Source organism: Ruegeria sp. AL2 (assembly GCF_056540845.1).
On the sequence record NZ_JBQFXM010000007.1, the window covers coordinates 55625 to 111329 of the forward strand.

At 59.4% G+C, this 55705-nt stretch carries 57 protein-coding genes (2 of these 57 cut by a window edge); 30 read left to right on the plus strand and 27 right to left on the minus strand.

Annotated elements, in window-relative coordinates; all coding sequences use genetic code 11:
- Together ACR0ID_RS11245 and ACR0ID_RS11250 are read left to right on the plus strand one after the other, a co-directional pair.
- Positions 1 to 90 carry the 3' end of an HAD family hydrolase gene (locus ACR0ID_RS11245; RefSeq protein WP_480605433.1) on the plus strand. It extends 546 nt beyond the left edge of the window, so only the last 90 of its 636 coding nucleotides appear in the window; its start codon lies off the left edge, out of view; the stop codon is at positions 88 to 90.
- A gap of 25 nt (positions 91 to 115) precedes the next feature.
- Positions 116 to 295, plus strand: coding sequence for a hypothetical protein (locus ACR0ID_RS11250; RefSeq protein ID WP_480605435.1), 180 nt, complete (start codon positions 116 to 118; stop codon positions 293 to 295).
- Here the strand turns inward: ACR0ID_RS11250 and map are convergent.
- Entirely contained in the window at positions 283 to 1095 is an 813-nt protein-coding gene (gene map / locus ACR0ID_RS11255) for a type I methionyl aminopeptidase (protein WP_480493965.1), read from the minus strand. The genes ACR0ID_RS11250 and map overlap by 13 nt on opposite strands.
- 488 nt (positions 1096 to 1583) lie before the next feature.
- On the minus strand, positions 1584 to 2129 hold the full coding sequence (locus ACR0ID_RS11260; RefSeq protein WP_480605438.1) for a TetR/AcrR family transcriptional regulator: 546 nt from the start codon (positions 2127 to 2129) through the stop codon (positions 1584 to 1586).
- 108 nt (positions 2130 to 2237) lie between these two features.
- On the opposite strand from ACR0ID_RS11260, the gene ACR0ID_RS11265 reads away from it, so the two are divergent.
- The 5 genes from ACR0ID_RS11265 to ACR0ID_RS11285 are packed head-to-tail and all read left to right on the plus strand — an operon-like array spanning position 2238 to position 6433.
- Positions 2238 to 2939 carry a type 1 glutamine amidotransferase domain-containing protein gene (locus ACR0ID_RS11265; RefSeq protein ID WP_480493964.1) on the plus strand — a complete coding sequence of 234 codons (702 nt, stop codon included), beginning with the start codon at positions 2238 to 2240 and terminating at the stop codon, positions 2937 to 2939.
- A gap of 56 nt (positions 2940 to 2995) precedes the next feature.
- Positions 2996 to 3976: an MBL fold metallo-hydrolase gene (locus tag ACR0ID_RS11270; protein ID WP_480605441.1), complete on the plus strand. Its 981-nt coding sequence runs from the start codon at positions 2996 to 2998 to the stop codon at positions 3974 to 3976.
- Between the two features lie 15 nt (positions 3977 to 3991).
- Positions 3992 to 4669 carry a cupin domain-containing protein gene (locus tag ACR0ID_RS11275; RefSeq protein ID WP_480518013.1) on the plus strand — a complete coding sequence of 226 codons (678 nt, stop codon included), beginning with the start codon at positions 3992 to 3994 and terminating at the stop codon, positions 4667 to 4669.
- 4 nt (positions 4670 to 4673) lie between these two features.
- Complete coding sequence (locus ACR0ID_RS11280) at positions 4674 to 5348, plus strand: SDR family NAD(P)-dependent oxidoreductase (RefSeq protein WP_480605442.1); 675 nt, start codon at positions 4674 to 4676, stop codon at positions 5346 to 5348.
- Complete coding sequence (locus tag ACR0ID_RS11285) at positions 5348 to 6433, plus strand: flavin monoamine oxidase family protein (protein ID WP_480605444.1); 1086 nt, start codon at positions 5348 to 5350, stop codon at positions 6431 to 6433. Before ACR0ID_RS11280 ends, ACR0ID_RS11285 begins: the two co-directional genes overlap by 1 nt.
- Positions 6434 to 6635: 202 nt before the next feature.
- Here ACR0ID_RS11285 and speB read toward each other — a convergent pair whose 3' ends face one another.
- Positions 6636 to 7580 carry an agmatinase gene (gene speB / locus ACR0ID_RS11290; protein ID WP_480605446.1) on the minus strand — a complete coding sequence of 315 codons (945 nt, stop codon included), beginning with the start codon at positions 7578 to 7580 and terminating at the stop codon, positions 6636 to 6638.
- 84 nt (positions 7581 to 7664) lie between these two features.
- Positions 7665 to 8756 (minus strand): extracellular solute-binding protein, encoded by a 1092-nt coding sequence (locus ACR0ID_RS11295; protein ID WP_480605448.1) that lies wholly within the window; start codon positions 8754 to 8756, stop codon positions 7665 to 7667.
- A gap of 172 nt (positions 8757 to 8928) precedes the next feature.
- Between ACR0ID_RS11295 and ACR0ID_RS11300 the strand changes: the two genes are divergently transcribed.
- Positions 8929 to 9729, plus strand: coding sequence for a helix-turn-helix transcriptional regulator (locus tag ACR0ID_RS11300; RefSeq protein ID WP_480605450.1), 801 nt, complete (start codon positions 8929 to 8931; stop codon positions 9727 to 9729).
- Between the two features lie 186 nt (positions 9730 to 9915).
- Here ACR0ID_RS11300 and ACR0ID_RS11305 read toward each other — a convergent pair whose 3' ends face one another.
- Positions 9916 to 11613 carry an adenylate/guanylate cyclase domain-containing protein gene (locus ACR0ID_RS11305; protein WP_480605452.1) on the minus strand — a complete coding sequence of 566 codons (1698 nt, stop codon included), beginning with the start codon at positions 11611 to 11613 and terminating at the stop codon, positions 9916 to 9918.
- An 86-nt stretch (positions 11614 to 11699) separates the two neighbouring features.
- Positions 11700 to 12407 (minus strand): DNA/RNA nuclease SfsA, encoded by a 708-nt coding sequence (gene sfsA, locus ACR0ID_RS11310; protein WP_480605454.1) that lies wholly within the window; start codon positions 12405 to 12407, stop codon positions 11700 to 11702.
- Between the two features lie 50 nt (positions 12408 to 12457).
- Here sfsA and ACR0ID_RS11315 point away from each other — a divergent pair, with 50 nt between their 5' ends.
- The 4 genes from ACR0ID_RS11315 to ACR0ID_RS11330 are packed head-to-tail and all read left to right on the plus strand — an operon-like array spanning position 12458 to position 15374.
- Positions 12458 to 13180 (plus strand): competence/damage-inducible protein A, encoded by a 723-nt coding sequence (locus ACR0ID_RS11315; RefSeq protein ID WP_480474277.1) that lies wholly within the window; start codon positions 12458 to 12460, stop codon positions 13178 to 13180.
- Positions 13177 to 13887, plus strand: coding sequence for a GNAT family N-acetyltransferase (locus ACR0ID_RS11320; protein WP_480605456.1), 711 nt, complete (start codon positions 13177 to 13179; stop codon positions 13885 to 13887). Before ACR0ID_RS11315 ends, ACR0ID_RS11320 begins: the two co-directional genes overlap by 4 nt.
- Before the next feature lie 15 nt (positions 13888 to 13902).
- Positions 13903 to 14475 carry a peroxidase-related enzyme gene (locus tag ACR0ID_RS11325; RefSeq protein ID WP_480474275.1) on the plus strand — a complete coding sequence of 191 codons (573 nt, stop codon included), beginning with the start codon at positions 13903 to 13905 and terminating at the stop codon, positions 14473 to 14475.
- The gene (locus ACR0ID_RS11330) at positions 14472 to 15374 is read left to right on the plus strand and encodes an OmpA family protein (RefSeq protein ID WP_480474274.1); all 903 of its coding nucleotides are present in this window, start codon (positions 14472 to 14474) and stop codon (positions 15372 to 15374) included. Before ACR0ID_RS11325 ends, ACR0ID_RS11330 begins: the two co-directional genes overlap by 4 nt.
- Here ACR0ID_RS11330 and ACR0ID_RS11335 read toward each other — a convergent pair.
- The gene (locus ACR0ID_RS11335) at positions 15367 to 16329 is read right to left on the minus strand and encodes a sodium-dependent bicarbonate transport family permease (RefSeq protein ID WP_480493955.1); all 963 of its coding nucleotides are present in this window, start codon (positions 16327 to 16329) and stop codon (positions 15367 to 15369) included. The genes ACR0ID_RS11330 and ACR0ID_RS11335 overlap by 8 nt on opposite strands.
- 98 nt (positions 16330 to 16427) lie before the next feature.
- Between ACR0ID_RS11335 and ACR0ID_RS11340 the strand changes: the two genes are divergently transcribed.
- Complete coding sequence (locus tag ACR0ID_RS11340; RefSeq protein ID WP_480517998.1) at positions 16428 to 17345, plus strand: hydrogen peroxide-inducible genes activator; 918 nt, start codon at positions 16428 to 16430, stop codon at positions 17343 to 17345.
- Positions 17346 to 17397: 52 nt separating this feature from the next.
- Here the strand turns inward: ACR0ID_RS11340 and ACR0ID_RS11345 are convergent, their stop codons facing one another.
- Both ACR0ID_RS11345 and ACR0ID_RS11350 read right to left on the minus strand, forming a co-directional pair.
- Complete coding sequence (locus tag ACR0ID_RS11345; RefSeq protein WP_480474271.1) at positions 17398 to 18303, minus strand: LysR family transcriptional regulator; 906 nt, start codon at positions 18301 to 18303, stop codon at positions 17398 to 17400.
- A gap of 404 nt (positions 18304 to 18707) precedes the next feature.
- Entirely contained in the window at positions 18708 to 20735 is a 2028-nt protein-coding gene (locus tag ACR0ID_RS11350; protein ID WP_480605459.1) for an FAD-dependent oxidoreductase, read from the minus strand.
- A gap of 137 nt (positions 20736 to 20872) precedes the next feature.
- On the opposite strand from ACR0ID_RS11350, the gene ACR0ID_RS11355 reads away from it, so the two are divergent.
- The gene (locus ACR0ID_RS11355; protein ID WP_480605462.1) at positions 20873 to 21364 is read left to right on the plus strand and encodes an RNA pyrophosphohydrolase; all 492 of its coding nucleotides are present in this window, start codon (positions 20873 to 20875) and stop codon (positions 21362 to 21364) included.
- A 409-nt stretch (positions 21365 to 21773) separates the two neighbouring features.
- On the plus strand, positions 21774 to 22673 hold the full coding sequence (locus tag ACR0ID_RS11360; RefSeq protein WP_480605464.1) for a LysR family transcriptional regulator: 900 nt from the start codon (positions 21774 to 21776) through the stop codon (positions 22671 to 22673).
- Between the two features lie 74 nt (positions 22674 to 22747).
- Here ACR0ID_RS11360 and ACR0ID_RS11365 read toward each other — a convergent pair whose 3' ends face one another.
- Positions 22748 to 23737: an adenosine kinase gene (locus ACR0ID_RS11365; RefSeq protein ID WP_480605466.1), complete on the minus strand. Its 990-nt coding sequence runs from the start codon at positions 23735 to 23737 to the stop codon at positions 22748 to 22750.
- The gene (gene nth, locus ACR0ID_RS11370; protein ID WP_480493953.1) at positions 23734 to 24378 is read right to left on the minus strand and encodes an endonuclease III; all 645 of its coding nucleotides are present in this window, start codon (positions 24376 to 24378) and stop codon (positions 23734 to 23736) included. Before nth ends, ACR0ID_RS11365 begins: the two co-directional genes overlap by 4 nt.
- A 117-nt stretch (positions 24379 to 24495) precedes the next feature.
- Here nth and ACR0ID_RS11375 point away from each other — a divergent pair, with 117 nt between their 5' ends.
- Positions 24496 to 25347, plus strand: coding sequence for a bifunctional helix-turn-helix domain-containing protein/methylated-DNA--[protein]-cysteine S-methyltransferase (locus ACR0ID_RS11375; RefSeq protein WP_480474266.1), 852 nt, complete (start codon positions 24496 to 24498; stop codon positions 25345 to 25347).
- Between the two features lie 177 nt (positions 25348 to 25524).
- A complete protein-coding gene (locus ACR0ID_RS11380) occupies positions 25525 to 25959 on the plus strand; it encodes a glyoxalase superfamily protein (protein ID WP_480474265.1) in 435 nt (144 codons plus the stop codon).
- Positions 25960 to 26020: 61 nt separating this feature from the next.
- On the opposite strand, the gene ACR0ID_RS11385 is transcribed toward ACR0ID_RS11380, so the two are convergent.
- Positions 26021 to 27460 (minus strand): aldehyde dehydrogenase family protein, encoded by a 1440-nt coding sequence (locus tag ACR0ID_RS11385; protein WP_480493952.1) that lies wholly within the window; start codon positions 27458 to 27460, stop codon positions 26021 to 26023.
- 214 nt (positions 27461 to 27674) lie between these two features.
- On the opposite strand from ACR0ID_RS11385, the gene ACR0ID_RS11390 reads away from it, so the two are divergent.
- Entirely contained in the window at positions 27675 to 28325 is a 651-nt protein-coding gene (locus ACR0ID_RS11390; protein WP_480493951.1) for a peroxiredoxin, read from the plus strand.
- 129 nt (positions 28326 to 28454) lie between these two features.
- Here ACR0ID_RS11390 and ACR0ID_RS11395 read toward each other — a convergent pair whose 3' ends face one another.
- Positions 28455 to 29144, minus strand: coding sequence for an outer membrane protein (locus tag ACR0ID_RS11395; RefSeq protein WP_480605470.1), 690 nt, complete (start codon positions 29142 to 29144; stop codon positions 28455 to 28457).
- Positions 29145 to 29410: 266 nt separating this feature from the next.
- On the opposite strand from ACR0ID_RS11395, the gene ACR0ID_RS11400 reads away from it, so the two are divergent.
- Entirely contained in the window at positions 29411 to 30046 is a 636-nt protein-coding gene (locus ACR0ID_RS11400) for a DUF1326 domain-containing protein (RefSeq protein ID WP_480474261.1), read from the plus strand.
- Between the two features lie 12 nt (positions 30047 to 30058).
- Here the strand turns inward: ACR0ID_RS11400 and ACR0ID_RS11405 are convergent, their stop codons facing one another.
- Positions 30059 to 31063: a Hint domain-containing protein gene (locus ACR0ID_RS11405; RefSeq protein WP_480605472.1), complete on the minus strand. Its 1005-nt coding sequence runs from the start codon at positions 31061 to 31063 to the stop codon at positions 30059 to 30061.
- A gap of 175 nt (positions 31064 to 31238) precedes the next feature.
- Positions 31239 to 33389 (minus strand): polyribonucleotide nucleotidyltransferase, encoded by a 2151-nt coding sequence (pnp, locus tag ACR0ID_RS11410; RefSeq protein WP_480493947.1) that lies wholly within the window; start codon positions 33387 to 33389, stop codon positions 31239 to 31241.
- A gap of 331 nt (positions 33390 to 33720) precedes the next feature.
- Here pnp and ACR0ID_RS11415 point away from each other — a divergent pair, with 331 nt between their 5' ends.
- Together ACR0ID_RS11415 and ACR0ID_RS11420 are read left to right on the plus strand one after the other, a co-directional pair.
- Positions 33721 to 35433: an adenylate/guanylate cyclase domain-containing protein gene (locus ACR0ID_RS11415; protein WP_480605473.1), complete on the plus strand. Its 1713-nt coding sequence runs from the start codon at positions 33721 to 33723 to the stop codon at positions 35431 to 35433.
- 175 nt (positions 35434 to 35608) lie between these two features.
- Positions 35609 to 36508: a hypothetical protein gene (locus ACR0ID_RS11420; protein WP_480493945.1), complete on the plus strand. Its 900-nt coding sequence runs from the start codon at positions 35609 to 35611 to the stop codon at positions 36506 to 36508.
- Positions 36509 to 36578: 70 nt separating this feature from the next.
- Here ACR0ID_RS11420 and ACR0ID_RS11425 read toward each other — a convergent pair whose 3' ends face one another.
- The 7 genes from ACR0ID_RS11425 to rbfA all read right to left on the minus strand — a co-directional run bounded on the left by ACR0ID_RS11425 (position 36579) and on the right by rbfA (position 42114).
- Positions 36579 to 37754: a S41 family peptidase gene (locus ACR0ID_RS11425; protein WP_480605475.1), complete on the minus strand. Its 1176-nt coding sequence runs from the start codon at positions 37752 to 37754 to the stop codon at positions 36579 to 36581.
- 196 nt (positions 37755 to 37950) lie between these two features.
- Positions 37951 to 38220 (minus strand): 30S ribosomal protein S15, encoded by a 270-nt coding sequence (rpsO, locus tag ACR0ID_RS11430; protein WP_480474255.1) that lies wholly within the window; start codon positions 38218 to 38220, stop codon positions 37951 to 37953.
- A 143-nt stretch (positions 38221 to 38363) separates the two neighbouring features.
- Entirely contained in the window at positions 38364 to 39398 is a 1035-nt protein-coding gene (locus ACR0ID_RS11435; protein WP_480605478.1) for a calcium-binding protein, read from the minus strand.
- A gap of 95 nt (positions 39399 to 39493) precedes the next feature.
- Positions 39494 to 39997, minus strand: coding sequence for a DUF1643 domain-containing protein (locus tag ACR0ID_RS11440; RefSeq protein WP_480605480.1), 504 nt, complete (start codon positions 39995 to 39997; stop codon positions 39494 to 39496).
- A 21-nt stretch (positions 39998 to 40018) separates the two neighbouring features.
- Complete coding sequence (gene truB, locus ACR0ID_RS11445) at positions 40019 to 40924, minus strand: tRNA pseudouridine(55) synthase TruB (RefSeq protein ID WP_480494047.1); 906 nt, start codon at positions 40922 to 40924, stop codon at positions 40019 to 40021.
- A gap of 54 nt (positions 40925 to 40978) precedes the next feature.
- A complete protein-coding gene (locus ACR0ID_RS11450) occupies positions 40979 to 41722 on the minus strand; it encodes a phosphodiester glycosidase family protein (RefSeq protein WP_480517979.1) in 744 nt (247 codons plus the stop codon).
- Positions 41719 to 42114: a 30S ribosome-binding factor RbfA gene (gene rbfA, locus ACR0ID_RS11455; RefSeq protein WP_480474247.1), complete on the minus strand. Its 396-nt coding sequence runs from the start codon at positions 42112 to 42114 to the stop codon at positions 41719 to 41721. The genes ACR0ID_RS11450 and rbfA overlap by 4 nt, the downstream gene beginning before the upstream one ends.
- 92 nt (positions 42115 to 42206) lie before the next feature.
- Between rbfA and dapB the strand changes: the two genes are divergently transcribed.
- Positions 42207 to 43016, plus strand: a complete 810-nt coding sequence (gene dapB, locus ACR0ID_RS11460) for a 4-hydroxy-tetrahydrodipicolinate reductase (RefSeq protein WP_480517976.1) — start codon at positions 42207 to 42209, stop codon at positions 43014 to 43016.
- 86 nt (positions 43017 to 43102) lie between these two features.
- Here dapB and ACR0ID_RS11465 read toward each other — a convergent pair whose 3' ends face one another.
- Genes ACR0ID_RS11465 through tmpA form a run of 3 tightly spaced genes read right to left on the minus strand, consistent with a single transcriptional unit; the run spans position 43103 to position 45491 of the window.
- The gene (locus tag ACR0ID_RS11465) at positions 43103 to 43771 is read right to left on the minus strand and encodes an ureidoglycolate lyase (RefSeq protein ID WP_480474243.1); all 669 of its coding nucleotides are present in this window, start codon (positions 43769 to 43771) and stop codon (positions 43103 to 43105) included.
- Complete coding sequence (gene tmpB, locus ACR0ID_RS11470) at positions 43768 to 44358, minus strand: (R)-1-hydroxy-2-trimethylaminoethylphosphonate oxygenase (protein ID WP_480493940.1); 591 nt, start codon at positions 44356 to 44358, stop codon at positions 43768 to 43770. The genes ACR0ID_RS11465 and tmpB overlap by 4 nt, the downstream gene beginning before the upstream one ends.
- Positions 44355 to 45491: a 2-trimethylaminoethylphosphonate dioxygenase gene (gene tmpA, locus ACR0ID_RS11475; protein ID WP_480605484.1), complete on the minus strand. Its 1137-nt coding sequence runs from the start codon at positions 45489 to 45491 to the stop codon at positions 44355 to 44357. Before tmpA ends, tmpB begins: the two co-directional genes overlap by 4 nt.
- A gap of 99 nt (positions 45492 to 45590) precedes the next feature.
- Between tmpA and ACR0ID_RS11480 the strand changes: the two genes are divergently transcribed.
- Positions 45591 to 46445: a LysR family transcriptional regulator gene (locus tag ACR0ID_RS11480; protein WP_480605487.1), complete on the plus strand. Its 855-nt coding sequence runs from the start codon at positions 45591 to 45593 to the stop codon at positions 46443 to 46445.
- A gap of 4 nt (positions 46446 to 46449) precedes the next feature.
- On the opposite strand, the gene ACR0ID_RS11485 is transcribed toward ACR0ID_RS11480, so the two are convergent.
- A complete protein-coding gene (locus ACR0ID_RS11485) occupies positions 46450 to 46632 on the minus strand; it encodes a DUF1674 domain-containing protein (RefSeq protein ID WP_480605489.1) in 183 nt (60 codons plus the stop codon).
- Positions 46633 to 46720: 88 nt separating this feature from the next.
- Between ACR0ID_RS11485 and ACR0ID_RS11490 the strand changes: the two genes are divergently transcribed.
- The 7 genes from ACR0ID_RS11490 (at position 46721) to ACR0ID_RS11520 (ending at position 55192) form a co-directional block, all read left to right on the plus strand.
- A complete protein-coding gene (locus ACR0ID_RS11490) occupies positions 46721 to 47980 on the plus strand; it encodes an RsmB/NOP family class I SAM-dependent RNA methyltransferase (protein ID WP_480605491.1) in 1260 nt (419 codons plus the stop codon).
- 89 nt (positions 47981 to 48069) lie between these two features.
- Entirely contained in the window at positions 48070 to 49809 is a 1740-nt protein-coding gene (locus tag ACR0ID_RS11495; RefSeq protein WP_480605493.1) for a heparinase II/III family protein, read from the plus strand.
- Positions 49810 to 49831: 22 nt separating this feature from the next.
- On the plus strand, positions 49832 to 51421 hold the full coding sequence (gene purH / locus ACR0ID_RS11500; RefSeq protein ID WP_480605494.1) for a bifunctional phosphoribosylaminoimidazolecarboxamide formyltransferase/IMP cyclohydrolase: 1590 nt from the start codon (positions 49832 to 49834) through the stop codon (positions 51419 to 51421).
- The gene (gene lspA / locus ACR0ID_RS11505; RefSeq protein WP_480474233.1) at positions 51421 to 51897 is read left to right on the plus strand and encodes a signal peptidase II; all 477 of its coding nucleotides are present in this window, start codon (positions 51421 to 51423) and stop codon (positions 51895 to 51897) included. The genes purH and lspA overlap by 1 nt, the downstream gene beginning before the upstream one ends.
- 50 nt (positions 51898 to 51947) lie before the next feature.
- Positions 51948 to 52463: a DUF3035 domain-containing protein gene (locus ACR0ID_RS11510; RefSeq protein ID WP_480474232.1), complete on the plus strand. Its 516-nt coding sequence runs from the start codon at positions 51948 to 51950 to the stop codon at positions 52461 to 52463.
- 81 nt (positions 52464 to 52544) lie between these two features.
- Complete coding sequence (locus tag ACR0ID_RS11515; protein ID WP_480517965.1) at positions 52545 to 53885, plus strand: M16 family metallopeptidase; 1341 nt, start codon at positions 52545 to 52547, stop codon at positions 53883 to 53885.
- Positions 53882 to 55192: a M16 family metallopeptidase gene (locus ACR0ID_RS11520; protein WP_480517963.1), complete on the plus strand. Its 1311-nt coding sequence runs from the start codon at positions 53882 to 53884 to the stop codon at positions 55190 to 55192. Before ACR0ID_RS11515 ends, ACR0ID_RS11520 begins: the two co-directional genes overlap by 4 nt.
- A gap of 22 nt (positions 55193 to 55214) precedes the next feature.
- Here ACR0ID_RS11520 and ACR0ID_RS11525 read toward each other — a convergent pair whose 3' ends face one another.
- Positions 55215 to 55705 carry the 3' portion of an SDR family oxidoreductase gene (locus tag ACR0ID_RS11525; RefSeq protein ID WP_480493935.1) on the minus strand. Its footprint extends 319 nt past the window's final position, so the window shows 491 of its 810 coding nt (coding positions 320–810); its start codon lies off the right edge, out of view; the stop codon is at positions 55215 to 55217.

Genomic DNA, 55705 nt, shown 5'->3' on the forward strand with positions numbered 1-55705 from the left:
GCGCCGCATGGCGGTGGTGACAGGCTGGCCGATCTGGGGGCCGAGGTGATCACGGATATGTCACAGGCACACCCGCTGTTGCGACTTTGACCCCCAACTGTGCTATGGTGCAGCCATGGACCATGCTCTGACACCCTTTGCCTGGAAAATCTCCCGCGACGCCGAGGTCGCGACGAAACCTGACCGCAAACCCCTGCGTGCACCGGTGTTCATTCACGACGCGGTTACCCCTTGGGGGGCTGAGACGATGTTGCTGAAACTCCTGCGCGAACAGGCTGCCGATCAGGACGAATAGGTCGGGTGAAACTTGCCGCCCGGTGATAGGGTAAAGATATCGACCCCATTCGCCGTTACGCCTACCGAATGCTCGAACTGTGCCGACAGCGACTTGTCGCGGGTCACGGCGGTCCAGTCGTCGGCCAGCGTCTTGGTTTCGGGACGGCCCAGATTGACCATCGGCTCGATGGTAAAGAACATGCCTTCCTCAAGAACCGCGCCGGTGCCGGGACGGCCATAATGCAGCACATTCGGTGGCGCGTGGAACACGCGGCCCAGACCGTGCCCGCAAAAGTCGCGAACAACACTCATCCGGTGCGCTTCGACATAGGCCTGAATGGCATGGCCGATATCGCCGAACGTGTTGCCCGGCTTGACCATCTCGATGCCCTTGAACAGTGCGTCATGGGTCACCTGGATCAGACGCTCGGCCTTGCGCGGCAGCTTGCCCGCCACATACATGCGCGAGGTGTCACCGAACCAGCCATCCACGATGACAGTCACATCGATGTTCAGGATATCGCCTTCCTTCAACTTCTTGTCACCGGGAATACCGTGGCAGACCACATGGTTCACACTGATGCAGCTGGCGTGCTCATACCCCTTATAGCCGATCGTGGCCGAGGTCGCGCCCGCATCCTCGACCATCTGCGTGATTAGCCCGTCAATCGCACCCGTGGTCTGACCGGGAAAGACATGCGCGGCAATATCATCCAGAATCCGCGCCGCCAGAGCGCCCGCCGCGTGCATCCCGGCAAAATCACCCTGTTCATAGATGCGGATACCGTCCTTGGTCAGGCGGCCACGATGCTCTTTCATCGACGCAAAGCTCCAAATGTTACGCGCGGCACTTCTTTTACGCTGCTTGTGCAGAAAGTACCAGAGGGCGTCATGTTGCGGGTGTCAGATGGGGCAAAAAGCAGCAAGTTCAAGCATCGGCTGACCGAGGGGTGTTTTGATTGTTGGCATCGGCGTTTCGTGACGCAGAAAACCCTCGCATTCACAGCGATGGGTCATCGGTAGCGCCGCGAGGTTCCCGCTTGCGGGCATTCAGCCGTGCAGATTTCTACAAAATCTGAATAATTCTTTGCTGCATCCAGGAACAACCAACAACAGCTGCGCCAGATTTTTTACCGAAGAGAAGGGCGGTTCCTGCGTAAGGAGCGTACTGTAAGCCTCGGTTCGCAATACACGCGTTGGAAAGGAAGGCTACGGTGAGATTACGCATTCTACCTTGATGACACTTACGAGAACATCTTTTTGATGAAGAATGTCGTAGTCGAACTGGGCAGCTCCAAACTCGGTTCCTATCCCTGGCCAATGCCGCGAATTGCCGCTTTGGCGACCTGATCAAATATTGATCGGTCGCTTGAAGCGGAGGCGACAATCATGCCGCCCTCCAAGGCCGCGACGATGAGGCCTGCGGTATCTTCGGCATTCTTGACCCCGTGCTTGGTGAATAGGTTTTCTAACCATGCCTTGTTCATCTCGAAGAAGGCTTTTGTGCGTTTGTTGACGTTTTCGGGCAGCCCAATGGCTTCGGCGCCCATGACGGCGCAAAGGCATATGGACTCGTTCAGCACCAGCGCACCGGAATAGAGCGCCACGAAACCTTCCAATGCAGAATGCAGATCGTTCAGGTCAATCTTGTCCAGTTCTGCCTTGAATTGCTCGGCGTAGCGGGTGACGAGAGCCTCCCCGAGATCCGGTTTGGTGGGAAAATGGTAGTGAACGCTGGCACTTTTGATTCCCACATCGTTGGCCAGATCACGGAAACTCATCTCCGAAAAGCCCGCACTGCGCACGCGTTTCTCGGCGGAGATGAGAATTTTTTCTTTCATTGTCAGTGGCATGACTATCTCCAATCTACCGATTGATAGATAAACGTTGACAGCCCAGGAATCAACTTCTAACTGTTATCTACCTAGTGATAGATAGTCATTCATGAAAGGAACACGCTGATGGCTACTGGAAACAAACAAAAACGCGTCTTGCTGGTCATGTCGTCCGTTGACGAGATGGGCATCTCGGGCAAGCAAACCGGCACCTGGTTCGAAGAGGTCGCAACCCCGTATTACGTCCTGACGGAAGCGGGCTATGAGGTTGTTTTTGCTTCGCCCAAAGGCGGCAACGCACCCATTGACCTGCTGTCGATGAAGGCTCCGTTCACTACCGAAAACACTGACCGCTTCTTCAACGATCCGGTGGCCATGTTCGCGGTACAGAATACCCGCAAACTGCGTGAGATCGACTATTCGACCTTCGATGCGCTCTTCATTCCGGGCGGCTATGGCCTGATCTGGGACCTGGCTTCTGACAGCTATGCCATCAAGATGATCCGGGAGTTCTACGAATCCGACCGGCCTGTCGCGATGGTCTGCCACGCGCCGGCCATACTGCGGGATGTCAAGAAGTCAGACGGCAGCTACCTGGTTGAGGGCCTCAGCCTGACCGGCTTCAAGAACGACGAAGACAACGAGATCGAGCTTCTGCATCACCTTCTGTTCTCGCTTGAAGACGAGTTGAAACGCCGTGGTGCCACCTACGTCAGCAAGGCCAACTGGGAAGCCAACGTGGTCGAAGATGGCGCCCTGATGACTGGTCAGAGCCCGGCGTCGGCACCCCCACTCGCGGAAGCGCTCAAGCAGCGTCTTGCTGCCTGACGCAAATCGCCGGGGCGGGCAATTGTCCGCCCCGGCAACCCGAAACGGAGAAGACCATGCCCACCAAGCTTCAACCCATCGACAGTGTCGAGATTCTTGTTCTCATCGACAACCGGACGGACAGCCTGTCCAGCGTGCCCGAGGGGTTCACCCATGAGTGGGACAATCTCCACAACGCCGGGATGGAGCAGATCTCGGGTGCCGGTCAATGTTGTGCAAATCACGGCCTGGCGTTGATCATCACAGCCCGGCGCGGCGAGACGGAACATACATTGCTCTTTGACGCCGGGCCGGTCGATTTTGCCGTCGAATACAACGCGTCGCGGCTTGGAACATCCTTTGGCACCATCGACGCGATCGCTCTGTCGCATGGCCATTGGGATCATGCGGGCGGTATTCCAGCGGCCATCGATCTGATCCGCAAGGACGGCCGGACCGGCGAGTTACCGGTTTATCTGCATCCCGGAATGTTCCGAAAACGTGCTTTTCCGCTTTCGTCAGGAGAACTGATCGAAATACAAGAAATCGCCACACCCGAAGAACTGGCTGCGCAGGGCGCAACACCCGTTGTCACGGATCAACCGGTCAGCGTGTTGGACGATATGCTCTATATTTCGGGCGAAATTCCCCGTGTCACGGATTACGAGGTCGGGTTTCCGGGCCATGTCCGCCGCACCGAAGACGGCGCGGGTTGGGAAGACGACCCGCTGCTCATGGACGAACGCTATGTCGCGGTGAATATCGCGGGCAAAGGTCTGGTGGTATTTTCTGCCTGTTCACATGGGGGTATCGTCAACGTCCTTCATGCCGCTCAGCGCGATTTTCCCGGCGTGCCGATCCATGGCCTGACCGGCGGCTTTCACCTTGCCGGTGGCAATGAAAAGATCATCGACCAGACCGTCGCCGACTTTGCGCAATTCGACGTCGACCTGATCATGCCCGGCCACTGTACCGGGTGGCGTGCGACGAACGCACTGGAACGCCGGTACGGCAAGCGGGTCGTGCCAATCGCCGTCGGCATGAAGTTCAACCTTTGAGAAAAGGACAAGAAGATGGAATTCAACGCAAACTTTGATGAACGTGCGGTTGTCCATTCGGAAAATGAACCGTGGATCGCCTCACCTATGAAAGGTGTCGACCGGCGGATGCTGGATAGGATCGGCGATGAGGTTGCACGGGCAACAACAATTGTTCGCTATGCACCGGGCAGCGCCTTTTCAGCCCATACACATACAGGGGGCGAAGAGTTTCTGGTGCTCGATGGCGTCTTTCAGGACGAACACGGGGATTTTCCCGTTGGCACCTATGTGCGCAATCCGCCGACCACCTCGCATACGCCAAGCGCGGCGGACGGGGCAACGATCCTGGTCAAGCTTTGGCAGTTCGACCCGGAGGACCGCACACAGCTGACAATCGACACAAACGCGCAGGACCCGCGCCCGGTTGCAGATGGCATATCCGAAATCCCGCTCTTTGAGGATTCCCGTGAACGGGTCCGGATCGAGGTCTGGGACGCATCGGCACATGTAAACGTGACCGGGCACAAGGGGTTCGAGGCACTGGTGATCGACGGCAGCTTCACCGAAGGCGGAGAGGTCTTCCAGAAGAACTCATGGCTGCGTCTGCCACCGGGTATGGCGCTCAACGCCACGGCCGGGTCGGAAGGTGCCCGTCTTTGGATCAAATCCGACCACCTGGCGCAACCGCCAATCATCCCGACCCAAGGATAGGACAATGGACAAACCTCTCGCGATCGTCGCCGGTGCCGGCCCCGGCCTTGGACAGACGCTGGTCACGTCATTTGCTCAGAACGGATATTCGGCCTTTGGCCTGAACCGGACCGTGCCGCAAGGCGCCAGTACCACGCTGGCTGTCGATCTGACCGAACAGCACTGGAGCAGGGCAAAGCTCCGGGACATGATCTGCACCCATGGCCCGCCCAAGCTTGTGGTCCACAACACGGCGAACCTTGTCATCTCGCCCTTCGAGGAGACAAGCACGGATGACTTCGAGGCGACCTGGCGTTCCATGGTCCTGTCAGCGGTCATTCTGGCGCAAGGTGTTTTGCCCGCGATGGCCGACACCGGGGGCGGCACCTTCATCGTGTCTGGCGCCACGGCCAGCCTGCGCGGTGGCAAGAACTTCTCGGCTTTCGCTTCGGCCAAGGCAGGTCTGCGGGCATTGACCCAGTCACTGGCCCGGGAATATGGACCCAAAGGTGTGCACGTCGTGCATGTGATCCTTGACGGGATCGTCGATACAAAAGCCAGCCGGGATCTGCACAGCATGGATCCGTCGCGGATGATGCAACCGGCAGATATCGCAGACACCTATCTCGCGCTCGCCAGCCAGCCAAGATCCACCTGGACTCACGAACTGGATCTCAGACCCATGGGGGAGACATTCTGATGCAAACGGATATTCTCATCGTTGGCGGCGGCCTGTCTGGCCTCACCCTCGCGGACCACCTGACGCAGAGGGGTGCAGATTTCCTTCTGATCGAGGCGCAGAACCGCCTCGGCGGGCGCATCCTGACCAAAGAGCTGTCGGGTGGAAAATTCGACCTTGGCCCGGCCTGGTTCTGGCCCGGCCAGCCGCGTATGGCCGCCTTGGCGCAGCGTTTCGACATCCCGGTCTTCGAACAGTATTCAACCGGGGATCAGATGTATCAGGACCAGTCCGGCGCTGTCCAACGCGCCCGCGGCTATGCGTCGATGCAGGGTTCCTACCGGCTGGCCGGAGGCATGGGTGCCCTGACCGGCGCGCTTGCCGGATCGCTGGGTGCAGGGCGTATCCTGACACATACCAGACTCAGATCGGTCCGGCATTCTCCCGGCAAGATCACCGCATTTCTCGACCATGACGGCGGACCTTATTCTGTCGAAGCCAGACAGATCATGCTGGCCATCCCGCCGCGGGTGATTGCGGATACCGTCAATTTTGAACCAGCGCTGGATGCGGATCAGATCCAAGCCTTGAAAAACATTCCGACCTGGATGGCCGGGCAAGCCAAGATTCTCGCGGTTTACGATGAGCCCCATTGGCGCAACGCTGGGCTTTCAGGTGACGCGATGAGCCACCGCGGCCCCATGGTCGAAATTCATGATGCCTCCCCCATGAAGGGAGGACCTTATGCACTGTTCGGATTCGTCGGATACCCCGCCGATATGCGCGCGACACACAAAGAAGCCATGATGGACCAGGCCTTGGCGCAACTCACGGCCATGTTTGGCCCCAAGATGGCGCAACCCCTTGATCTGGAACTGCAGGATTGGGCAACAATCGCGGAAATCTCCCGCATGCAGGATCATGTTCCGGCTCGCTTCCACCCAAGCTACGGCTTGCCTTCGATCCTTAACAGCCTTGCAGCACGAGGTGTCCATCTCTGCTCAACCGAAACCGCGCACGGGTTCGGCGGATATCTTGAAGGCGCTCTGGAGGCCGCTGAGAAAGTTGCAAAACGCGCGGCTCGATCTATGGAAACCAAGGTCTGACCGACATTTGACTGTCACCCTTTGTCCTGGATGGATCATTGATCTGCACGATTTCTACCGTCGCCCAAATAGAAACTGGTTCACCGCGCCACATGCAACTTTTCGACCATTTCGCTTGGACGTCTGACGTGTTGCACGGCCCCGATCGCTGTGCGAATGAGTTTTGGGCGGCGGCATCACTCACAAGCCATCTCTTTATCCGTTATTTTCGCGCCTTTGCTATTAAGCAAACCATATCCAGCAAGAGCGATGCACCGGCCAAAGCTGTAATCTCTGCATGATCGTACGGAGGGGAGACTTCGACGAGATCGGCCCCGACAAGGTTGACCCCGTCGAGCTTGCGTACCAAAGACTGCCCTTGATAGGTAGACAGTCCTCCGCATACCGGCGTTCCGGTTCCGGGCGCGAATGCCGGATCAAGCGCGTCAATATCGAAGGTCAGGTAAGCAGGCCGGTCTCCTACTGTCTCTTTGATGCGCGCAACCGTTGCATCAATCCCGTTCTCGTGAACCCAATTTGCGTCGAGTACCGTGAACCCGTGAGTCTTTTCATTCAGCGTGCGCATGCCTGCCTGCACTGACGTCTCAGGGGATATGATGCCTTCGACAGTGGCATGGTAGAACATTGAACCATGGTCGATCCGCTTTGGGTGTTCTTCCCATGTATCCGAATGGGCATCAATCTGGATCAGCGAAATGGGGCCGTGGCGTTCTGCCTGCGCCTTCAGGATCGGATAGGTGACCGAGTGATCTCCACCCATCGTCAGAAGAAAGGCACCGGATTTCAGGATTTCCCGCGCTTGGTCCTGAATTTGCAGCGCAATCTGCTCTGGAAAGCCTGGGTCGATATCACAATCGCCGTAATCAACCATGTTCAGGATTTCGAAGGGATCAAACCTCCAGGGCCAGGGCCCACCATCCCAGGCGAGGTTGGTCGATACAGCACGAATGGCACGTGGCCCGAACCTGCATCCCGGGCGATTGGTCACAGAGAGATCATAGGGAACGCCCCACGTGACCATATCCGCGCTCTCCAGATTGCGGGAATATTGTCGCCGGAACAGACTTGTCGCTCCGCTAAAGGTCGGCTCATACCCCATGCCCATTTCGTTTTGCGCCAGAAAGGCGCGGTCGGTTGAAGTCACCATTATTGGCTCCGTTCATTTTGATGATTGCTGCCCGAGTGGCGGGGTGTTGCAATTCTTTCCCGCCTTTGCCGGGCTTGGCAGGGTTCAGGTGCCGGATTTTACATTCGTCCAAAGACGGTTGCGATTGCGCAGCGTTTTCGCGCCGACACTCAGATCAGGGAAGAGCCGTCTCAATGTCGCCTCATCCGGGTAGATTCCCGGGTCGGTCAGAATGGCTTCATCTACGAACGTATCTGCTGCGGAGTTCGCATTCGCAAAATAGACGTAGTTGGACACTCCTGCGATGACATCAGGCCGCAGCATGTAGTCAATGAATCGATATGCCTCATCCGCCCGTGTTGAATCCACCGGAATGGACATGAGGTCGATCCACATCAAAGTGCCTTCGCTCGGAATTGTATACAGAATTTCGACACCATTGCCGGACTCCATGGCGCGGGCCTGAGCTATGCCGGCATCACCACTGTACATCACTGCCAAACAGGCATCTCCACCGGGCAAATCTGTAGATGCTTTCTGGTTGTGAAAATAACGAATGGACGGCGTGACGGCCTCGAAGAGGTCCTGAACCCTGTCGAGATCGGCGGGGTCATCGGAGTACGGGTCAGCCCCGAGATAGTTCAGCGCCACTGAGACCATTTCTACCGGTGAGTCCAGCACGGCAATCCCACAGTCGGCAAGCTTGGCGGCGATCTGAGGATCAAAAAGAACGTCCCAGGATGTGATGACATCCGTGCCCAGTCGCTCTTTGATCATGGTTGGATTGTAGGCAAGCCCTACTGTGCCCCAAGTGTAAGGTACGCCCAATTGCCGGGCACCGGGTATACTGTCGAGCGACGCCAGAATTTTCGGATTGAGATTGCCGTAGTTGCTCAGGCGCGCGGGGTCGATCGGATGCAACGCCCCGGCCTGAAACTCTCGTTGCGCATTGGACGCGGCGGGGAAAACGACATCGTAACCTGACGCCCCTGTCAGCAGCTTGGTTTCCAGAACTTCGTTTGAATCGTAATAGTCCAGGCTGACATGTGTGCCGGTCTCCTTTTCGTAGTCCGAAACTGTCGTTTCACCAAAGTAATCAGCCCAATTGTAGATTGAGAGGTCTTCGGCTGAAGCCGGAAAAGCGATCGCGAGGTTTGAGGCAATGGCAACAGCCGAAAGGCCAAAATGCGGTTTCATTGTTTCTCCTCCTTGTTGCAGGATTCCGCCCTGAATTTTCACGTCCGGAGAGGCTTTGGTGACGAGGCACAGTCAGCACCCCGGGCGAGCGTTCTGACATCAACAATGGAATCGAATGGCCATCACTGTAAATTTGCGGTAGGATATATATCTTTAGGTATAGGAATTGGCTATGTTACCAGATAGCGGCGACATCTCGTCGGCCAAGTGGGATGAGACCTACGCAATCTTGTTGGAGCGGTTGGAAACAGACTTCTTCCCAACAGCTCTGAGGAAGATGTTGGAACTGCATGTCAGTTTTGAATCGATGGTCCTCACGCGCTATCAGGATCAAGCACCACCTGTCTCGCTCTATCACGATCTCGACGACGTGCAGGCGGCCATATCAATTCAGTTTTATGCAACCGGCCCATACCTGCTGGATCCGTTTTCGCAAGCGTGTAGATCGGGAAAAGAACCCGGCGCTTACCGTCTCGCCGATTTAGTCAATGAGGCGTTCTTTCGTTCAGAGTACTACCGGACCTTTTATCGCAAGGTTCGGATCAGCGATGAGTTGGGGGTGCTGATAAGGCTAAACAGCGGGGACTGGGTCGTAATATCCCTGTCGCGAGGCGCCCGTCAGCCCCGGTTTACCCCTGAGGATGTCGCGAAGATCAATTCCATCCATAAGACCCTGTCGGCCGCCGTGATCCGAAACTGGAACCTGAGGGGTGCCGAAAGACAACCGGAAGCCCTGAATCAGGTTGAGGAACGGTTGGCCACTTTTGGTGCGGACAGGTTAAGCCCAAGAGAAGCCGAGGTCGTGCGCCTTGTTTTGCAAGGCCACTCAGCCGGCTCTGCTTCCGCATTTCTCGGGATCACCGAAGGTACAGTCAAAGTGCATCGCCACAACGCCTACTCCAAGCTGGGCGTCAGTTCACAGGCAGAGTTGTTTTCCGCAGCCACTCGATATTTGGCATCAAAGCCATCTTAACTTGGGAAATCCGTAGAACTTTCTTGTGAATGCGGCCAGGGCCGAGATTCACAAGGTGTTCTGGGTGCTGCGGGTGCAACCCACATTGCCGGCATTCGCTACGGGCGCAAAATCAGGACCTGGGCGAACTGACGGTTTTACGGGCTTTGAGGACGTGTTTGCCAGCACAATCCGTTTTCAGCGCCGCTATTCTGGCATCCCTGCCCGTCGAAGCGCCTCAAAATAACGTTCAGCGCCTTCTGAACCACCATAATCCACGTTGCTACGCCACCTCGAGATCGTTTCGCTAGGTTCCAATTGCAGCATCTGCATCAAAGCTGCAGACGCTTTTTCAGTTTCCCCAAGCATTGCGTGTGCAGCAGCTCTCGTGCTGTGAAGAGCGGCATAATCCTTTGAGAATCGCATACCTGCTTCTGCATAGGCGATGGCATCACGGTCTCGGCCGAGCATTACGCAAGAAGTGGCGGCACCTCCTGAAGCGCCCACGAAAACAGCCCCATACCGGCCCAAGCGAAGCGCCGTTTGAAAGCAGCTTAGTGCCATTTCAGGAAACCCAGCCCAATTATACCCCCACCCCATAAACAAATGAAGGCGGGCATCTAACGGTGCTCTTTTCTGGATTTGTTCAAGCGCCACGGACAACTTATCTGCATTCCCGTCCACATTATAGTCAGCCACGGCGACACTCAGATCAAGCGTTGGGTTTTGACCTGCCATGCGTCGCCCGGCCTCAATCCAAGATGGCAGTTTCTCGTAGTAGGTCGACAGTTCGCAACGCAGATTGTAAGTCCTCGCGCCATTCATTGTCCAAATAGCTTCGGCATAGGCGGCCGTGAGAGTTGGTTTGGCTTCAATCGCCTTGGCTTGATACGATAACGTTTCTTCGTAGCTGTCGATCCCGGCACCAGACCAAGCGATCATACCCTTCAGGACGCATTGCTCGGCAGTTAGTTCGTTTTCAGGCAGTACCGAAAGCTTTGCGGTCTCAAACTCGATCAAGGTTCCGCTTACGGCGTCCAACAGCTTTTCTACCACCTCATCTTGCCAATCGAAGATGGCTTCGACCACCCCATCGAACTTCTCGGTCCAGATTTCAGAATCAGAAGGATCATGTAAGCGGGCTTCCAGACGCAATCGATCCCCGTATCCACGTAGCACGCTACGAAGTGCATATCCCTTTGATGGTTCCGTCGAGGATACCGCTGCATTCAACCAGTTGATTGTTCGAAAATAGGAACCGAAATCCGAAGTCAGAGCTGCGGCCATTTCCTTTAGTTCAACGCGTTGGTCGCGGCATGAGACGGGATAAATGGAGAGCCTTGGCAAGTTCGTTTCAGCGAAAGAAACTGCTCTATGCGTGGGTGCCGCGTACAGTCCATGATGCATCCAGACATCTAGGCTGCGCTCGATGTTCTTAAGCTTCTTCTTCCCGACAGATTCGAAAGCAGCCGCCAGAGTGCGGTCAAGGTTCAAGTGTACTGGTTCAGAAATAGCGATGCCGCCGGATGGAGCAATGCTCTCAAGCCGCGCAGCAATGTTTACACCGTCACCCAGTATGTCGTCGGCTTTTTCTGTAATATCCCCAACATGAACGCCGATCCGCACTTTCATTAACGGGTGCTCAGCCAATTGTTCCTGTATCTGAATTGCTGCAGTCACAGCTTGTGCCGCACTGTCAAATCGAACCAACCAACCATCGCCCACGCTTTTCACGATCCGACCTGATTGGCCCACTATTGTTGGAGTGACGATGTCGGTTTCCAGATGATCGAGCATTTGCAGTGTTGCTTGCTCATCGTTATGCATGAGTGCCGAATACCCGACGACATCAGCGGCCAGTATTGCCGCCAACTTTCGTTGCAAATGTAGTCCATTGTTCGACATGCACTCGACAATAGTTGATAAGCCTCTTCAGACCAACTTGCTAAAGACGATGTCCACTCTGGGCGCCTCGCACCCATTCAGAGCCATCAGACACCAAACCGGGTTTCACTCGTGTCAACCCAAACCCCATCCGGTGATATCCGCGTCCCGCAGATCATCCGCTCTACGCCCATAGCCTGTGCCGCCTCGAACGCTGCTGCATAGGACGGGTCGATATCCGCGGCCAGCGCGAACCGGTCGCAATCGGTGCGTTGCACCAGGTACAGCATGATCGCCCGGTGCCCCTGCGTTGCCATCTGTGCCAGCTCGCCCAGATGTTTGGTGCCGCGGGCGGTGACGCTGTCGGGGAACTCGGCCAGACCGGGCTGACGGGAAAGGGTCACGCTTTTGACCTCGACATAGGCATCTGGCAGACCGGGGCCGCTCAGCAGGAAGTCGATACGGCTGTTTTGCCCGTATTTCACTTCGGGTCGGACGGTTTCATAAGCGGCCAGCTCGGGGATCTCGCGCGCCTCAAGTGCTGCCCGCAAGGCCCGGTTCGGGACGGAAGTATCGACCCCGGTGAAATGCCCGTTTTCGTGATCCACCAGCCGCCAGCCGAATTTCAGCTTTTTCTTAGGGTCGTCATTGGGCTCCAACCAGATCAACTGGCCCGGTTCAGCCAACCCCATCATGGATCCCGGATTGGCGCAATGGGCGGTGACTTCGCGCCCGTCGTCCAGCCTGCAATCGGCCAGAAAGCGTTTGTAGCGACGGATCAGGCGGGCGGGGACAAGAGGGGTTCCAAAACGCATGTCTCAGGGCCTATACCTGCCCCTGAAGACGATCAAGAGGAGTCCGCGCCATGGCCAATCCAACCGCAGCAATGCTGGTGATCGGGGATGAAATCCTGTCGGGCCGCACCCGCGATGCAAACATGCATTATCTGGCGCAGGAGCTGGCAAAACACGGCATTGATCTGAAAGAGGTTCGCATCGTCAGCGATGACGCCCCCGCCATCGAAGCGGCGGTCAAAGCGCTGTCTGACAGCCACGACACCGTCTTTACCAGCGGCGGCATTGGCCCGACCCATGACGATATCACCGCCGATTGCATTGCGCGCGCCTTCGACACCCCGATTGACGTTCGCGACGACGCGCGCGCGCTGTTGCAGGCGCATTACGACAAGTCCGGGCTGGAACTGAACGCCGCCCGCCTGCGCATGGCGCGTATCCCGGATGGCGCGACATTGATCGACAATCCGGTCTCGACGGCGCCGGGTTTCACCCTGAAGAACGTGCATGTGATGGCCGGGGTGCCGCTGGTGTTTCAGGCTATGGTCGCCAGCGTCCTGCCCACGCTGACCGGTGGCAGCCCCTTGTTGTCGCAAACCCTGCGCGTGGACCGGGGCGAAGGCGATATCGCCGCAAACCTGTCTGCGCTGGCCGAGGATTTCAGCGATCTGTCCATCGGTTGCTATCCGTTTCAGATCAACGGGGCCTTTGGGGCCAACGTGGTGGTGCGCGGCACCGATGGCAGCCGGATTGACGCGGCCATGACCCGTCTGGCGAAAGAGCTTGCGCTTTGAGCGGCGACTGGGCTGACATCGTCGACGGCACATGGCCTGCCGCGCGGTATCGCAGGCTGGGGCCGTTTCAGCTGCGCGAAGGGCAGGGCGGTGGCTCGCGTGTTTCTGCGGCCAATGCACTGGCCCCGGCCAGCGATGCCGATATCGACGCGGCCGAGGCCGCGATGCAGGCCATGGGGCAGAAATCCATCTTCTGCCTGCGTCCGGGGGATGAGGCGCTGGATGCAAAGCTGGCGCAACGGGGATATGACATCCTTGATCCGGTCAACATCTATACGTGCCCCGTCTCTCGCCTCACCGATCAACCGATCCCTCCGGTCATGGTGTTTTCGGTCTGGGAGCCGCTTGAAATCATGCGCGAAATCTGGGCGGCCGGTGGGATCGGGCCCGAACGTCTGACGGTGATGGAGCGCGCGAAGGGTCCCAAAACCGGTTTGCTTCTGCGCCACAACGACAAGCCCAGCGGTGCAGCCTTCGTAGCGATGCACGATGATGTCGCGATGCTTCATGCGCTTGAAATCCTGCCCGCGCACCGCCGTCAGGGGCTGGGTCAGTGGACCATGCGCGCCGCGGCGATTTGGGCAGGTGACAACGGCGCACAAAGCCTCAGTGTGATCTGCACCAAGGCCAATGAAGGTGCCAATGGTCTCTATCGCGCCCTCGGGATGGAGATCGCCAGCGAATACCATTACCGTCACCTTGTCTGAGCAAAAGGGGTCGCCATGACACAGAAAGACATGCCCACCGCGCTGAACCTGCCCATGGTCGATCCGCTGCCGCCGGAAACGCAGAAATATTTCGATATCTGTGTCGAAAAGCTGGGCATGGTGCCGAATGTGCTAAAGGCAAACGCCTTCGACATCGACAAGCTGAACACGTTCACGGCTATGTATAACGATCTGATGCTGGCCGACAGCGGCCTGTCCAAGCTGGAGCGCGAGATGATTGCCGTGGTCGTTTCGTCGATCAACAAGTGCTTCTACTGTCTGGTCGCGCATGGTGCCGCGGTGCGGCAGCTTTCGGGCAACCCGCAACTGGGTGAGATGCTGGTGATGAATTACCGTGTTGCACCGATCGAGCCCCGGCAGCGCGCGATGCTGGACTTTGCCGCCAAAATGACAACCGCCAGCGCCGAGATCGAAGAACCCGACCGCCAGAAACTGCGCGATGCAGGCTTTACCGACCGCGATATCTGGGACATTGCCAATGTTGCCGGGTTCTTCAACATGTCCAACCGGGTGGCCAGCGCCACGGCAATGGTGCCCAACCCCGAGTATCACGCGCAGTTTCGATGATCCGGTCAGCCGCCCTCATTGCCACGCTTTTTGCGGGGCCGGTTCTGGCGCAGGACCTGACCCTGCCAGCCAGCGCCCGCCAGATCAGCGACCGCACCTCGCCGTTGGACAGCTATGACCTGCCAACGGGGCCTTTTGCGAATGGCGCGGTGCCTGCTGACACCCTCGAAGGCCGGGTTGAACGCTACACGTGGCGGCTTCAGGCGGGCTCCAGCACAACCCTCCAGCTACTGGCCCCGCTGCGCGACCAGATCGAGGCTCAGGGCTACAAGATTCTGTTCGAATGTGATGCCCGCGCCTGTGGCGGGTTCGACTTCCGCTTTGGCACCGAGGTCGTTCCGACCCCGGACATGTATGTCGCCATTCAGGATTACCGTTTCCTGTCGGCCACCAAGGGGTCTGTTGCCCTCAGCCTGCTGGTCAGCCGCAACCCCCCGGACGGGTATGTCCAGATGATCCGCGTCACGCCCCAGAATGCACCGGACCCTGTTCCGGTCGTGATCGAACAGGCTGTCGAGGGGTCGGGCGGGCTGCTCGAAGCACTGGCAACATCGGGTCACGTGATACTGGACGATCTGCATTTCCCAACCGGTGAGGTTGCGCTGGACGAGGGGACTTATGCCTCTCTGACCCTGCTGGCCGGATATCTGGCCGAAAATCCCAAGATGCGCCTGGCGCTGGTGGGGCACACCGATGACACCGGCGCGTTGCAGGCCAATATTGCGGTCAGCAAAAGTCGGGCCGAGTCCGTCCGCACCCGTCTGATTGATGCGCATGGCGTGGCCGCCGACCGGATCGAGGCACAGGGCGTCGGCTATCTGTCCCCGCTCACATCGAACGCAACCCCCGAAGGGCGAGAGCTGAACCGCCGGGTCGAGGCGGTCTTGCTCGTCAACTGACCCACCACAGGTACAGCGGCAATCCGACTGTGATGTTGAACGGAAAGGACACACCCAGCGACAGGGTCAGATAAATCCCGGCCTCGGCCTTTGGCAGTGCGATTTTCATGGCGGCCGGAACCGCGATATAAGACGCCGAGGCCGACAGCACCATGAACAGGAACAGGCTGCCTTGCGGCAATCCGATTACCGCACCGACGGCCCAGGCCATCAGCGCGCCGATCAAGGGCATCAATACGCCAAAGGCGAACAGGCCAACCGACAGTTTGTCGCGATTGCTGATCAGGCTACGCCCCGCCGAAAGCCCCATATCCAGCAGAAACAGGCACAGGATGCCGGTGAAAGGCGTGACGATGAAAGGCGCGATCATCTGCATGCCTTCACCCCCGGTTATGGCCCCGATCAGGAACGCCCCGGTCAGCAGCACAATTGATCCATTGGCCAGCAGATCACGCCACAGCTTGTCATCCTTGACGCCATTTCCGCCGGTCTTGTGCGCCAGCCACAGCGCCGACAGAATGGCCGGTACCTCCATCGCTGCCGCCACCGCTACCATGAACCCGTCATGGGCAAGACCTACCAGATCCAGCAGACTGGTGGCGGTGACAAAGGTGACAATCGAAATCGACCCGTAATGCCCTGCGACCGCCGCAGCGTTCAACGCATCCAGCCGTGTCATCATCCTCAGCAGGGCAAAGGCCACGAAGGGGATGGTAAAGGACAGGGCCACGCCGCCCAGCAGGGTCAGGAACAGTTGCAAATGGATGCCGTGCGCGGCCAGGCTGGCACCGCCTTTGAACCCGATGGCCAACAGCAGGTAAAGCGACATGAACTTGGCCGCGCCCGCCGGGATAGACAAATCGCTGCGCACAAAAGCGGCCAAAAGCCCTAGGGCAAAAAACAAAATGGTGGGCACCAGCAGGTTGCTGGACAGCGTCTCGATCACTCCGGGCATACTTGACTCCTGATCCCTCGTTTCAGGGCTAGGTGCCTTGCAAAATTGATATCGCCAAATACTATCTTGTTAAGTTTAATATAGTTTCAGGTTATGAAATGCGCCCAACCCTGCGCCAATTGGAATACATCGTCACGGTCAGCCGCCTCGGACGGTTCAGTTTGGCCGCCGAAGTGCTGAATGTCAGCCAACCCAGCCTGTCGGCGCAAATTGCAACCGTAGAACAAGAGCTTGGCGTTCGGATCTTTGACCGCAATCGCGGCGGAATTCAGGTGACCACAAAGGGGGAAGAGTTCATCTCGCGCGCGCAAAGGATCCTTGCCGAGGTCAAGGACCTGCGCCACGCCATGACCAACGATATGCCGGTTGGAGGAAGGTTGCGGTTAGGCGTTTTGCCTTCGATCGGGCCATACCTGTTGCCGCAAGCCATCAAAGAGGTGCACCGCCTGCGCCCCGGATTACGCATTGTCGTGCGCGAGGAAAACACCCGCGATCTGGAACAGGGCCTGAAATCCGGTCGATTTGACCTGATCCTGTCAACGCCCGAGGATCACCCCAATACCGTGCAACACCGCTTGTTCAACGAACCCCTCTGGGTCGCGGTGGCCGTTGACGACGTTCTGGCGCAGGACCCCCAGGGCGTCAGTGCCGCCGACTTGCAGAACCGGCTGTTCCTGACCCTTGACCAAAGCCACCGCCTGTCGCGCATCGTCTATGCGCTGGCAGCGGAATGCGGAGGTGTGGTTTCGGATGAGTATGAAGGCACGACGCTTGATTCCATTGTTCTGATGGCGGCTTCGGGTGTTGGGGTTGCGGTACTGCCTGATCTTTATGCTCGCAGACAGGGGATCTACCGCGACGAGGTGCGCCTGCGACCGCTGTCCATTCCCAATGCAAATCGCGATATCGCATTGCTGGCGCGCAATGCCGAAACGCCGCCGCCGGGCCAGAACGTATTGATGGAAAGCCTGCGCTCTTCCGCGCGATCCATGGGTCTGACGGTGATCGGTTCATAAAAAAAGGCCCGCACTTTGACATGCGGGCCAAAGGTTGGTCTTCAGGGAGAAACTACCAATCCATCGGGCTTTTGTCTTCGAACGCATCGACCAGGAAATCGATGAAGGCCCGGACTTTGGGTTGTGTGAAGCGGCCGGGCGGGTAAACGGCGTAAATGCCTTGTACCTCGTCCGGCAGGGACGGCATGGCATCGACAACCTGCCCCGATTTCAACGCCTCGGCATAAAGATAGCTGGGCAGATACGCGATCCCCAGCCCTGAGATAGCCGCGTTCAGCAGCGACTGTCCGTCATTCACGCTCAGCCAGCCCGCGGTGCGCACCTGACGCTTTTCACCGGACGGTGCGGTCAGCTTCCAGACATTGCCTGACGACTGGCTGGAATAGTGCAGCAACTTGTGTTCGTTCAGATCGTCGATCTTCTGCGGGCGTCCGAACCGTTCGATATAGCTGGGCGCGGCAACCATGCGTTTGACCGTTTCGGTCAACTTGCGGGCGCGCAACGTGCTGTCTTCCAGCTCGCCGATGCGCACGGCCACGTCAAATCCTTCGGAAATCAGTTCGACATAGCGGTTGTTCAGAACCATGTTCACGGTGATGTCGGGGTAGACGGCCAGGAAATCGGACAGGACCGGTGACAGATGATTGACGCCGAAATCCGTGGCAACGCTGATGCGCAGCAGTCCAGACGGGGCCGATTGCATCGATGTGACCAGCGAATCTGCTTCACCCGCATCATTCAGAACGCGACGTGCGCGGTCATAATAGGCCAGGCCGATTTCCGTCGGCGACACCCGGCGCGTGGTGCGGTTCAGCAACCGGGCCCCCAGACGCGCTTCGAGGCTCGAGACGTGTTTGGACACGGCCGATTTGGAGATGCCCATCTTCTTGGCCGCATCGGTGAAGCCACCCTGGTCCACCACATTGGCGAAGGCTTCCATTTCGGTCAGTCGGTCCATACTCGTTCCCCAGATATTGATTTCCAACCCGACTATCGCTCTGAATCTGGGCGGAATCGGGGCATACATGGGATAATATCAGGGATTTGAATCGGATCGTTTGCGTATGAGAAACGCGGAAACAGTAGTTTCCAAACCGGTCCTGAACCCTGCGATACTGCGTTTTCCGCGCAATTATGCGTTTCTGTTCATCTTAGAATGGCATTTTTGTGACCACAGACGGGGTCAAGAAATCCGTTTTCACCATCGCCGTCCTTGCCTGCCGAAGGGTGCCGTTCTAGCCCGCGACCACGTGATCCGCCGTCCAACGGTGAAGACGTGGATCAAGCGGAGTTTTGCAACGGCCTTTGGCGCATTGGGTGCCAAACTCGCGCTGTCCGACTGGGAAACGTTAAACCGGGCGATCAGAATTCCGCTGCCAGCCGCGTGCCCTGATTGATCGCGCGCTTGGCGTCCAGTTCGGCGGCGACATCCGCACCCCCGATCACATGGGGGGTGATGCCCCGCTCGATCAGCGCGTCCGCCAGTGACCGTTCGGACACCTGACCGGCACACAGCACGATGGTGTCGGCCGCGATCACCGTCGGGTCCGCGCGCTCTTCGCCAAAGCTGACATGCAAGCCGTCATCGTCGATGCGCTCATAATTCACGCCACCCACGAATTTGACGTTCTTCATCTTCAGTGTTGCCCGGTGAATCCAGCCTGTGGTTTTGCCAAGACCTTTGCCGTGCGCCTGTTTCTTGCGCTGCAACAAGGTGACCTGACGCGCGGGGGCGCTGGGTTGCGGCCCCTCGGGCGCCAACCCCGCACGGTGTTCAGCCGGGTCCGTCACGCCCCATTCCTTCATCCATAGCGGCAGGTCGGTCGTGGCGCTGTGACCCTCTTCCAGCAGAAACTCGGACACATCAAAGCCGATGCCACCGGCCCCGATCACGGCAGCAGTCTTGCCAACCTCGGCCTTGCCGCGCAGCACGTCGATGTAACTCAGCACGTTGTCCCGATCCTCCCCCGGTATCTGCGGATCACGCGGTCTTACGCCGGTGGCGATGACTACCTCGTCAAAGCCGGTCAGGTCATCTGCGCCAACCTCGCGGTTCAGTTCCACCTTCACGCCCAGATCATCCATCATGGTGCGGTACCAGTCGACCAGTCCCCAGAATTCTTCTTTCCCCGGCACCTGCTTGGCCATGTTCAGCTGCCCGCCGACCTCATCAGCGCGGTCGAACAGGGTGACGTCGTGACCGCGCTGGGCCGCGATCATTGCGGTCGACAGACCGGCAGGGCCTGCACCCACAATGGCAATGGATTTGCGCGTTTTTGCTGGTTCAATCACCAGTTCGGTCTCATGACAGGCGCGCGGGTTCACGAGGCATGAGGTCAGCTTGCCACTGAACGTGTGATCCAGACAGGCCTGATTGCAGGCAATGCAAGGCGCGATCTTTGCCGCCTGATCTGCCATCGCCTTGTTGACGAAATCTGCATCCGCCAGCATCGGGCGGGCCAGCGAGACCATGTCGGCGCAACCGGTCGACAGAACCTCTTCGGCCACCTCGGGCGTGTTGATCCGGTTTGATGTGATCACCGGTATCCCCACCTTGCCCATCAGCTTCTTGGTCACCCAGGCAAAGGCCGCACGCGGCACGCTGGTGGCAATTGTGGGAATCCGCGCCTCGTGCCAGCCGATCCCGGTATTGATGATCGTGGCCCCGGCCTTTTCGATCTCCTGCGCCAGTTGAACCACCTCGTCATGGGTCGAGCCGTTGGGGACCAGATCGATCATCGACAGCCGGTAGATGATGATGAAATCGGTGCCCACCGCCTCACGCGTGCGGCGCACGACCTCTATCGGCAGACGCATCCGGTTCTCATAAGACCCGCCCCAGCGGTCGGTGCGCTTGTTGGTATGGGTCACAAGGAACTGGTTCAGAAAGTACCCCTCGGACCCCATGATCTCGACCCCGTCATAGCCCGCCTTTTGCGCCAGTACGGCTGCGTTGACGATATCGCTGATCTGCTTCTCGATGCCCTCTTCATCCAGCTCAGTGGGCGGGAACGGAGAGATCGGCGATTTCACCGGGCTGGGGGCCACGCATTTCGGCCCGTAGGCATAGCGCCCCGCGTGCAGGATCTGCATCGCGATCTTGCCGCCCGCTTCATGTACGCGCTGCGTCACGATGGAATGGTGCGCCACGTCCTTGTCGCTCACCATCATCGAGGCCCCCGGCAGGACCGAGCCTTCAATGTTCGGACCTATCCCGCCTGTCACCATCAAGGCTACGCCACCCCGCGCCCGATCCGCATAGAACTCGGCCACCCGGTTCCAGTCGCCGGTCTCCTCAAGCCCCGTATGCATCGAGCCCATCAACACGCGGTTTTTCAACGTGGTAAAGCCCAGATCCAGCGGGGCCAGCATATTCGGGTACGCAGTCATGGCGGAACTCTCCCTCCTGAATTTGCCCGCTAGATTGACGTTCGCGTCAACTTTGTCACGCGAAACCCCACGTCACCCTCTTTGCTGTGGCGCCGGTGATTGCTAGAGGTGGGCGGAACAACCCGATGAGGCCGCGCATGACCCCCGAAGAAATCGCCAAACTGCCCTATCGCCCCTGCGTCGGGCTGATGCTGATGAATGCCGAAGGCAAGATCTTCGTGGGACAGCGCAACGACCGCCACGCGGACGCCTGGCAAATGCCGCAGGGCGGTGTGGACAAGGGCGAAGACCCCCGCGTCGCGGCCCTGCGCGAGCTGTGCGAAGAAACCGGGGTCACAGCTGATCTGGTCGAAGTCATCGCCGAAACCGAGGGCTGGCTGCCCTATGACCTGCCCCATGACATCGTGCCCCACATCTGGAAAGGACGCTATCGCGGGCAGGAACAGAAATGGTTCCTGCTGCGCTTCACCGGCGCCGACGATCAGATCAACATCGAAACCGACCACCCGGAATTCACCCGCTGGAAATGGCAGGAGCCCGACCGGCTGATCGCCGAAATCGTGCCCTTCAAGCGCGATGTGTATGAGCGCGTGGTCGAGGCTTTTTCCGACTATCTAAACGAACTCTGATCGCTAGGGATGCTTTTCAGGTTGTTCCGCTAAGCGGGACGAAACGGACACGCAACAATACACAAAACTGCGCAATCCCATTGGAGCCACGTTCAAAACCAAGATGGGTAGCACTGCATCAGGTACTGAACGTCCAATTCACTTTGAAATGCCTCAGGGTGGCTTTGCATCATTTCTTGAATGAACTCCCGTCGTTGTCGTGTCGCTTCATGGGTGTTCTCGCAGCACCGCGAAGGATCAGGGGTACGTTCAAACAGTTTGTGCAACAATCTGAAAGGTTTCCAAATATCGAGTTGTGGGGTGATGTGCAAAGTCATCGTTAGCCACCTTGGTTCATGGGTTCTCCATTCAGGTTATTGGCCAGCATCACCTTCTGGTATCGTGCTTGAATTTGTGCTGTTCTACATAAATGCAGAGCGAGAATTGGAACTGGTCCGATGTACGCGTTTTTCTGATGGTCGTCAGAGAGGGGTCGACGCTGGCCGCTTCTCGCAAACTCGGCATGGCCCAACCTACTGTGGCTAGGCGTATTGATGCATTGGAACATGCAGCCGGACTAGTTCTGTTCGAGCGTGACACCAGAGGCTTCAAACTCACGAAAAACGGACTCAATCTCGTCAAGAGCGCCGAGACGCTCGAAGCCGCAGCAAATATGTTTGCCAGACATGCAGGTGAATTGGCGGCAACAAAACCCATTCGCATCACTGCATATTCAGCGAACTTCTCGCCGCGAATGGTCGATATTGTCAATGAATTTTCAGCAAGTAACCCCGGCATAGCGTTTGAGTTCTTGCCTTCAGTGAGAGCTCTGGACCTGATGGCAGGTGAAGCAGATATAGCGCTACGATTGGTGCGGACTGAACCTGACCAAAATTTGATTTCAAGGAAGATTAGCGACGCGAAGTGGTCGCTGTTTGGTGGGAAAAGTTATGAGCAGGAATTTGGATTACCCACCTCATCTCAGGATTTGAAAGGCCACAGGTTCGTCACGTTCCAAAGAGGGGACGTCCCCAACGTTTTTCACCATTGGTTAGTTGAACGCATTGAGCCCCAGCAGATTGTGGCGACCTATAGCGAACTGGACTTAATGCATTCGGCGATCAGGGCGGGTCAAGGGTTGGGAATAAGCAACGTGAAGTTGCTTGAGCCGGACAAAACCCTCATCAGGTGCTTCGACGAGATCGAGGAGCTGTCAGCGCCACATTTGTTGTTGGTTTCACCAGATGCCTACCGACGACCTGAAGTTAGAGCCTTCGTCAAATATTTCGCACCTCGCTATGCGGTAATTTTTAAGGAACAAGCCACCTAAGGCTGAATGAAGCTGCAGCCGACAAGATTGCGAGTTCCCTTCTGAGATGAGAGTTGACGTAGTCCACCTTGGACTCAAAGCAACCCTTCTTCCCGCAACAATTCCAGCATATCCGCTTCGGGTCTTGGGCCGATATGGCTGATGACCTCGCGGGCGCAGACGTTGCCGATCCTGGCGCAGGTCTCGTAATCGCGCCCTGTGGACATTCCATACAGGAACCCCGCGGCGAACTGGTCACCGGCACCGGTTGCGTCTACCGGCACGATCCTCTTGACCGGCACGTCGATGCGCGCGCCTCCGTTCAGGACGGTCACGCCATCACCCGAGCGCGTGCAAACCACCAGCGGGCAAATCTCGGCGGTCTTGATCAGCGCCTCTTCCAGATCGTCGGTTTCAAACAGCGATTTGATTTCAGCCTCGTTGCCGATGACGAAATCCAGCTCATTCTCGATCAGCAGCAGGAAATCGACCCGGTGCCGTTCCACGCAAAACGGGTCGGAAATGGCGATCCCGGTCTTGCCGCCGCCCTTGTGGCAGGCGCGCGCGGCCTCAAGAAACGCGGCCTTTCCCTTTTCCTTGTCGAACAGATAGCCCTCAAGGAACATGATCTGGCTGCTTCCGGCGACCTCATCGGGCACGTCATGCGACGACAGTTCCGAGGAGATGCCCAGATAGGTGTTCATCGACCGCTCGCCATCGGGCGAGACAAAGATCATCGAGCGCGAGGTCGGCAATTCCCCGCCCGGAACAGGCGGGTTCACGAAATCGACGCCATCTTCGTTCATCGCATCCGCATAGAACCGGCCCAGCGCGTCGTCATGCACCCGCCCGATAAAGGCGGCATCCAACCCCAGCGCACCCGCGCCCGCAATCGTGTTGGCAACAGACCCGCCCGGCGTCTGTACCCGGCCCTCCATCGAGGCATACAGCAGCTCGCCGCGCTCCTGCTCGATCAGCTGCATGATGCCCTTTTCAATGCCCATCAGTTCCAGGAAACTGTCATCGGCCTGCGAGATCACGTCCACAACGGCATTTCCGATACCGGTCAGCTGGTAGGTTTTCATAATGTCTTGTCCTCGAATTGACAGAGATCACGGATGATGCAGGTCGGGCATTGCGGCTTGCGCGCCTTGCAATGGTACCGGCCATGCAGGATCAGCCAGTGATGCGCATGGAGTTGAAAATCGGCGGGGATATTGTCTTCGATGGCGCGCTCGACCGCGTCCACGTCCTTGCCGGGGCAGATGCCGGTGCGGTTGCCGACGCGAAAGATATGCGTGTCCACAGCCTGCGCCGGCTGCCGCCACCACATGTTCAGCACAACGTTGGCGGTCTTGCGCCCGACACCCGGCAGCGATTGCAGCGCTGCACGGGAATTTGGGACTTCACCGCCATAGTCTTCGACCAGAATACGGCTCAACTTGATGACGTTCTTGGCCTTCTGGCGGAACAGTCCGATGGTCTTGATATGCTCGATCAGGCCCTCCTCGCCCAGATCCAGCATCTTTTGCGGCGTATCGGCGATCTTGAACAATTCGTTCGTGGCCTTGTTGACCCCCGCATCGGTTGCCTGCGCCGACAGCGCCACGGCCACGACCAGCGTGTAGACATTCACATGCTCAAGCTCACCCTTGGGTTCGGGGTCGGCCTCCTGAAAGCGCGTAAAGATCTCGCGGATCGTATGATAGTCGAGTTGCTTTGCCATCCGGGCCTTAATGCCGCCCGAGGGGCCGCGACACAAGCCCAAAGCCAATGCGCAAGTTCCGGGTCGCGGCAGCGTGTCGCGCGCGCTATGGTTTGTGCCAGACAATGAGGTGCAACCATGAACGTCCAGACCCCCGAAAGCGGATACCACTATAACGTCATGCGCCGGGCAATCGACCTGATTGATCAGGGCGGTGAAACCCTCAGCCTCGATGAGTTGGCCCGCCAGATGGATATGAGCCCAGCGCATTTCCAGCGCCTGTTCTCGCGTTGGACTGGTGTGTCGCCAAAACGGTATCAGCAATACCTTACGCTGGGCCATGCAAAGGCGCTGCTGCGCGAACGGTTCACCACGCTTGAAACCGCCCATAATGTCGGCCTGTCCGGCAGTGGCCGCCTGCATGATCTGTTCCTGAAATGGGAATCCATGAGCCCCGGCGAATACGCCCGCAAGGGCACGGGTCTGACGATCTACTGGGGCTGGTTCGAATGCCCCTTTGGTCCCGCGCTGGTCATGGGCACCGACAAGGGGATCTGCGGCATCGCCTTCGGGGCCGAAACCGGAGAGAAGGCGGCGATGGAGGATATGGTCTCGCGCTGGCCCAACGCGGATTATGTCGAAGATACCATGCGTCTGCGCCCCTGGGTTCTCAGCGCTTTCGGCACGGCCCGCGACCGGTTAGAGCCGACGCCGCTCTACCTGATCGGCTCGCCCTTGCAGATCAAGGTATGGGAAGCACTGATGCACATCCCGTCGGGGCAGGTGACGACCTATTCCGAGATCGCGCAGCGCGTGGGTTCGCCGCAGGCCGTGCGCGCCGTGGGCACGGCGGTCGGGCGAAACCCGGTCAGCTGGCTGATCCCGTGTCACCGCGCCCTGCGCAAATCAGGGGGGTTGGGCGGCTATCACTGGGGTCTGCCGGTCAAAAGGGCCATGCTGGCCTATGAGGCGGCGCAGGCCGACGCCTGATTGACAGAAGGCCCGACCGCTGCCAAAAAGCACCGCAGGTTCGGGTCCCCTGCCGTTCGCGGCCATAGGCTTTGGTGAAACCCGGTTGAACAAACATCTGTTGCCCTTTCCCGGCGCGCGGATGGTAATGCGAACCCCGTCCTAAACTCGCGCCCGTTCAAGGAAACGAGGCAAAACATGACACTGTCACAAGACATCGCTCCGCTGGAGGAGCTGAAAGAGCAGGCCAAACGCCTGCGACGGAAACTGCACGACACCGGCGTTCAGCTGTCGCACGGTCAGGCCCTGGAACTGGTGGCTCATCAACATGGGGTGCGCGACTGGAACACATTGCACGCGATGGCGGGCAACCGGATGCGCTTGCGCGTGGGCGACCGGGTCGAAGGTCGATACCTGGGCCAGCCCTTCACGGCGGAAATTCGTGGTCTGACCATGCTGGGGGACGGTGCACACCGCCGGGTGACCTTACAGTTCGACACGCCTGTCGATGTAGTCCGGTTCGACAGTTTCTCGGCCTATCGCCAGCGCGTGACAGGAGAGATTGGCTGGGACGGTCGTTCCCGTCGCCATACGTCCGACGGGGAACCCCAGCTAGTGGTGCGGCCTGTCTGACATAACACGGGCGAGGCAACCGCGTTGCCTCGCCCTCTCATCTTGCATTGCGCTGGGTGTATTATTCAGCCGCCCAGCCGCCGACGGATTTGACTTCCAGAAAGTCTTCCAGCCCCCAAACGCCACCTTCGCGCCCGTTGCCGGATTGCTTCATCCCACCAAACGGAGAGCCCGCGCTGCGCGACTGGCCGTTCATCTCGACCATGCCCGACCGCAGAACCCGCGCCATGCGGTTGGCGCGCGCCTTGTCCTGCGTCTGCACATAATTGGTCAGGCCATAAGGGGTGTCATTGGCGATCTCGATGGCCTCTTCCTCGGTGTCGAACGGGATCATGGTCAGGACGGGGCCAAAGATTTCCTCGCGCGCGATGGTCATCTGGTTGTTGGCATCGGCAAAGACCGTGGGGCGGACATAATAGCCCTTGTTCAGCCCCTCAGGGCGTCCGGTGCCGCCCGCGACCAGCCGCGCCCCTTCGTCGATACCTTTCTGGATCAGGTCCTGAATCTTGGTCCATTGAACCTCATTCACGACGGGTCCGATATGGCGGCCCTCGTCTGCGGCATTGCCCACCGTGACCTTGCTGGCGACCTCGGCGGCGATCTCAACGGCCTGATCATAGATCGGGCGCTGCACCAGCATCCGGCTGGGGGCATTACAGCTTTGGCCGGTGTTGTTCATCATATGCAGCACGCCGCGTTTGACAGCCTTTTCATCGGCATCGGCAAAGACCACATTGGCGCCTTTGCCGCCCAGCTCCAGATGCACTTTCTTGAGCGTTTCCGCCGCGTTCTTCGAAATTGCCGTACCCGCACGGGTCGAGCCGGTAAAGCTGACCATATCCACGTCGGGATGACCCGACAGCTGCGAACCAACGCCCGGGCCATCGCCGTTCACCAGATTGAAGACACCGGGCGGGAACCCTGCCTCGTCCATCATCTCGGCAAAGATCATCGCATTCAGCGGGCTTTGCTCGGATGGTTTCAGAACCATCGTGCAGCCCGCAATCGCCGCCGCACCGACCTTGAGCGTGACCTGGTTCATCGGCCAGTTCCAGGGCGTGATCAATGCGGCCACGCCAACCGCCTCATAGATGATCCGGTCATTCGGGGCGTGATCCCCCAGAGGGCGTTCAAACTGAAACGCCTTGGCCGCGCGGATGAAGTTCTGCAAATGCCATGTGCCTGCACCAACCTGCTGGCTGCGCGACATGTCAATCGGCGCACCCATTTCCAGCGACATGGCCTGCGCCAGATCTTCCGCGCGGGTCTGGTAGATGTCGATCAGCTTCTCGACCAGTGCGATGCGGGTCTCCACCGGCGTTGCCATCCAGCCCGGCAGGGCGGCCTTGGCGGCGGCAACCGCCGCATCCGTGTCGGCCTGCCCACCCAGCGAGATCACCGCGCACGGCTCCTCGGTCGAGGGGTTGATGACCTCGAAATCATTGGGTTGCGACGGCGCGACCCATTGACCATTGATATAGAAATTCCGCTTTTCGATCATCCTGAGCCCTCCTGTCGGTTCAGCTAGAATCCGGCTGTTCGCCGACACTCTGTCACCCAAGCGAAGAGGGGGCAATAGATAATTTGATCAAATTATTTTTCCAGTGAAACCGGCGAATTCCTTGGCCGCGACCACGATGAAAGGTTTAACCTTCGCACAAAGTGATTAGGTTTCAGGCAATCGACTCGGATTTTCAACAGGAAAGGAAGTAGCCATGGGTTTGCGCATCAACGATACGGTCCCGAACTTCACCGCAGAAACAGATCAGGGCACCATTCAGTTTCACGACTGGATTGGCGACAGCTGGGCCATTCTGTTCTCGCACCCCAAGGATTTCACGCCTGTCTGCACCACCGAATTCTCGGCCGTCGCGCAGCTGAACGACGAATGGGCCGCGCGCAACACCAAGGTGATCGGCGTGTCGGTTGACGGTGTTGAAGACCACAAGAAATGGAAGAAGGACATCGAGGAATACGGCAAGGCCAATCCCAGTTTCCCGATCATCGCTGATGACGGTCTGGCCGTGTCGAAAGCCTTCGACATGCTGCCTGCCGAAGCTTACCTGCCCGATGGCCGCACCCCGGCGGACAGCGCCACCGTGCGGTCGGTCTTTATTATCGGCCCGGACAAGCAGCTGAAACTGTCGATGACCTATCCGATGACCGTGGGCCGCAACTTTGCGGAAATCCTGCGCGCGCTGGATGGGTTGCAGATGTCGTCGAAAGGTGTCGCAACGCCCGCCAACTGGGTGCCGGGTGAAGACGTGATCATCCCGCCCTCTGTGTCGAACGAAGACGCCACGGCCAAATTCGGCGCGTTCGAGACGATCTTCCCCTATCTGCGCAAGACCAAAGCGCCGTCCTGAGGCGGTTCCCGGGTCAGGGGGGCTGTCTGCCCCCCATCGCGCCTGCCGGCACGATTCCCCCCGAGGATATTTGGGGCCAGATGAAGCAGGCGGGGGCAGGATAACCTGAGAGAAACCTGCCCCTAGACCTCAGAACTTGTACCGAAGCCCGAAATTGACACTGAACGTATCCAGATCGTCTTCGACAATGCCGGTCAACGCGCCGTTCGGGGCCAGTCGCCGCGACGAGACGTCAAAGGCGCGGGCATAGCGGGCGTCGACGGTAAAGGCGGTTGACGGGTTGATCTCGTAAGCCACACCGGCGATCAGCTGCGCGGCAAAGGTGGTGTCGCTGTCATCCAGCACCACACCCGGCCCATAGGCAAAATCCAGATCCGAATAAGTGGCCCCCAGGCCAAACCCGGCATAGGGCGTCAGCGCACCCGTCTGTTTGAAATCGAACAGCACATTGGCAAACAATGAGGTCTGTGTGACATCGCCCGAGATATTGCCCTCGGCCCCCGGCCCGTTGCCCGAGAAGTTCACACCATCCACGTCGCTGTCGCGGTAAGACAGCTCCAGCTCAATCCGCGTGCCGAACCTGTCATTGGACCATTGCGGGATCTCCTTGCCGATGGCCACGCCCAGACCGAAACCCGCGTCGAACTCCGTGTCGACCGATTGTGGCGTGCCGCCGATCGTGCCCGCGAAATCGCTGTCCTGCAGCTGGCTGTACCCGACAAAGCCCTGAATATAGGTGCCGTCGCCCAGGCTCTGCGCGGCAAGCGCCGTCGCGCTGACGGCGAGGGCCGTTGAGGTAAGTAAAACGTGCTTGATCATGATTGTCTCCGTTGCTCCAAAACTCTGCTTGGCTTCGATGTGGGCGGGCTTGGCGGAAAGGAAAGGCGCGGGGTTATCACTTCGTTTCACAGGGTTTTGGACGCGCGTGAATGAATAGATCCGGGGTTGGGCAGGCCCGTTCATCTGCCGTCTCATGGCCCTCAGGTTCTGGTTCGGGGCAATTTGTGATAGGATGTTCCGGGGCAAAACTCAGGCATACGACCAATCACCTCGGGCTGTCGGACTGTACTTAGCGGGAGAAGACCATGGCTTTTACAGATTGGTATGTTGAAGGAGAGAGTTTCGGGAACTGCAATTGCGGCTATGCCTGCCCCTGCCAGTTCGAAGAGTTGCCGACCCATGGCGATTGCCGGGGGTTCGAAGTGCTGGAGGTGACCAAAGGGCATTTCGGCGACACCGACCTCAGCGGGACCAAAGCCGCGCTGATCTATGCCTGGCCGGGGCCGATCTTTGAAGGCGGCGGCGAGATGCAGGTGATCGTCGATCCCGCAGCAACCCCGGCACAGCGCGACGCGTTGGAAAAGGTCTTTCACGGCGAAGAAACCGAAGAAATGGCGACGCATTGGTACGTGTTCAGGGCAATGTGCGAGACGGTCCATGACACGCTCTACCTGCCGATCGAATTCGAGATGGACCTCGAAGAACGCACGGCCAGCGTTACCGTTGGTGATGTCCTGAATTCCACCGGACAGCCGATCCAGGCCCCACATGGCGGCGGCGCGCATCGGGTGCGCATCGATATCCCCGGCGGGATCGAGTTTTCCATTGCCGAGATCGGCAGCGCCTCGACCCGCTCTGATGCCGCGATCAAGCTGGACCTAAAGGACAGCTATGGCCAGTGGCATCTACTGAAACACGGCCCCGGCGGGGTTGCCCACTGATCGGCACCCCTGTCAGGCGGCGTGTGCAGATGTGTTCGGGACAGGAGTCCAGCAGGGCAGCGTCAGATCCGCCTTCAGCACCCGAACCTCAAAGGGTTTCAGCACCGGCAACGCGGTTGATCCATAGCCACCGGCACCGCAGGCCAGATCCGGAAACAGGGTGAACAGCTCGCGCCTTGTGGCCGGTGCCATCGCGCCCAATGTCGTGTCACCGGGATAGAAGGATTCGGACCAGATGCCTTCGACGTTTACCAGCTCATGCCGGTCAAAAAGGATATGGACATACTCGACCCCTTGCGCGGGCAGCTCCTGAACGATTGTTCGCCCGTTGATCAACCCCTTGGCCGGAGCCAGCATCGCGGTCTCGCAATGCATCAGCTCCATCATCGCCGAAGTGACGGCGATCCGGTGTTGTGGCGAGACGACCAGATCACGGCTTGGGCTGTTTGTCCCGAAACACCCCGCCATGATCCGTACCGGGCAGAGATGAGGGTCCAGTTGCAACTCCTGCGCTGACAAGCGACGCCTGCCGATCCAGCGCACCGGGCGGGTATGGCCCATGGCGGTGACAACCGGGTCGCCGGGGTTCAGCGTCTCGACCCGGCGCAGCCCGACGGGCGTCCGGATCAGAGACCCGGCGGTGAAACACACGAAAGACGGCAAGGTCTGATACGTGGTTGGCGCTGCCGTCCCGCCAAAGCTGGTCCCCGAGATGGTATCGTTCAACTGTGCCTGGCCCGAGGTGACGATGATGTAGCGCGGGTTCGAGAACTGAACCAGAATGAAGGTGACAGGCGCCCCGTTCACCGTTCCCGAATAGCTTTCGAAGGTGCTGAAATTCTGGCTTGTCCCGGAAAAACCGGGCAGGGCCGACAGGTCAAGCTGCGCGCTGTCAGGGTCAGGATCCTGCAACAGGGCGTCATTGTCGGTGATGTCAACGGAATAAGCGGCGGTTATATCGACGCTTTTATTGCTGTAGGGGTCTGCGCTGATTTCGAAAACGGTTATCGAGGCCACGGTCGAAAAGCATCCCTGAATGCAACATGATCATCCTTATGGTTGAGTAAATACACGCATGAAGTGTTAACAATTGATTTACCAAGCCACGGGACGCCCGACACTCCTGACCGCGCGGACAAAAAAGCCCCGGTCGAAGCCGGGGCCTTTCGCATTCAATCTGAGGGTTGGCAGATTATTCTGCGCTTTCCTCTTTCTTTTCTTTCTTCTCGGGAACGATCTCTTCGCCGGTTTCCTGATCGACCACTTTCATCGACAGGCGAACCTTGCCGCGATCGTCAAAGCCCAGCAGCTTGACCTTCACTTCCTGACCTTCCTTCAGAACATCCGACGGATGGTTCAGGCGGCGGTTTTCGATCTGGGACACGTGGACCAGACCGTCGCGCTTGCCAAAGAAGTTCACGAAGGCACCGAAATCGACGATCTTGACCACCTTGCCGGTATAGACCTGACCTTCTTCCGGCTCGGCCACGATCGACCAGATCATGTCATAGGCCTTCTTGATCGATTCCCCATCGGGCGATGCGATCTTGATGACGCCATCGTCGTTGATGTCGACCTTGGCACCCGAAACCTCGACGATCTCGCGGATGACCTTGCCGCCCGAACCGATCACTTCACGGATCTTGTCGGTCGGGATGTTCATGGTCTCGATGCGCGGTGCGTGGACCGAGAACTCGTTGGTCTCGGACAGGGCTTTGCCCATCTCGCCCAGGATGTGCATCCGGCCGTCCTTGGCCTGTGCCAGGGCGGTTTCCATGATCTGAGGCGTGATGCCCGCGACCTTGATGTCCATCTGAAGCGAGGTGATGCCGTTTGCAGTACCAGCAACCTTGAAGTCCATATCGCCCAGGTGGTCTTCGTCACCCAGAATGTCGGTCAGAACCGCGTAAGACCCGTCATCTTCCAGGATCAGGCCCATGGCCACACCGGCAACCGGGGCTTTCAGCGGAACACCCGCATCCATCATCGACAACGACCCGCCGCAGACAGACGCCATCGAGCTGGAGCCGTTGGATTCGGTGATCTCGGACACCACGCGGATGGTATAGGGGAAGTCGGTTGGCGCAGGCAGAACCGCCTGAAGTGCGCGCCATGCCAGCTTGCCGTGACCGATCTCGCGGCGGCCGGGCGAACCCACGCGGCCCACTTCACCAACCGAATAGGGGGGGAAGTTGTAATGCAGCAGGAAGTTCGATTTGAAGTTGCCGTGCAGCGCGTCGATGAACTGCTCATCGTCGCCGGTGCCCAGCGTGGTCACGGCCAGCGCCTGAGTTTCACCGCGGGTGAACAGGGCAGAGCCGTGTGTGCGCGGCAGCAACGAGGTTTCGGCTTCGATGGCGCGAACATCGGTGGTCGAACGACCGTCGATGCGCTTGCCGCCCTTGACGACGTCACCGCGCAGAATGCCGGCTTCCAGCTTTTTCATCGCCGAACCAAGGTTGGCGTCTTCCAGCTGTTCCTCGGTCAGCGCTTCCTTGATCGTTTCACGGGCAGCGGCAACAGCGGCGGTGCGCTCCTGCTTGTCGGTGATCGCGAACGCGGCGCGCATCTGCTCTTCACCGGCAGCCGACACGGCGGCGTAAAGCTCCGAGTAATCGGGTGCGACGAATTCGAACGGCTCTTTCGCGGCGTCTTCGGCCAGCGAAATGATCAGGTCGATGACCGGCTGGATCTGCTCATGCGCAAAGTTCACCGCACCCAGCATTTCGGCCTCGGACAGCTCATAGGCTTCCGATTCAACCATCATCACGGCGTCTTTGGTACCGGCAACAACCAGATCCAGACGCTGTTCAGGGTTCAGGCGCAGGTCCTGCATGTCGTCCACGGTCGGGTTCAGGACGTATTCGCCATCCACGAAACCAACGCGGGCACCGGCGATCGGGCCCATGAACGGCGCGCCGGAAATGGTCAGCGCAGCCGACGCGGCGATCATCGCAACGATGTCGGGATCATTGACCAGATCGTGGCTCAGCACGGTGCACATCACCAGAACTTCGTTTTTGAAACCGTCAACGAACAGCGGGCGGATCGGACGGTCGATCAGACGCGCGGTCAGCGTCTCTTTCTCGGTCGGGCGCGCCTCGCGCTTGAAGAAGCCACCCGGAACCTTACCGGCGGCATAATATTTCTCTTGGTAATGTACGGTCAGCGGGAAAAAGTCCTGACCGGGTTTTTGGCTCTTGGCAAAGGTCACGTTGGCCATGACGCTGGTTTCGCCCAGCGTGGCAATCACGGTGCCGTCGGCCTGACGGGCAACCTTGCCGGTTTCCAGTGTCAGCGTCTCCTCGCCCCACTGCATCGATTTCTTCGTTACATCAAACATATGCGTATCCTAGAACGGAGCACTCCCGCCCCTGCGGGTCTCCGGTTTTGCATGGCGGCCCCATTGCCGCCGACCCCATTTATCTTCCGTTCGAGTGCCGGGGTCAGGGCACAACGTCTCAGATACCGCGCGCATACATGAGAATGCGTTGGAAGGAAAGCGAAACCGAAAAAGCTGGCCGGATCATGCTGAGGCAGGCCCTGACCCCTCGCAGCGCGATACAAGGCACAGGGGCCGCATGATGGTGCGATGCGTGCCATTGCCCCCCGTCCGGGAAATGGCCTGACAGAACCGGATCACTGCGCTAACCTCACTTTCATTGGGGGTGCGAATGAAAAGACGGCTTACGACAGTGCTGGCGGCTGACGTTGTCGGGTACTCGGCGCTTATGGATCAGGACCGGCAGGGTACACTTGCAGCGCTGAAATCGTTCCGTGACGACACGCTCACTGCCCTGCTGGAAACCCACAACGGCACATTGATCAAAAGCATGGGGGATGGCTGGATCGCCGAATTCCGGTCAACGTCCGACGCGTCGGATTTTGCGATTGCCCTGCAATCCTGCGACAAGCCCGAAGGGCTGCGGCTGCGCATCGGTATTCACACGGGTGAGGTCATCACGGAAGGCGAAGACATTTTCGGTGATGGCATCAATGTCGCTGCCCGGCTCGAAGCATTGGCCAAACCCGACCAGATCCTGATCTCGGACACGGCGCATCACAGCCTTGACCGGGGCGATGCGGCCCTGTTCGACGGCGGCGGGCAGGCCGAGCTGAAGAACATCACGCGCCGCGTTGGTGTCTGGTGCTGGCCAAAGGGTTCAACCGCCCATCTTGCTACACCCGCCGACACTCGTCCGGGGATCGCCGTTCTGCCCTTCGACAACATGTCCGGCGACCCCGAGCAAGAGTTCTTTGCCGACGGCATAACCGAAGACATCATCACGGAACTGTCGCGCTTTCGCTGGCTGATGGTCGTGGCCCGCAACTCGTCCTTCATTTTCAAGGGAAAAACGACGGATATCCGACAGGTCGGCCTGACGCTCGGGGTTCGGTATGTGCTGGAAGGGTCCGTCCGACGCGCGGGACAGCGTGTCCGGATCACCGGGCAGTTGATTGATGCGGAAAATGGCAGCCACCTGTGGGCCGATCGCTTTGACGGAGTGCTGGACGATATCTTCGACCTTCAGGACAAGGTCACGCAAGAGGTCGTCACAGCGATCGAGCCATCGCTGCGCCACGCCGAAACGAACCGGTCCCGCGCCAAGCCGACAGAAAATCTCGAAGCCTATGAACTCTACCTTCAGGCGCTGTCGCATTTTCATCTGCTGACAGATGACGCCAATCGCGAAGCCATCCGGCTGACAACGCTGGCGCTGGACCGCGACCCGGATTACGCCGCTGCCGCAGGGCTGCTGGCCTGGCTGCATATTCAGCGGCTTGTGCAGGGGCTTGATCCCATCGGCGAAGGGCCCAAGGCCGCCATCAGCGCGGCTGAACGCGTTCTCATGAGCGACCGCTCCGACGGCATTGCCATGGCTTATGCGGCGCATTCAATCTCGATGCTGGCCCGCGACCTGCCGCGTGCGCGTGCGGCGTTCAAACAGGCGCTGGCCGAAAACCCCAATGCTGCAAGTGTTCACATGCTCGCCTCCATCAACCTGTGCATGTTGAACCGACCGGATGAGGCTTTGGACCACGCAACACATGCCATTGAACTCAGCCCGAAAGACCCGATGCGTCATGCGGCACATATCGCCCGGGCAAGTGCACTGTTTCAGCTGTGCCGGTATGACGAGGCCGCCGCCGCAGCGCGTGACGCTCTGGCCGTTCGGTCCGGATTTGTCATGAGCCACCTGATGCTTATTGCCGCCTTGGGTCAAATGTCGGATGCCGCAGCGGCGCAGGCGGCGATAAGCGACCTGAAAGCATTGCGCCCGGATATCACCGCTTCCTCGGATCAGACCAGGCTGCCGATCTTTACCGTTCCGGCCTGTTCCGAAAGCTGGCGCGAAGGGTGGAAAAAGGCCGGTCTTCCCGAATAACGGCTGATCTACAGACACGCGTCCTGCTGCTGCCACGAAACGCCGCGCGCGCCCCGGCTGGCGGCGTCCGGGGGGGCGACTGGCTGTTCAAGTGTGATGTTCACCACAGAGAGAATTCAAAACTCGTCTATTGTGCAGGCTTATTGTGTCAAAGTTAAAGAAAGTAGGTTTACCCATGAAGCTCCATTCCGCCTCTGGCATTTCATTCAACCCTGATGTGTTCGACGAGTCATTCATCGAGATGCTCGACAAGCTCCCCGAGGACGCGGTGGAGGACATCGACCTTGATGCAGGCCCCAAGATGCCGCTGATGACAGCCCCCGCCGCCGAACCAAGCGCGGCGGACGTGGCCGCGATCATGGAAAGCGCATGGGAAGAGCTTTATGCCTCAGACGAAGGGGCCGATATCCGCGCGCTACCGGCCGACCAGCAGGCGCAGATCAAGGCACGGTTCCTGTCTCCCGACCCGATACCCGAGGCCGAAGCCGCCACGGTTCCCGTCGATGCCGCGCCGTTCTCGGTGCATGAAACTGCGGACAGCCTGATCCTGATGCAGGGGGACACGCCGCTTTTGGGGGCTCCGCTGGGCACCAGCAGGAAAAAGCGCAAGAAGGCCGCGCTGAACACCTTTATCGGGGCCGCCGCCAAGGCGTTTGCCGATATCATCACGATGGCCATGGCCGCGCTGGGGGTTTATCAGGCGCTCGGAACCAAGACGGTGACACGGGCCGGGGCCGGGATTGCCGTCAAATGCAGCGGCCCGATCAGCCGCCACGCCGGTGCAATCGCCAAGGCCGGAACGGCGGGCAGCGATCTGGCCATGATGAAGGCCATGCTGGGCGTCGCCAAGGCGTCCGTCGGGTTCACCAAACTTGCGGGCATCGTTCTGACCGACATGAGCGGCCTTGAAAAAGCCGCCGCGATTGCCACCTGCGTCGGCGGCATGACCCTGGCCGTCGCCTCGGCAAGCGGGTCGTTCTGGCTGTCGATGCTGGCGATGGTAACCGCGGTTGCGATGTTCGTGATCGACACCGCTTTGGCGGTTGATACCTACAAAAAGTGGCAGGCAATCTGACCCGCAGACAGTAAAAACCACGCCGGGCGGCGTCGCGGTTGGGCACCGCGGTATCGTCGCGGCTGTTTGTCTAAGTGCTCATGCTTCTGAGAACTCGTTGATAGAACGCGCTGTGCGCATCCTCATCTGCGCGACCTGCGACCCATTCCAAATCCAAATTCAGTGCCCCTACGGGAACGATCTTCCGCGCGATTTCGGGCGGAGTGGTTTTGTCAGTCCTTCCATTCTTCCAATCGTGAAAGGCTGATGAGTATCGAACAACCGCCCCGCTGGTCGGCAAATCGAGCAACCCGCCCTCGGCAAAGAACATCAACCCGTCACCCATTTCTTCCCCAATGAGTTTGAGCCTGTTTCCCAAACGATGCTTGAGGATGGCCACAAACACTATCGCCGCGGAAAACGTGAATTTATCAACAAGCACAACAACCTGCTTGCTTGTGCTTTGCGAGACCGCGTCTATCAAAGGCATAGTCAGAAGAAAATCGCCGCCGGTGTTTCCGCGAACGTCAATCAAAAGCGTTCCGTTCGGACGGGCGCGCACGCGTTCCACCGCGGCTGAGACGGCTTTGTGCAGCGTTGTTTCGTTCGGTGCAAAAAAGCTCGGCAACGCTATTGATAGCCCAAGATCTTGCCAGTCCTTTATTTCCGCAAAAGTCTCAGGCACCCAGGTTGGATCATCCTTGCCGTGCTCATTTCTCGGGTAGAGCATCGATCCAGGAAAAGTGTTTCCATTTGCCACTTTCAGATTGGTTATCTGCCCATTCTCGTCCTGCACACGGTACTCGGTCGTTCCGCCGTTTGACGAAAAACCCAAACGTGCCAAGGCGTACGGCCAAGCCAAAAGAATCGGTCCGATGACTCGCTTCCTTTGGCACGTTCCCGCAAGAAACTGTTCCGCCTTTGCTTCAATCTGGCTCAAAGCTGCGCCGTTGACTGCAATCAGTTCTCCTCGCGGTGCAGTTATCTCTGGAAACGCGCCGACGAGTTGCACAGAACGCCCTAAGCTCACGAACCTCAGCGGAAGCACTTTGATCGCATCGTTCGGGATCAGCCGTGTGTGCCCATTGTCGGGAAGTGCCAGTAGACGCATCGCGGACATCAAGAAGGCTTCGGTGGAGCCTTCCAAGGCGTATCGCCGGGTTTCACTAATGCAATTGTCTATCACCGCATATTCGATCTGCTGAAAGCTGGGATCGGTCGGCAAGACAGTTTCTAAAATTTGGTTTAGGTCTTCCGTGAGCGACATGCCTCACGATGCGCATGGCCGTTCGTCAATGTCCAGATTGGGCTCACCTTGCCAACCAAGATTGAGTTTACCACTGCAGCTTTGGTCGGTTGGAATACTTGACATTCGTCCACATAAGAAAACGCCCGCCAATTGGGCGGGCGTACAAATCTTACAAACCGGGGTTCAGAACCGGTACAAAACGTAACAATTACGTTTAGCGGCGGATGCCCAGCTTTTTGATCAGGTCCTGGTAGCGCGCCTCTTCCTTGCCCTTCAGGTAGTCCAGCAGCTTACGGCGCTGAGCAACCATTTTCAGCAGACCACGACGACCGTGGTTGTCTTTCTTGTGGGTCTTGAAGTGCTCGGTCAGGGTGTTGATGCGCGAGGTCAGGATAGCAACCTGAACTTCAGGCGAACCGGTGTCGCCTTCTTTGGTTGCGAATTCTTGCATGACACGTGTTTTTTCAGCGGCAGTGATCGACATCGGGGTCTCCTTTTAAGGTTAGAGTTGATGGCGCAGGCCGGGATGTCGTCCAGCACAGGCCCATGGAGAAGACCGCACCGATTCCGTTGCGGATGGGCGCGTATAAGCGCATTTGACCCAAATGGCAAAGGGTTTCTGTGGGCTCAAATCATCTGACCGTATTGCGCCAACTGGGCTTCGGTGATCAGCTGAATGTCGGCCACTGTCATCCCTTCGGCACCAAATACCTGCGCAACTTCCTGGCCATCGATGAAAACCCTTGTCAGGTTGGCGTTTTCGGCGTCGACCTCAACCTCGATTGCCGGGTCGGTCTCATCCTCCCACGTCACCAGCAGCTTGTCTTCGCCGGGTTGAAAACCCATCACGGTCACCTGATCGTCGCCTGGGTTCAGCACGATGTCATCAGCTCCGTCACCGCCCGTAACCACGTCTTTGCCGCCTGCCAGAATGGTATCGTCACCCGAACCGCCGTTCAGGAAATCCCTTTCGGCGGCACCCTCTTCGATCCCGAAAACAAAGTCGTCTCCGTCCCCGCCAAAGACGGTATCCTCACCGTCGCCACCGTTCAGAACATCATCCCCGAACCCGCCCTGCAACGCATCATCCCCGGCGCCGCCGTCCAGGCTGTCGTCGCCCTGACCGCCAAACAGTTCGTCCTCACCCGCACCGCCATCCAGAGTGTCGTCACCAAAGTGACCGTAAAGGGCGTCATCCCCGTCATCACCAAACAAAAGGTCGTCATCCGCCTCACCGTGCAGGATGTCATTTCCCTGACCGCCCGATATCTCATCCGCGCCGTCGCCCCCGTGCAGAACGTCGTTGCCCTTGGCACCGTTTATCGTGTCGTCCCCGCCATAGCCGTTGATCTGATCGACACCGTCCTGCCCGGTAATCACGTCCGAGCCATCGCCACCGGCAATCACGAGATCGCCTTCAAATTCCGAGATCACAGTCCCGGTGGAGGGTGCCTCGCCATTGTCCGGCGAAGGTTCGGTGTCAGCGTTTTCCGGGTCTTCGACACCCTCGACGATGACCAGAAACTCACCGGTATCAACCCCGGCCGATGGCTCACCTTCCGGGTTTTCATCCGGCGTGTCGTCCTCTTCGATCAGAAAATCGCTCATCGCGTAAGCAGCGCCGCCGATGGCGGCCAGTCCAAGCAATCCGGCCAGAAACATTGAACCCCTCCGAAAGCATGATGCTCCGAGGGTGGAATATCCCATGTCTCCCGTCACCAGGTCAAATGTAAACCTTTGAAATGGTTAATCCTTTGTCACCAGACCTCAGGCTGCCGCGTGTATGCGATATAAAGCGGATGTTTGGGGTGACCGTCTTTGGTCAGGCCCAGATGGAACAGCGATTGGCCGGTGCTTCGCAACAGGGTTTCCACCGCAGGGCCACGCTCCAGATGCGCGCCATGCGTGCCCCAGGCCGCGATGACCTGATCGGCCCATTGCACGCCGTCCAGAATGGCCGCGTCATTATCGGGTCCGACCGGATCGGCGGCAGCCCGCATCTTGCGCGGGTCGGTGTCGCGCCAGGCAAAGATGTTCGTGACCTGAAACGCGCCGAACCCAAGCGCGCGTGCGCGCCGTTCACAGCGTTCCACCGTCGGGTCGTTCTGCACCTCGGTCGCGGTTGACGGGTTCAGCATCACAAACAGCGCCTTGCGCCCTTCAGGGTTCCAGATGCGGGTCAGGCTATATCGGTATTTCTCGCAATCGGAATAGATGGCGGTCGAGGGCGCGTCGCCCTTGGTGTGGGAACGGGTGATCATGCCCTTCGCCTAACACGGCTCTCAGTCGACGAACACCCGGCTGGGGTGCAATTCACCGGATTTATAGATGCCAACGGCCACGGCCTTGCCGTCGAACGATGCCCAGGCCTCGTCGCCGTATTCAATGTCTGAGGCCAGCACCATGCCCGGATTGCCATTGCGCAGACGGGTTGCCCCCTCGGCGGTGCATTTCAGCTCGGGCAGGTCGGACAGGCCGGTTTCCAGTGGGTGCAGATATTCGTCCAGCGCGGTTGTTTTCGCCATTTCGTCAATCTGCTCGATGCTTAACCCGTCCTCGGCCTCGAAGGGGCCGGACCAGATGCGGCGCAGTTCCTTGACGTGGGCGTGACAACCCAGCGCCTCGCCCAGATCGCGGGCAATCGAGCGCACATAGCCGCCTTTGCCGCAGGTCATCTCCAGCACCACATGGTCTTCGTCGGGGCGGTCGACAAGGATCAGTTCCTCGACCCAGAGGGGGCGGGCGGTCAGCTCCACGTCCTCACCATCGCGGGCCAGTTTATAGGCGCGCTGGCCGTCGATCTTCACCGCCGAGAATTTGGGCGGCACCTGCATGATGTCACCCAGAAACCGGGTCAGCGCCTGCTTGATATCGTCATCCGAGGGGCGCGTATCGCTTTGCGCGATCACTTCGCCCTCGGCATCGTCCGTGTTGGTGGCCTGCCCCAGGCGCACAGTGAAGGTATAGGCTTTCAACGCATCGGTGATATAGGGAACGGTCTTGGTTGCCTCACCCAAGGCAATTGCCAGAACGCCGGTCGCCTCGGGATCCAGCGTGCCCGCATGGCCCGCCTTTTTGGCATCCATCGCCCAACGCACCTTGTTGACCACGGCGGTCGAGGTCATGCCCGCGGGCTTGTCCACCACCAGCCAGCCGGAAATGTCGCGACCCTTGCGTTTACGTCCCATCATGCACCTTGAATCTTGCTAAGGCGCGCGAGTTAGCGGATCACTCTGCCGCTGTCAATTTGCGGGCATTTCTTCGACCACGCCGACAATCGGCCCCAGCGAGAATCCGAGATCCGAGCGGTTGCTGGCCCGCTCATACATCCGCGAGATATTGCCGTCGAAAAACAGCGCGTTTGGTGTGCCAAGCACATCGCGGAACAGACGCCCGAATTCGTGGAAGGTGACATAATCTTCCGAGATCGCAAACACCGCTCGCGTACCGTCGGAACTGGTGCCGACCCCATTGCGAACATAAAGCGAGGTCGAATCGGGCAGGAAGCGCGGGTGCAGTTCTCCGTCGATCACCAGCATTGGACCGGATTGGGTAGCAAAGCGGCAGGTGGGGGCCTGATCCACGTAATCAAGCGTTTCAAACACATCCGCCCGGCCCTTGCGGATGCAGAACACGCCATTGGGCAGCAACCCGAAATTGCCGGGGCCGGGGTTGGCGATCACACGCATCTGTTCCTGCCCGTCCTCGACATAGTGGCCAACCGGTGAACGGTCGTCGTGATACATGCCCGCGTTCATTGCAAAAGCCAGCCGTTTGCCTTCCGGGGCCAGCACTTCGTTGACCGACGAAAAATGCCCCAATACCTGACCGTCTTTGCCGTTCAGAAACAGCCGCAGATCTTCAATGGCGGCATCGACGTTACAAACCGTATAACGTTTGTCCTCATGGGTCAGCTTTTCACAAGTGACCGCGCCTGCCTGCGCGGCCCAGAGAAGCGTCGCCAATGTGACAAACGTGCGGATCACTCGTCCAGATCGCGGCGCACCGCGTCCTGTTCGAACATACGGCGGGTGTCGTCCAGACGGTCAAACGTGTCATCCAGCCGAAAGCGCAGATCGGGCGCGAATTTCAGGCCGACTTTCTTGCCGACCATACGCCGCAGCTCACCCTTGTTGCGGGCCAGCAGCTCGATTACGTCCTCCTGCCCTCGGCCGCCAAGGGGCAGCACATAGGCGGTGGCGATCTTCAGATCGGGCGAGGTGCGCACCTCACCCACTGTGATCGACAAGCGGTTCAGGTCGGGGTCATGGACATCTCCGCGCGCCAGAACTTCGGACAGAGTGCGACGGATCAGTTCGCCGACACGCAGCTGCCGTTGGGACGGGCCGGGGCCATCATGGAATTTGTTCTTTGCCATAATCCCCGATCTAAGCGCAAAGCGGGGCTTTGCCAAGCGGGCGCGAACGGGGTAGGAGGCTTCGAGCCGACTTAACGAAAAGGACCAGCGCAATGACCCATATTCCGGGGATCGTCATCACAGGGGCTTCGGGCCGTATGGGGCAGATGCTGATCAAGACCGTCACCGACAGCGATCAGGCGCGCCTGGTGGGTGTGGTCGAGCGGAAAGGCCATGACTGGATCGGTCAGGACGTGGGCAAAGCGATGGGCGGCCCCGCGCTGGGCGTGACCGTGACCGACGACCCGTTGGAGGCGTTTGCACAGGCGCAGGCCGTAATCGACTTTACCGCGCCCGAAGCGACTCTGGAATTTGCCGCGCTGGCCGCGCAGGCGCGCTGTGTGCATGTGATCGGCACCACCGGCATGTCCGACGAACAGATCGCAGCTTTGGAACCCGCGTCGCGCCATGCGGTGATCGTTCGGGCCGGAAACATGAGCCTTGGCGTCAATCTTCTGGTGCAATTGACCAAAAAGGTCGCGGCCGCATTGGATGAGGATTTCGATATCGAGATCATCGAAGGTCACCACCATCACAAGGTCGATGCACCTTCGGGCACGGCGCTGATGCTGGGTGAGGCCGCAGCCGAAGGGCGCGGCGTCGAGTTGTCGGATGTGTCCGACCGGGGCCGGGACGGCATCACCGGCGCGCGCAAGCGCGGAGATATCGGCTTTCACGCTATTCGCGGCGGCGACATCGTGGGGGAACATGATGTTCTGTTCGCCGCCCCCGGAGAACGCATCGTCCTGCGCCATCTGGCCACGGACCGCGCCATCTTTGCCCGCGGCGCGCTGAAGGCGGCCCTGTGGGGGCAGGGCAAGGCGCCGGGTCAGTATGACATGGTGGATGTGTTGGGGTTGTAGGCGCTGCTAAACATACGCGGTCAAATCAACAAATCGAATGAATGCGGTGCTCCAAAAAAGCACCGCAGCAACAAGCGGTGCTTTTCTTACAAGTCCCTGATCTTGTCGGCGCGCAGCGGGCAGGCGAGGTAGACGCCAAATTCCTGACCGATATCAGCGCTGACCCGCGCGTGTACTGCACCCTGCCGGTCGAGGAACCGCTGGTTGTTTTCAACCGGGAATATCCCCTCGTGCCAGATACCGGGATGGATATACAGCCCGCGCGAACCGTCGCACCAGAACGCCACCACCTTTTCCGGCGTCAGGTTGTCGCCGGGCAACGCGGCAGGAATGATGAAGGGCTTGTTGTCGAGCGGCCAGAACATCTGCCCGCCATCCGGGTGATAGTTCATGTGCCACAGCAGCACCTGATCGCGGGGCGCTGTTTGGCGGCTTGTCTGCGCCTGCTGCGGATCGGTTGACCATCCCAGGACATAGTGGCCATTGACCGCTTCGTTCTCGCCGTAAAGCACGTCTCCCTTCCACTCACCGCGAAAGGTGCCTTCGACCCAGCCGCCTTCATCGCCTGTGCCTTCGTCGATCGGCCGCCACCCCTGCTGTGGCCAGCGGGTGATCTCGATCTCGAACTCTTCGGGATCATCGACCAGACATCCATAACCTTTGACCGAGGCGTCCGTTGCGCGGATCAGGGGAACCTCGTGCCAGGGCAACGAGGGTTTGGTGCTGGCTTCAAAGATATATTCCGGGGCGTTCATGCGGCCTCCATGTGCTTGTCGACCATACGCTGCACCATCGGCGCAAAATGTGCAAAGTCAGGGGTTTCCATATCCGCGCGTTTTCCGGCCTCATCCAGATAGCGGACCTGAATGATCTCTTTCAGGTTCGGGTTGGCTTCGAACGCGGCAACTTCTTGGGCGCTCATCGGACCACCTTGCAGTTCCAACGTGTGAACCGATGCGGCGGACAAGCGATTGAAGTACTCGGGCTTGGTGGCACACAGATACCGCTTGGCCGCCACGTGATAGCGGCAGCAATCGGTGATGACCGAAGGGAAGAACTGCTCCAGTACCTCGGCGCCTGCGTCCTCATGGTGGCGGTCTTCGGTGTCATCCGGGTGGTAGGTGCCGAACTCGGATGTGAAATGGCCGATGTCGTGCAGCAATGCGCCGACGATGATTTCCTCGGGCATCCCGTTCTGCTCGGCAATGGTGGCGCCTTGCAGCATGTGCTGGGCCATGGTGACAGGCTCGCCCAGATATTCTTCACCGCCGCGGCGCGCAAAGATGTCACCGATGAAGGCAACGATATTGTCCCGGTTCAGGGTCGAGAAATCGGGTTTCATTCCGCCGCCTCCGGCTGCACCATCTCCATGGCCGCCAGTGTGGACAGCAACCCGTCCTTGTCGGCGTAACATCCCTGCAACCAGCGCGATCCGGCTCCGGAATAGCCAAGCCGCGCGTGCAGGACGCGGGTGTTGTCGACGATAAAGCTTTCCCCCGGTTCCAGTTTGAAGGAAACGCCCATCGCCGGATCGTCGATGATATTCCCCAATTGGCGATAGGCGGCGTAATAAGCCTCCATCTTGTCAAACGGCACGTCTACGAAGGGGGCAGAAGAGCGGTTGTTGAAGCGGATGCCGATCAGCTCGCCATCCGGCGACAACTCGATCATCGGACGGCGTGACCGCAGGCAGACCCCGTCCGAGCCCTTGTATTCGAACCGCGCCGGATATCCTGCCAGCAGGGCAAAGCCTTCGGGGTTTGCGTCACGCAGTTTTTCGATAGCGCGGAAGCCATCAACAACGATGGAATCCCCGCCTTCAGCCGAGTTTTCCAAACAATAGAGGATTTGCAAGGTCGGCACCGGGTCGCGATAGGGGTTGTCGGTATGCGCCTGAAGGCCAAGCCCGGTATAGGCAAGGTTGGTCGGGTTCACCTCGGTCCGCACCTCGAAATAGGGGCCATAATTGGTTTCGCGGACATAGCCGAATAGGTCAGCGACCTTCAGCAGCGATTCAGGCTCGGTCGGGCCGCCAGTCAGCTTGGCAAAGCCGAACTCGGCCACAGCGGCCAACCAATTGCGCTTGGCAGCCGGGTTGGCCTGGACCTCGTTCCAATCGCCGCTGGGCGCGGCGATGCCACTCTCCCAGGTCGTGATGCCGGCGGCGATGCGACCCAGCGCAATGTCATGATCGCGGTCATAGCCGTTTTCGGCCAACCAGTCCGCCGGGAAGGTAACGGTTTTGCCCTCAGGCTGGAACGTGACTTGCAGGTCGCCCGCGACCACCTCGGCTGAACTGACCGAGATGTCGGCAGGAATATCGCCGATGGTGATCAGGCGCTGACCGTTGCCCGGTGCGCGGGTATCAGCGTCCAGCGCGTTGTCGCGCAGCCAGATGGCGTGGAAACGGGCCTTGGTCCCGGTATCAAACGCGACTGTAACAATCGAGGTGTCGTGGGTGGCGGTGCGCAGCATTGGGGGTCTCCTGTTCGGCGCGGGCTTTGGTTGAGCAGATACGCCGTTCGTGGCATTACGACAATTAATCCTTATTTCGGCTGAGGCTTGGAAAAACTAATGGCTAAGAATAAGACCGGATTACCGCCGCTGGATTGGTTGCGCGTGTTCGAAGCCGCCGGGCGGCTTGGCGGGTTCTCGGCCGCGGCGAAAGAGTTCGGGTTGACGCAGGCCGCTGTCAGCCAAAGGATCGGCAATCTTGAGGCGTGGCTGGGCCGGTCCCTGTTTGTGCGCGAGGCGCGCGGCGTGTCGCTGACGGTCGAAGGTGAAAGCTATCTGCCGCTCGTGCAGGACAGCCTGCTGGCGTTGGAACGCAACACCGAGGATCTGTTTGGAAAATCGCCACGCGAACTCAGGGTCGCCGGGTTGTCGTCAAACATTCACGCCCTTGTTGTACCAGCCCTGCCTGTGTTCCGAAATCTGCGCCCCGAGGTGCGGGTGATGACCGACTCGGTTGCGCGCCGGTCGTCGCTGGACGAGGAACGCACCTGGCTGCAAATCCGCTATGGCAGGGGGGTGTGGGCCGGGCGCGACGCGGTATTGATCGCGCGCGAGGTGCTGGTGCCGATGGCCGCGCCGGGTGTTGAATGGGGTGCCCCCCTGATCGATCTGCGCGGTGAACGTCCGGGCTGGCGCGAGTGGGTCCGGAAATGCGGGCATGGAGAAGTCGCGCCATCACATGTCAGTTTGGATTCGATGGAGCACGCCGTTTCGGCGGCAAGGCGCGGAATGGGGATCGTTCTGGGCTCGGTTCCGCTGGCATCCGGTGATCTAAAGGATGGCCGGTTGCGCAGGTTGGAGCTGCCAGAGCTGCAAACCAAGGACGGGTATTGGCTGACATGGCCTGAAGATCGGGCGCAGTCCAGGAAACAGCGCGCCCTGATCGATGATTTTCTGAAGGCCCTGCGCGGTTGAGGGCCTAGAAATCGATGGCGATGCCTTTCTTTTCCCAATCGCCGTAACGGGCGGGGTCCAACCCATCGCGTCCGCCCAGTTCCTTGGGCATTTCCCTGACCTCGGCCCGGGCTTTTTGGCGGCGTTCTTCCGCTTCAGCCAGCGCGCGTTGGGCGGCGGGGGGCAGGTCTTTGCGGTCGTCACTCATGACATCGGGTTCCTTTCCGTGCATAGCCTTGATATACGCCCGCGTCCGCCAATGGCAATGCGGGCACAGGTCACATGAAGGCAGTACCATGACAAACAGCGCGACAGCAGCACGGCGCAGCGCAATCTATCTATTGGATCAGGTTCTGGGCGAAGGCCGCCTGTTGTCTGAATGCCTCGCTGCGGGCGCTTTGGATCGGTTGGGGCCAGAGGATCGCGCGCGTGCCCAGCGGCTGGCGTCGGAAACCCTGCGCGGGCTGGAGCGCGCCGACCGTCTGCTGGACAACCACCTGAACCGAACACCCGCCCTGACCGTACACAACGCGCTGAGGCTGGGTGCGGTCGAACTGTGCAACGGGGAAGCCGCGCATGGGGTGGTGAACTCCATGGTTGAAATCATCAGCCGCTCGCGCAAGCACGGGCGTCTGAAAGGGCTGGTGAATGCTGTTTTGCGCAAGGTCGCGTCCGAGGGTCCCGAGGCATGGCCGAAAATGCGTGTCCCGCGCCTGCCGGAGTGGTTGCGAGAACCTCTGATCGCGGCCTGGGGTGCCGAAGCGGTTGCCGGTATGGAACAGGCGCATTTCGCGGGCGCACCACTGGACCTTACACTGAAGCCGGGGGCAGAAGGCCCCCCGGGCGAAAAGCTGCCCACCGGGTCTGTGCGTATTCAGGATGCGGGTCAGGTCTCGGCCTTGCCGGGGTACAAGGCTGGGGATTGGTGGGTGCAGGACGCGGCAGCCGCGCTGCCGGTACGTGTTCTGGCACCGATGGCGGGCGAGAAGGTGTTGGACCTTTGCGCGGCTCCGGGCGGCAAAACGATGCAACTGGCTGCGGCGGGGGCCGATGTGACGGCGCTGGATGTATCCGCGGCGCGCACCGAACGCGTGCGCGAAAACCTCGCCCGGACCGGGTTGCAGGCAGAGGTCATCGTGGGTGACGCGCTGGACCATCAGGGTCAGTACGACGCAATTTTGCTGGACGCACCCTGCTCGGCTACGGGTACGATCCGCAGGCATCCTGACTTGCCTTTTGCCAAGGATGGCTCGGAATTTGGCGGACTGATCGATTTGCAGGCGCAGATGCTGGCCCATGCGTGGACGCTGCTGAAACCCGGCGGGCGGCTGGTCTATTGCACCTGTTCGCTCTTGCCGGATGAGGGCGAGGTTCAGATCGAAGACGCGCTGGGCATGTATCCGGACATGCGTGTTGATCGCGCCGCTCTGAACTTACCCGGCATCGAAGACAACTGGATCACTGAGGAAGGCGGCCTGCGTCTGCGGCCCGACTACTGGCCCGATCGCGGGGGTATGGACGGGTTCTATATCGCCTGCCTGAACAAATCCGCCTGAGTGCACGCTTTTCGATGACTTGACGATCGGCGCGGTCTATCGTTGGGTCTCAAGCGCCAGCAGAGCGCAAGGGGCAGAGTAACACGCGCATGTCAAATTCGGACACCATGGCCAGTCGGTGGATGCGGTTGCAGAACCGTTTCTACGCGCGTCTCAGCCAACGGCAAAAGGCAGCTACGGGGTTTGTTGCGCAGCCCCAGCCGCGTACCGTTGGTTCGTTTGCGCGCGGGCGGCAGCTGGTTGCGGGGAATCTCTTGTTCGCCGGCTATCTGGTCGAGGCAGACGAAACCGCGTTGTGGGATGTCATTGCCCCCAGCGCCGGCTTTGACGAGGAACGCCATGGTTTTGCATGGCTGGATGATCTGGCCGCTGTCGGTGATATGCGCGCACGGGAAAAAGCGCAGCGCTGGGTCTGGGGCTGGATCGAGACGCATGGCCGCGGGCAGGGCCCGGGCTGGGTGCCTGACCTGACCGGGCGGCGGGTGATGCGCTGGATCAACCATGCGCTTTTTCTGCTGCGCGGGGCAGATGAAAAGCAAAGCAAACTGTTCTTTCGGTCTTTGGCGCAGCAAACATGGTTCCTGTCCAAACGCTGGCAGGCCGCGACGCCCGGGTTGCCGCGTTTCGAGGCGCTGGCCGGTCTTGTGCAAGCCGGATTGGCGCTGGAGGGGTTGGAGCAGATGGCCGATCCGGCCCTGCGGGCTTTGGCTGGTGAGTGTGACCGGCAGGTGGATGCGAAGGGCGGTATTCCAACACGCAACCCGGAAGAGCTGCTTGAGGTGTTCATGCTGCTCAGCTGGACGTCGGCGGCGCTGAGCGATCTTGGACGCGGCACACCTGTCGCGCAGGCCAAGGCGATCAAGCGGATCGCACCGACCTTGCGCAGTCTGCGCCATGCGGATGGCGCGCTGGCGCGGTTTCACGGTGGCGGGCGCGGGGTCGAAGGGCGGCTGGAACAGGCGCTTGCGCAAAGTGGCGTCAAGCACAAGGCGGCGACCGAACTGCCAATGGGCTATGCCCGCCTGGCCGCAGCACGCACCACGGTGATCGTGGATGCCAGCGCGCCGCCCTCCGGAGCGGCCTCATTCAACGCGCACGCATCCACGCTGGCGTTCGAGCTGACCTCGGGGCGTCGCCCTTTGATCGTGAATTGTGGATCGGGGGCCAGTTTCGGGCTGGATTGGCGCCGTGCCGGGCGTGCGACCCCATCTCACTCAACCCTGTGTCTGGACGGGTTCTCGAGCGCGCGGTTGGCCAACCCGTTGCCGGGCCGCGAAAGTCAGGCGCTGGTCGACGCGCCACAGGACGTTCCAGTCGATTTTGAAGATGCGTTCGAAGGCATCCGTTTCATGGCCGGGCATGACGGATATGTCAAAGTCTTCGGGCTGACCCACGCGCGCACATTCGAATTGCGCTTTGACGGGCGTGAGCTGACGGTCGAGGATATTCTGCTGACCGCAACCGACAAGGCCAAGCGTCAGTTCGACAGGGCGTTGGACGCCTCGGGCCTCAAGGGCATTGGCTATGACATCCGTTTTCATCTGCATCCTGACGTTGACGCGGCGCTGGATCTGGGCGGGGCGGCAGTGTCGATGGCGCTCAAAAGCGGCGAGATCTGGGTTTTCCGCCATGATGGCGTGGGAAAATTATCTGTCGAACCAAGTGTTTACCTTGAAAAAGGCCGTTTAAAGCCACGCGCGACAAAACAGATCGTTCTATATGGCCGCGCAATGGAGTATGCGACGCGCATCCGGTGGACGCTGAGCAAGGCGCAGGATACAGCCTATGCCGTACGCGATACGCACCGGGACGAGCCCAAGTTTGACTGACGCCAAAAGGACCTTTGGACCCATGACCGACCTTCATCCCGTGCGCCGCGCGTTGCTTTCCGTTTCCGACAAGACCGGGCTGATCGAGCTGGGCAAGGCGCTGTCCGAGCGTGGGATCGAACTGTTGTCGACCGGCGGCACCGCCAAGGCGCTGCGCGATGCAGGGCTTGAGGTTCGCGATGTCAGCGAAATCACCGGGTTCCCCGAGATGATGGATGGCCGGGTCAAGACGCTGCACCCGATGGTGCATGGCGGGTTGCTGGCGCTGCGCGACAATGACACCCATGTTGCGGCGATGGAGGAACATGGCATCGGCGCCATCGACCTGCTGGTCGTAAACCTCTACCCGTTCGAGGCAACAGTCACCAAGGGCGCGGGCTATGACGAATGTATCGAGAATATCGACATCGGCGGCCCGGCGATGATCCGCGCGGCCTCAAAAAACCATGCCTTTGTGAACGTGGTGGTGGATGTCGAGGATTATTCCTCCCTGCTGGATCAGCTGGAAGAAAACTATGGCAAGACATCCTATGGCTTCCGCCAGTGGCTGGCGCAAAAGGCCTATGCCCGAACAGCGGCCTATGACGCCGCTGTTTCGAACTGGATGGCGGATGCGCTGCAACTGGACGCTCCCAAGCGCCGCGCGTTTGCCGGTGAGTTGAAGCAGACCCTGCGGTATGGCGAAAACAGCCACCAGCAGGCAGCGTTCTACACGGACGGCACCAACCGCCCCGGTGTCGCCACCGCCGTACAGCATCAGGGCAAGGAACTGAGCTATAACAACATCAACGACACGGACGCGGCCTTTGAACTGGTGGCCGAGTTTGATCCAGCGACAGGCGCGGCTTGCGCCATCATCAAACACGCCAACCCTTGCGGTGTAGCCACAGGTGCCACCCTTCTCGAGGCGTACAAGGCGGCATTTGACTGCGACCGCACCTCGGCCTTTGGTGGCATTGTTGCGCTGAACCAGCCGTTGGATGCAGAAACAGCGCAAGAGATCACGGGCATCTTCACCGAGGTTGTGATTGCCCCCGGTGCCTCGGACGAGGCCAAGGCGATCTTTGCCGCCAAGAAAAACCTGCGCCTGCTGACGACCGAGGCGCTGCCGGATGTAACCGAAGGTGGCAAAACCGTCCGTCAGGTGGCTGGCGGGCTGTTGGTGCAGGATAAGGATAACGGCTTTATCGGCATGGACGACCTCAAGGTCGTGACCAAGAAAGCCCCGACTGACGCGCAGATGCGTGACCTGTTGTTCGCGTGGAAAGTGGCCAAACACGTCAAATCCAACGCCATCGTCTACGTCAAGGATGGCGCGACCGTGGGTGTTGGCGCGGGGCAGATGAGCCGAGTGGATTCGGCCCTGATCGCGGCCAAGAAAGCCGAACGCATGGCTGAAACGCTGGGCTTGCCGCAGCCGCTGACCATCGGTTCGGCCGTGGCATCGGATGCGTTTTTCCCCTTCCCCGACGGGTTGATGGAAGCCGCCGAAGCGGGCGCGACCTGCGTCATTCAGCCGGGTGGGTCCATGCGCGACGATGAAGTGATTGCCGCAGCCGATGAGGCCGGACTGGCGATGGTCTTCACCGGTATGCGTCATTTCCGTCACTGATGCGGTCACGCCTGCTTCTCTGGGCAGCCTTGGCCGCCTTTGCGATCGACCAGATCAGCAAATATCTGGTCGTTCACGTCCTGCGCGTGGCTGAACGGCCCGACGGTATCGATGTTCTGCCACCGCTGCTGGTGTTCAAATACGGCGAGAATCGAGGCATTAATTTCGGCCTGTTTCAGGGCGACTCTGAGGCCGCACGCTGGTTTCTGATCAGTGTGTCCGTGGTGATCTGTATCGGTGTTCTTGTCTGGCTTGGTCGTTCGACGCGTTCGAAATTCATGTTGCTCTGTGGCGGCCTTCTGATCGGCGGAGCGCTTGCGAATGTGATCGACCGGCTCCTCTATGGGTTTGTACTGGATTTCCTGAACATGTCCTGCTGTGGCATCAACAACCCGTTTGTGTTCAACTTGGCGGATGTGTTCATATTCGCCGGAGCGCTGGGGCTAGTTTTGTTTGACGGCAAAAAGCCCTCGTGACGCGCGGAATGATTTGCGATAAAAGCGCCTGAAACAGGCTGGAGACACCAATGCGGATGCCGCGCGCCATATTTGTTCTGACAGTTGCCGCTGCGGTCGCGGCATGTTCGAATCCCGGACTGCGGGATCTGGCGCCTCCGGGACAGGGTCCGGATGAATTTTCGGTATTGCCAGTCAAGCCGCTGACCCAGCCTCAGGATTACGCGTTTCTGCCGGCACCCACGCCGGGTGGTGGGAATCTGACAGACCCGACCCCCAAAGCCGATTTGGTGGTCGCGCTGGGTGGTAATGCCGCCGCCCTGAACCCCAACGCTGGTGTGCCGTCGTCGGATGCGGCGCTTGTGACGGCGTCCAGCCGTTATGGCGTGTCACCCGATACGCGGCAGGTGGTCGAAGCTGAGGACGCCGCATTCCGCAAACGTCGAGGCCGCTGGACCGGTCTGCGCCTGTTCCCTGTCGACCGCTATAATCAGGTCTACGAACGCCAGTCGATCGATCCGTATTCGGAAACCGAAGCCGCCCGCCGGGCCGGGGTCGAGACTCCAACCTCGCCGCCGAATGAATAATTCTTAACTTTCCGTCATCGGGCTTGAACCCGGGCCGCACCACCGTAGTTTGAATGACAGAAACGAAACGGAGGATGCCCCATGGTTCGGGCCCTTGCCTTGTCGGCTGCCCTGATCGCCACCACACCGGCTTTTGCCGAGGGTGGGAAAGAAGCGGTCACCACATTCACTTTGGACAACGGCATGGATGTCGTCGTGGTCGAAGACCACCGCGCGCCTGTTGTGCAGCACATGGTCTGGTACCGCGCCGGATCGGCGGATGAGCCGATCGGGTCGTCGGGTGTCGCGCATTTTCTTGAACACCTGCTGTTCAAGGGCACAGATACTTTGGCACCAGGTGAATTCTCGGCCACCGTCGCGGCCAATGGCGGCAACGACAACGCGTTCACCTCGTATGATTACACTGCCTATTTCCAGCGCGTCGCCGCCGACCGGCTTGAGCTGATGATGCGCATGGAATCGGACCGGATGCGGAACATTCGCCTGAGCGAAGAAGATATCGTGACCGAGCGCGATGTGATCCTTGAGGAACGCAACCAGCGCACCGAGAACAACCCGCGCGCCCTGTTCGGCGAACAGATGAGCGCAGCACAATACCTCAATCACCGTTATGGCGTGCCGATCATCGGCTGGAAGCACGAGATGGAAGAACTGGAACTGGAAGACGCGCTGTCTTTCTACCAGACCCACTACGCGCCCAATAACGCCATTCTGGTTGTCACCGGAGACGTTGATCCCGCCGAGGTTCGCACTCTGGCCGATCAGTATTACGGTGTGATTCCCGCCAATGCGGATTTGCCGGAACGGGTCCGGTCGCAGGAACCCCCGCAAACCGCCGAACGTCGTCTGACATTCAAGGACCCTCGCGTGGCGCAACCCTATGTCCAGCGCAGTTATCTGGCGCCGGAACGCGATCCGGGCGATCAGGAAAAGGCGGCAGCCCTATTTCTGTTGGCGGAACTTCTGGGGGGCAGCACGACCTCTTACCTGAACGAAAAGCTGCAATTCGATCAGAAAATGGCTGTTTATACCGGGGCGTTCTATCGTGACGTCTCGCTGGATGACACGACATTCGATCTGCTGATCGTTCCCGCCGAAGGGGTTTCCCTGCAAGAGGCCGAAGATGCCATGGATCAGGCCGTGGCCGATTTCATTGCCGAAGGTGTCGATGAGGACGATCTGAACCGTATCAAGATGCAGTTGCGGGCTGCGCAGACCTATGCGCGCGACAATGTGGACGGGATCGGCAACCGCTATGGGCGCGCCCTGACCAGCGGCCTGACAATACAGGACGTGCAGGCATGGCCTGATATCCTTCAGGCCGTGACCGGAGACGAAATCATCGCCGCCGCCCGCGACGTTCTGCAACCCAAGGCGTCGGTCACCGGCTGGCTGATGCGCGATGATGAGGTGACGCAATGAAACGGTTTCTCGCAACGCTGATTACCTGTCTGGTTGCACTTCCCGCTTTGGCCGAGATCGAGATCGAGGAAGTAACCTCGCCCGGCGGGATCACCGCATGGCTGGTCGAGGATCACTCCATCCCTTTCACCGCGCTTGAACTGCGCTTCCGTGGCGGTACGTCGCTGGACGACCCGGACAAGCGCGGCGCGGTCTATCTGATGAGTGGGTTGATCGAGGAAGGGTCCGGCGAAATGGACGCGCGGACCTATGCGCGCGAGCTTGAGGCGCTGGCCGCATCGTTCCGCTATAACGCCGGTGACGACACGGTTTCGATTTCCGCACGTTTTCTGACCGAAAACCGGGATGAGGTTTCCGACCTGCTGCGTGAGACGATTCACGAACCGCGCTTTGATCAGGACGCGGTTGACCGTGTGCGCGCGCAAATCCTGTCCGGGCTGCGATCAGATCAGACCGACCCGAACGAGATTGCAGGCCGCAACTTTGCCCAGATGGCCTATGGCGATCACCCTTACGGTTCCGAAGGCAAGGGCACGATCGAAAGTGTCTCGGCGCTGACACGGGATGATGTGGTTACGGCGTATGAAAGCGTTTTTGCCAAGGATCGCCTCTATGTGGGGGCCGTCGGCGATATAACGGCCGAAGAACTGGGCGCATTGCTTGACACGTTGCTCGCCGACCTGCCGGAAACGGGCAAGCCCATCCCGGGCAAGGCCAACGTGACCATCCCCGGCGGGATCAGTGTTGTCGAGTTTGACACCCCGCAATCCGTGGCGCTGTTTGGCCATGCCGGAATAGATCGGGACGATCCCGATTTCTTTGCCGCCTATATCCTGAACCACATCCTTGGCGGTGGCGGGTTCGAAAGCCGTCTGATGCAGGAGGTGCGCGAAAAGCGTGGCCTGACTTATGGGGTTGGAACCTATCTTGTGCCCAAGGATCTGGCCTCGGTTTACCTGGGGTCGGTGTCATCGGCCAATGACCGCATTGCCGAGGCGATAGAGGTTATTCGAAACGAATGGGCGCGCGCCGCCACCGAAGGGGTGACGCAGAAGGAACTGGACGATGCCAAAACCTATCTGACCGGCGCTTATCCGCTGCGATTTGACGGCAACGGGCAGATTGCCGGGATCATGGTGGGGATGCAGATGGAAGGGTTGCCCATCGACTATATCGCCACCCGCAATGACAAGGTGAACGCGGTCACACTGGAAGACGTGAACCGCGTTGCATCCGAACTGTTGGACCCGGACGGCCTGCATTTCACTGTTGTTGGAAAGCCGGTTGGTCTGGAAACAACCAACTGAACTGCAAGGGGTGAGTTGCGGCTCACCTCTTTTTCATACTCCGCAGCATATCGCCCATCATCTGCCCGAACTTGCCCGATCCGCGCTGATAGAGTGCCCCGTCCACGGCCAGAACCGTGCCGCTGATATAACTGGCCAGATCCGAGCTGAGGAACAGGCAGGCATTGGCCACGTCCTGCGGCTGGCCCCAGCGGCCCAACGGCACGTCCCGGCGAAGTTCTTCGTGGGCGTTTTGGGTGGGCGCAAGGCGTTTCGCACCTTCGGTGCCTTCGATGAACCCCGGCACAACCGAATTCACCCTGATCCCCTCGACACCCCATTCCATCGACAAGGTGCGGGTGATCTGGTCGACTCCCGCCTTGGCGGCGCAGACATGGGACTGGCCCTCATACGGCAGATAGGATTGCGGGGCCGAGATATTGATGATGCTGGCACCGGGGCGTTTGAGGAACGGATACGCCCCCTTCATCACGTGGATCGTGCCCATCAAGTCGATATCGATCACGGTCTTGA

Coding starts and splice junctions, on each gene's coding strand:
- ACR0ID_RS11250 (WP_480605435.1), top strand. CDS start 116: ATGGACCATGCTCTGACACCCTTTGCCTGGAAAATCTCCCGCGACGCC.
- map (WP_480493965.1), bottom strand. CDS start 1,095: ATGAAAGAGCATCGTGGCCGCCTGACCAAGGACGGTATCCGCATCTAT.
- ACR0ID_RS11260 (WP_480605438.1), bottom strand. CDS start 2,129: ATGCCACTGACAATGAAAGAAAAAATTCTCATCTCCGCCGAGAAACGC.
- ACR0ID_RS11265 (WP_480493964.1), top strand. CDS start 2,238: ATGGCTACTGGAAACAAACAAAAACGCGTCTTGCTGGTCATGTCGTCC.
- ACR0ID_RS11270 (WP_480605441.1), top strand. CDS start 2,996: ATGCCCACCAAGCTTCAACCCATCGACAGTGTCGAGATTCTTGTTCTC.
- ACR0ID_RS11275 (WP_480518013.1), top strand. CDS start 3,992: ATGGAATTCAACGCAAACTTTGATGAACGTGCGGTTGTCCATTCGGAA.
- ACR0ID_RS11280 (WP_480605442.1), top strand. CDS start 4,674: ATGGACAAACCTCTCGCGATCGTCGCCGGTGCCGGCCCCGGCCTTGGA.
- ACR0ID_RS11285 (WP_480605444.1), top strand. CDS start 5,348: ATGCAAACGGATATTCTCATCGTTGGCGGCGGCCTGTCTGGCCTCACC.
- speB (WP_480605446.1), bottom strand. CDS start 7,580: ATGGTGACTTCAACCGACCGCGCCTTTCTGGCGCAAAACGAAATGGGC.
- ACR0ID_RS11295 (WP_480605448.1), bottom strand. CDS start 8,756: ATGAAACCGCATTTTGGCCTTTCGGCTGTTGCCATTGCCTCAAACCTC.
- ACR0ID_RS11300 (WP_480605450.1), top strand. CDS start 8,929: ATGTTACCAGATAGCGGCGACATCTCGTCGGCCAAGTGGGATGAGACC.
- ACR0ID_RS11305 (WP_480605452.1), bottom strand. CDS start 11,613: ATGTCGAACAATGGACTACATTTGCAACGAAAGTTGGCGGCAATACTG.
- sfsA (WP_480605454.1), bottom strand. CDS start 12,407: ATGCGTTTTGGAACCCCTCTTGTCCCCGCCCGCCTGATCCGTCGCTAC.
- ACR0ID_RS11315 (WP_480474277.1), top strand. CDS start 12,458: ATGGCCAATCCAACCGCAGCAATGCTGGTGATCGGGGATGAAATCCTG.
- ACR0ID_RS11325 (WP_480474275.1), top strand. CDS start 13,903: ATGACACAGAAAGACATGCCCACCGCGCTGAACCTGCCCATGGTCGAT.
- ACR0ID_RS11330 (WP_480474274.1), top strand. CDS start 14,472: ATGATCCGGTCAGCCGCCCTCATTGCCACGCTTTTTGCGGGGCCGGTT.
- ACR0ID_RS11335 (WP_480493955.1), bottom strand. CDS start 16,329: ATGCCCGGAGTGATCGAGACGCTGTCCAGCAACCTGCTGGTGCCCACC.
- ACR0ID_RS11340 (WP_480517998.1), top strand. CDS start 16,428: ATGCGCCCAACCCTGCGCCAATTGGAATACATCGTCACGGTCAGCCGC.
- ACR0ID_RS11345 (WP_480474271.1), bottom strand. CDS start 18,303: ATGGACCGACTGACCGAAATGGAAGCCTTCGCCAATGTGGTGGACCAG.
- ACR0ID_RS11350 (WP_480605459.1), bottom strand. CDS start 20,735: ATGACTGCGTACCCGAATATGCTGGCCCCGCTGGATCTGGGCTTTACC.
- ACR0ID_RS11355 (WP_480605462.1), top strand. CDS start 20,873: ATGACCCCCGAAGAAATCGCCAAACTGCCCTATCGCCCCTGCGTCGGG.
- ACR0ID_RS11360 (WP_480605464.1), top strand. CDS start 21,774: ATGCAGAGCGAGAATTGGAACTGGTCCGATGTACGCGTTTTTCTGATG.
- ACR0ID_RS11365 (WP_480605466.1), bottom strand. CDS start 23,737: ATGAAAACCTACCAGCTGACCGGTATCGGAAATGCCGTTGTGGACGTG.
- nth (WP_480493953.1), bottom strand. CDS start 24,378: ATGGCAAAGCAACTCGACTATCATACGATCCGCGAGATCTTTACGCGC.
- ACR0ID_RS11375 (WP_480474266.1), top strand. CDS start 24,496: ATGAACGTCCAGACCCCCGAAAGCGGATACCACTATAACGTCATGCGC.
- ACR0ID_RS11380 (WP_480474265.1), top strand. CDS start 25,525: ATGACACTGTCACAAGACATCGCTCCGCTGGAGGAGCTGAAAGAGCAG.
- ACR0ID_RS11385 (WP_480493952.1), bottom strand. CDS start 27,460: ATGATCGAAAAGCGGAATTTCTATATCAATGGTCAATGGGTCGCGCCG.
- ACR0ID_RS11390 (WP_480493951.1), top strand. CDS start 27,675: ATGGGTTTGCGCATCAACGATACGGTCCCGAACTTCACCGCAGAAACA.
- ACR0ID_RS11395 (WP_480605470.1), bottom strand. CDS start 29,144: ATGATCAAGCACGTTTTACTTACCTCAACGGCCCTCGCCGTCAGCGCG.
- ACR0ID_RS11400 (WP_480474261.1), top strand. CDS start 29,411: ATGGCTTTTACAGATTGGTATGTTGAAGGAGAGAGTTTCGGGAACTGC.
- pnp (WP_480493947.1), bottom strand. CDS start 33,389: ATGTTTGATGTAACGAAGAAATCGATGCAGTGGGGCGAGGAGACGCTG.
- ACR0ID_RS11415 (WP_480605473.1), top strand. CDS start 33,721: ATGAAAAGACGGCTTACGACAGTGCTGGCGGCTGACGTTGTCGGGTAC.
- ACR0ID_RS11420 (WP_480493945.1), top strand. CDS start 35,609: ATGAAGCTCCATTCCGCCTCTGGCATTTCATTCAACCCTGATGTGTTC.
- ACR0ID_RS11425 (WP_480605475.1), bottom strand. CDS start 37,754: ATGTCGCTCACGGAAGACCTAAACCAAATTTTAGAAACTGTCTTGCCG.
- rpsO (WP_480474255.1), bottom strand. CDS start 38,220: ATGTCGATCACTGCCGCTGAAAAAACACGTGTCATGCAAGAATTCGCA.
- ACR0ID_RS11435 (WP_480605478.1), bottom strand. CDS start 39,398: ATGTTTCTGGCCGGATTGCTTGGACTGGCCGCCATCGGCGGCGCTGCT.
- ACR0ID_RS11440 (WP_480605480.1), bottom strand. CDS start 39,997: ATGATCACCCGTTCCCACACCAAGGGCGACGCGCCCTCGACCGCCATC.
- truB (WP_480494047.1), bottom strand. CDS start 40,924: ATGGGACGTAAACGCAAGGGTCGCGACATTTCCGGCTGGCTGGTGGTG.
- rbfA (WP_480474247.1), bottom strand. CDS start 42,114: ATGGCAAAGAACAAATTCCATGATGGCCCCGGCCCGTCCCAACGGCAG.
- dapB (WP_480517976.1), top strand. CDS start 42,207: ATGACCCATATTCCGGGGATCGTCATCACAGGGGCTTCGGGCCGTATG.
- ACR0ID_RS11465 (WP_480474243.1), bottom strand. CDS start 43,771: ATGAACGCCCCGGAATATATCTTTGAAGCCAGCACCAAACCCTCGTTG.
- tmpB (WP_480493940.1), bottom strand. CDS start 44,358: ATGAAACCCGATTTCTCGACCCTGAACCGGGACAATATCGTTGCCTTC.
- tmpA (WP_480605484.1), bottom strand. CDS start 45,491: ATGCTGCGCACCGCCACCCACGACACCTCGATTGTTACAGTCGCGTTT.
- ACR0ID_RS11480 (WP_480605487.1), top strand. CDS start 45,591: ATGGCTAAGAATAAGACCGGATTACCGCCGCTGGATTGGTTGCGCGTG.
- ACR0ID_RS11485 (WP_480605489.1), bottom strand. CDS start 46,632: ATGAGTGACGACCGCAAAGACCTGCCCCCCGCCGCCCAACGCGCGCTG.
- ACR0ID_RS11490 (WP_480605491.1), top strand. CDS start 46,721: ATGACAAACAGCGCGACAGCAGCACGGCGCAGCGCAATCTATCTATTG.
- ACR0ID_RS11495 (WP_480605493.1), top strand. CDS start 48,070: ATGTCAAATTCGGACACCATGGCCAGTCGGTGGATGCGGTTGCAGAAC.
- purH (WP_480605494.1), top strand. CDS start 49,832: ATGACCGACCTTCATCCCGTGCGCCGCGCGTTGCTTTCCGTTTCCGAC.
- lspA (WP_480474233.1), top strand. CDS start 51,421: ATGCGGTCACGCCTGCTTCTCTGGGCAGCCTTGGCCGCCTTTGCGATC.
- ACR0ID_RS11510 (WP_480474232.1), top strand. CDS start 51,948: ATGCGGATGCCGCGCGCCATATTTGTTCTGACAGTTGCCGCTGCGGTC.
- ACR0ID_RS11515 (WP_480517965.1), top strand. CDS start 52,545: ATGGTTCGGGCCCTTGCCTTGTCGGCTGCCCTGATCGCCACCACACCG.
- ACR0ID_RS11520 (WP_480517963.1), top strand. CDS start 53,882: ATGAAACGGTTTCTCGCAACGCTGATTACCTGTCTGGTTGCACTTCCC.